Annotated in this window: 50 protein-coding genes (1 of these 50 running past the window's edge); 10 read left to right on the top strand and 40 right to left on the bottom strand. The window is 52.5% G+C overall.

Features of this window, described 5'->3' with window-relative positions; genetic code table 11:
* The 13 genes from KF749_05150 to KF749_05090 all read right to left on the bottom strand — a co-directional run.
* Positions 1 to 1,561: the start of an efflux RND transporter permease subunit gene (locus KF749_05150; GenBank protein ID MBX2990543.1), read on the bottom strand. 1,637 nt of this gene lie to the left of the window's left edge; only the first 1,561 of its 3,198 coding nucleotides appear in the window; its start codon is at positions 1,559 to 1,561; its stop codon lies off the left edge, out of view.
* Between the two features lie 176 nt (positions 1,562 to 1,737).
* Positions 1,738 to 4,887, bottom strand: a complete 3,150-nt coding sequence (locus KF749_05145; GenBank protein ID MBX2990542.1) for an efflux RND transporter permease subunit — start codon at positions 4,885 to 4,887, stop codon at positions 1,738 to 1,740.
* 164 nt (positions 4,888 to 5,051) lie between these two features.
* Positions 5,052 to 5,618 (bottom strand): hypothetical protein, encoded by a 567-nt coding sequence (locus KF749_05140; GenBank protein ID MBX2990541.1) that lies wholly within the window; start codon positions 5,616 to 5,618, stop codon positions 5,052 to 5,054.
* A 17-nt stretch (positions 5,619 to 5,635) separates the two neighbouring features.
* Complete coding sequence (locus KF749_05135) at positions 5,636 to 6,694, bottom strand: 6-bladed beta-propeller (GenBank protein ID MBX2990540.1); 1,059 nt, start codon at positions 6,692 to 6,694, stop codon at positions 5,636 to 5,638.
* A 2-nt stretch (positions 6,695 to 6,696) separates the two neighbouring features.
* Positions 6,697 to 6,912, bottom strand: a complete 216-nt coding sequence (locus tag KF749_05130; protein ID MBX2990539.1) for a hypothetical protein — start codon at positions 6,910 to 6,912, stop codon at positions 6,697 to 6,699.
* 78 nt (positions 6,913 to 6,990) lie between these two features.
* Positions 6,991 to 7,410 (bottom strand): helix-turn-helix transcriptional regulator, encoded by a 420-nt coding sequence (locus KF749_05125; GenBank protein MBX2990538.1) that lies wholly within the window; start codon positions 7,408 to 7,410, stop codon positions 6,991 to 6,993.
* Between the two features lie 135 nt (positions 7,411 to 7,545).
* Entirely contained in the window at positions 7,546 to 7,878 is a 333-nt protein-coding gene (locus KF749_05120) for an efflux RND transporter periplasmic adaptor subunit (protein ID MBX2990537.1), read from the bottom strand.
* A gap of 859 nt (positions 7,879 to 8,737) precedes the next feature.
* Complete coding sequence (locus KF749_05115; protein MBX2990536.1) at positions 8,738 to 9,832, bottom strand: hypothetical protein; 1,095 nt, start codon at positions 9,830 to 9,832, stop codon at positions 8,738 to 8,740.
* Positions 9,833 to 10,136: 304 nt separating this feature from the next.
* Positions 10,137 to 10,421: a hypothetical protein gene (locus KF749_05110; GenBank protein ID MBX2990535.1), complete on the bottom strand. Its 285-nt coding sequence runs from the start codon at positions 10,419 to 10,421 to the stop codon at positions 10,137 to 10,139.
* A gap of 294 nt (positions 10,422 to 10,715) precedes the next feature.
* The gene (locus tag KF749_05105) at positions 10,716 to 11,942 is read right to left on the bottom strand and encodes an efflux RND transporter periplasmic adaptor subunit (protein MBX2990534.1); all 1,227 of its coding nucleotides are present in this window, start codon (positions 11,940 to 11,942) and stop codon (positions 10,716 to 10,718) included.
* Between the two features lie 283 nt (positions 11,943 to 12,225).
* Positions 12,226 to 12,975, bottom strand: a complete 750-nt coding sequence (locus KF749_05100) for a hypothetical protein (protein ID MBX2990533.1) — start codon at positions 12,973 to 12,975, stop codon at positions 12,226 to 12,228.
* A gap of 14 nt (positions 12,976 to 12,989) precedes the next feature.
* On the bottom strand, positions 12,990 to 14,303 hold the full coding sequence (locus KF749_05095; protein MBX2990532.1) for an HlyC/CorC family transporter: 1,314 nt from the start codon (positions 14,301 to 14,303) through the stop codon (positions 12,990 to 12,992).
* 7 nt (positions 14,304 to 14,310) lie between these two features.
* Entirely contained in the window at positions 14,311 to 14,715 is a 405-nt protein-coding gene (locus KF749_05090; protein ID MBX2990531.1) for an EVE domain-containing protein, read from the bottom strand.
* A gap of 152 nt (positions 14,716 to 14,867) precedes the next feature.
* Here KF749_05090 and KF749_05085 point away from each other — a divergent pair, with 152 nt between their 5' ends.
* Entirely contained in the window at positions 14,868 to 16,097 is a 1,230-nt protein-coding gene (locus KF749_05085) for a serine/threonine-protein phosphatase (GenBank protein MBX2990530.1), read from the top strand.
* 79 nt (positions 16,098 to 16,176) lie between these two features.
* Here the strand turns inward: KF749_05085 and KF749_05080 are convergent, their stop codons facing one another.
* From KF749_05080 to KF749_05065, 4 genes are all read right to left on the bottom strand, one after another.
* Positions 16,177 to 16,608 (bottom strand): TraR/DksA family transcriptional regulator, encoded by a 432-nt coding sequence (locus KF749_05080; protein ID MBX2990529.1) that lies wholly within the window; start codon positions 16,606 to 16,608, stop codon positions 16,177 to 16,179.
* Positions 16,609 to 16,624: 16 nt separating this feature from the next.
* Positions 16,625 to 16,831, bottom strand: coding sequence for a hypothetical protein (locus tag KF749_05075; GenBank protein MBX2990528.1), 207 nt, complete (start codon positions 16,829 to 16,831; stop codon positions 16,625 to 16,627).
* Between the two features lie 25 nt (positions 16,832 to 16,856).
* On the bottom strand, positions 16,857 to 17,192 hold the full coding sequence (locus KF749_05070; protein ID MBX2990527.1) for a hypothetical protein: 336 nt from the start codon (positions 17,190 to 17,192) through the stop codon (positions 16,857 to 16,859).
* A 143-nt stretch (positions 17,193 to 17,335) separates the two neighbouring features.
* Entirely contained in the window at positions 17,336 to 17,689 is a 354-nt protein-coding gene (locus KF749_05065; protein ID MBX2990526.1) for a hypothetical protein, read from the bottom strand.
* 197 nt (positions 17,690 to 17,886) lie between these two features.
* Here KF749_05065 and KF749_05060 point away from each other — a divergent pair, with 197 nt between their 5' ends.
* Positions 17,887 to 18,996: an MBL fold metallo-hydrolase gene (locus KF749_05060; GenBank protein MBX2990525.1), complete on the top strand. Its 1,110-nt coding sequence runs from the start codon at positions 17,887 to 17,889 to the stop codon at positions 18,994 to 18,996.
* 73 nt (positions 18,997 to 19,069) lie between these two features.
* Here the strand turns inward: KF749_05060 and KF749_05055 are convergent, their stop codons facing one another.
* Both KF749_05055 and KF749_05050 read right to left on the bottom strand, forming a co-directional pair.
* Positions 19,070 to 22,339 (bottom strand): T9SS type A sorting domain-containing protein, encoded by a 3,270-nt coding sequence (locus KF749_05055; protein MBX2990524.1) that lies wholly within the window; start codon positions 22,337 to 22,339, stop codon positions 19,070 to 19,072.
* A 276-nt stretch (positions 22,340 to 22,615) separates the two neighbouring features.
* On the bottom strand, positions 22,616 to 23,941 hold the full coding sequence (locus tag KF749_05050) for a hypothetical protein (GenBank protein MBX2990523.1): 1,326 nt from the start codon (positions 23,939 to 23,941) through the stop codon (positions 22,616 to 22,618).
* Between the two features lie 448 nt (positions 23,942 to 24,389).
* Here KF749_05050 and KF749_05045 point away from each other — a divergent pair, with 448 nt between their 5' ends.
* Positions 24,390 to 25,526, top strand: coding sequence for an SDR family oxidoreductase (locus KF749_05045; protein ID MBX2990522.1), 1,137 nt, complete (start codon positions 24,390 to 24,392; stop codon positions 25,524 to 25,526).
* A 58-nt stretch (positions 25,527 to 25,584) separates the two neighbouring features.
* Here KF749_05045 and def read toward each other — a convergent pair whose 3' ends face one another.
* Positions 25,585 to 26,133, bottom strand: a complete 549-nt coding sequence (gene def / locus KF749_05040; GenBank protein ID MBX2990521.1) for a peptide deformylase — start codon at positions 26,131 to 26,133, stop codon at positions 25,585 to 25,587.
* A gap of 129 nt (positions 26,134 to 26,262) precedes the next feature.
* Between def and KF749_05035 the strand changes: the two genes are divergently transcribed.
* Positions 26,263 to 27,186, top strand: coding sequence for a sulfurtransferase (locus tag KF749_05035; GenBank protein ID MBX2990520.1), 924 nt, complete (start codon positions 26,263 to 26,265; stop codon positions 27,184 to 27,186).
* A 289-nt stretch (positions 27,187 to 27,475) separates the two neighbouring features.
* Positions 27,476 to 28,510 carry an acyl-ACP desaturase gene (locus KF749_05030; GenBank protein ID MBX2990519.1) on the top strand — a complete coding sequence of 345 codons (1,035 nt, stop codon included), beginning with the start codon at positions 27,476 to 27,478 and terminating at the stop codon, positions 28,508 to 28,510.
* On the opposite strand, the gene KF749_05025 is transcribed toward KF749_05030, so the two are convergent.
* On the bottom strand, positions 28,464 to 28,661 hold the full coding sequence (locus KF749_05025; protein MBX2990518.1) for a hypothetical protein: 198 nt from the start codon (positions 28,659 to 28,661) through the stop codon (positions 28,464 to 28,466). The genes KF749_05030 and KF749_05025 overlap by 47 nt on opposite strands.
* A 270-nt stretch (positions 28,662 to 28,931) precedes the next feature.
* Positions 28,932 to 29,153: a hypothetical protein gene (locus KF749_05020; GenBank protein ID MBX2990517.1), complete on the bottom strand. Its 222-nt coding sequence runs from the start codon at positions 29,151 to 29,153 to the stop codon at positions 28,932 to 28,934.
* A gap of 133 nt (positions 29,154 to 29,286) precedes the next feature.
* Between KF749_05020 and KF749_05015 the strand changes: the two genes are divergently transcribed.
* The gene (locus KF749_05015; protein MBX2990516.1) at positions 29,287 to 29,451 is read left to right on the top strand and encodes a hypothetical protein; all 165 of its coding nucleotides are present in this window, start codon (positions 29,287 to 29,289) and stop codon (positions 29,449 to 29,451) included.
* A 109-nt stretch (positions 29,452 to 29,560) separates the two neighbouring features.
* Here the strand turns inward: KF749_05015 and KF749_05010 are convergent, their stop codons facing one another.
* Entirely contained in the window at positions 29,561 to 31,897 is a 2,337-nt protein-coding gene (locus KF749_05010) for a hypothetical protein (protein MBX2990515.1), read from the bottom strand.
* 316 nt (positions 31,898 to 32,213) lie between these two features.
* Between KF749_05010 and KF749_05005 the strand changes: the two genes are divergently transcribed.
* Genes KF749_05005 through KF749_04990 form a run of 4 tightly spaced genes read left to right on the top strand, consistent with a single transcriptional unit; the run spans position 32,214 to position 36,043 of the window.
* Positions 32,214 to 33,380, top strand: a complete 1,167-nt coding sequence (locus KF749_05005; GenBank protein MBX2990514.1) for a glycosyltransferase family 1 protein — start codon at positions 32,214 to 32,216, stop codon at positions 33,378 to 33,380.
* A complete protein-coding gene (locus KF749_05000) occupies positions 33,334 to 34,281 on the top strand; it encodes a metallophosphoesterase (protein MBX2990513.1) in 948 nt (315 codons plus the stop codon). Before KF749_05005 ends, KF749_05000 begins: the two co-directional genes overlap by 47 nt.
* A 46-nt stretch (positions 34,282 to 34,327) precedes the next feature.
* The gene (locus KF749_04995) at positions 34,328 to 35,053 is read left to right on the top strand and encodes a hypothetical protein (protein MBX2990512.1); all 726 of its coding nucleotides are present in this window, start codon (positions 34,328 to 34,330) and stop codon (positions 35,051 to 35,053) included.
* A 9-nt stretch (positions 35,054 to 35,062) separates the two neighbouring features.
* Entirely contained in the window at positions 35,063 to 36,043 is a 981-nt protein-coding gene (locus tag KF749_04990) for a flippase-like domain-containing protein (GenBank protein ID MBX2990511.1), read from the top strand.
* Positions 36,044 to 36,097: 54 nt separating this feature from the next.
* Here KF749_04990 and phoU read toward each other — a convergent pair whose 3' ends face one another.
* The 17 genes from phoU to KF749_04905 form a co-directional block, all read right to left on the bottom strand.
* Positions 36,098 to 36,823 (bottom strand): phosphate signaling complex protein PhoU, encoded by a 726-nt coding sequence (gene phoU, locus KF749_04985; protein ID MBX2990510.1) that lies wholly within the window; start codon positions 36,821 to 36,823, stop codon positions 36,098 to 36,100.
* An 8-nt stretch (positions 36,824 to 36,831) separates the two neighbouring features.
* Entirely contained in the window at positions 36,832 to 37,602 is a 771-nt protein-coding gene (locus tag KF749_04980) for a phosphate ABC transporter ATP-binding protein (GenBank protein ID MBX2990509.1), read from the bottom strand.
* A gap of 2 nt (positions 37,603 to 37,604) precedes the next feature.
* Complete coding sequence (gene pstA / locus KF749_04975; protein ID MBX2990508.1) at positions 37,605 to 38,510, bottom strand: phosphate ABC transporter permease PstA; 906 nt, start codon at positions 38,508 to 38,510, stop codon at positions 37,605 to 37,607.
* Positions 38,511 to 38,512: 2 nt separating this feature from the next.
* Entirely contained in the window at positions 38,513 to 39,481 is a 969-nt protein-coding gene (gene pstC / locus KF749_04970) for a phosphate ABC transporter permease subunit PstC (protein ID MBX2990507.1), read from the bottom strand.
* 181 nt (positions 39,482 to 39,662) lie between these two features.
* Positions 39,663 to 40,487, bottom strand: a complete 825-nt coding sequence (locus tag KF749_04965; GenBank protein ID MBX2990506.1) for a phosphate ABC transporter substrate-binding protein — start codon at positions 40,485 to 40,487, stop codon at positions 39,663 to 39,665.
* An 88-nt stretch (positions 40,488 to 40,575) separates the two neighbouring features.
* Positions 40,576 to 41,187, bottom strand: coding sequence for a hypothetical protein (locus tag KF749_04960; protein MBX2990505.1), 612 nt, complete (start codon positions 41,185 to 41,187; stop codon positions 40,576 to 40,578).
* A 398-nt stretch (positions 41,188 to 41,585) separates the two neighbouring features.
* Positions 41,586 to 43,310 (bottom strand): T9SS type A sorting domain-containing protein, encoded by a 1,725-nt coding sequence (locus KF749_04955; GenBank protein ID MBX2990504.1) that lies wholly within the window; start codon positions 43,308 to 43,310, stop codon positions 41,586 to 41,588.
* Between the two features lie 66 nt (positions 43,311 to 43,376).
* Complete coding sequence (locus KF749_04950; protein MBX2990503.1) at positions 43,377 to 46,103, bottom strand: carboxypeptidase-like regulatory domain-containing protein; 2,727 nt, start codon at positions 46,101 to 46,103, stop codon at positions 43,377 to 43,379.
* A gap of 186 nt (positions 46,104 to 46,289) precedes the next feature.
* The gene (locus KF749_04945; protein MBX2990502.1) at positions 46,290 to 47,012 is read right to left on the bottom strand and encodes a hypothetical protein; all 723 of its coding nucleotides are present in this window, start codon (positions 47,010 to 47,012) and stop codon (positions 46,290 to 46,292) included.
* Positions 47,013 to 48,452, bottom strand: a complete 1,440-nt coding sequence (locus tag KF749_04940) for a HAMP domain-containing protein (protein MBX2990501.1) — start codon at positions 48,450 to 48,452, stop codon at positions 47,013 to 47,015. It abuts the gene before it with no gap.
* A gap of 3 nt (positions 48,453 to 48,455) precedes the next feature.
* Positions 48,456 to 49,148, bottom strand: a complete 693-nt coding sequence (locus KF749_04935; protein MBX2990500.1) for a response regulator transcription factor — start codon at positions 49,146 to 49,148, stop codon at positions 48,456 to 48,458.
* 116 nt (positions 49,149 to 49,264) lie between these two features.
* On the bottom strand, positions 49,265 to 50,557 hold the full coding sequence (locus tag KF749_04930; GenBank protein ID MBX2990499.1) for a T9SS type A sorting domain-containing protein: 1,293 nt from the start codon (positions 50,555 to 50,557) through the stop codon (positions 49,265 to 49,267).
* Between the two features lie 417 nt (positions 50,558 to 50,974).
* Positions 50,975 to 54,139, bottom strand: a complete 3,165-nt coding sequence (locus KF749_04925) for an efflux RND transporter permease subunit (protein ID MBX2990498.1) — start codon at positions 54,137 to 54,139, stop codon at positions 50,975 to 50,977.
* A 32-nt stretch (positions 54,140 to 54,171) separates the two neighbouring features.
* Positions 54,172 to 55,221 (bottom strand): efflux RND transporter periplasmic adaptor subunit, encoded by a 1,050-nt coding sequence (locus tag KF749_04920; GenBank protein MBX2990497.1) that lies wholly within the window; start codon positions 55,219 to 55,221, stop codon positions 54,172 to 54,174.
* Positions 55,222 to 55,267: 46 nt separating this feature from the next.
* The gene (locus KF749_04915) at positions 55,268 to 56,590 is read right to left on the bottom strand and encodes a TolC family protein (protein MBX2990496.1); all 1,323 of its coding nucleotides are present in this window, start codon (positions 56,588 to 56,590) and stop codon (positions 55,268 to 55,270) included.
* 1 nt (position 56,591) lies between these two features.
* Positions 56,592 to 57,284 (bottom strand): TetR/AcrR family transcriptional regulator, encoded by a 693-nt coding sequence (locus KF749_04910; protein ID MBX2990495.1) that lies wholly within the window; start codon positions 57,282 to 57,284, stop codon positions 56,592 to 56,594.
* A gap of 200 nt (positions 57,285 to 57,484) precedes the next feature.
* Positions 57,485 to 57,671 (bottom strand): hypothetical protein (locus tag KF749_04905; GenBank protein ID MBX2990494.1); only part of this gene is annotated, 187 nt, incomplete at its 5' end.

The raw sequence follows: 57,671 nt of genomic DNA, 5'->3' as shown, positions 1-57,671 counted from the left end.
GAATACGATTGCCTGTACTCTCAAACCTTCCGCTCGTTGCAAGCACAGCAGGTACGTTGCGAATCAACACCGGGATGACAGTGAACGAGACAAGCAGCGACATCACCAACGCAATCCCGACGGCAAGCCCGAACTCGCGGAAATACGGCCTCACATCCTGCGGCAGGAACGCAATCGGCAGCAGCGCGCCAATTGTGGTAATGGTTGAAGCAATGACCGGAAGACGCACCTGAGCGACGGCAGAGGCAATGCCGGCATCGGATGTATCGTTGCGACGTTGAATGTTATCCAACACAACGATCGAATCATCCACAACCCGCCCGAAGCCGAGGACGAGTCCCGCAAGCGTGAGAAGATGCAAGCCGAGTCCGAGTAGCCAGAAGATAAGCAGGGTGCCCGCGAGCGAAATGACCAACGACGACATCAGCACGAGCGGGGCGCGCAGACTTCCGAGCGCCACAACCAACACAAGCCAGATGAAGAAGATGGAGAAGAAGACCTCGCGCCGCAAGTTCTCCAACTCCTCGCGCATCTGTCGGCTCTTGTCCACGATTTTTGTAAGTGAGAGATTGCCGGGGAATGCGGCGGCAAGTTCGTCCAAGCGGGCACTGACGCGGTCGGCGACTTGGGTGGTGTTGATGTTCGGCTCTTTGTCAATGACTAAAGTGATGGAGGGTTTGCCATCAATGCGGTAGATGCTGCGCGTTTCGGCGATGGTGTCGTGCGCGGTGGCGATATCGCGCAAACGAAGCAGCGTATTGGCTTGAGCGCGCAGCGGCAAGTCCAGAATATCGTCAATGCGGGCGTTACTGTTGTGTACTGCAACGATCATCCTGCCCGCGCCGCGCTGCAATACGCCTACGGGCGCATTGAACTCGACCTCCCGCAATTCAGTGAGCACGCCATCAACGGTCAGCCCGGCGGAGGCTACACGCTTCGGATCGAGCAGGATATGCACTTCACGCTCCTCGCCACCAATAGTTTCGACACGCGCAACTCCTTTGATTGAAGTCAGTGCGGGCACAATGCGCTCCACGGCATACGTGCGCAATGCTGCGGCGCTCATCTTCGATGCGAGAGCAAACGTGAGAAACCCCTGCAACTCCCTGAAATCCTCCGGCACGTAGCGGGTGATAACGGGGACCCCGATGCCCGCAGGGAATGTCTCCGAAAGCGCAGCCAACTTCTCGTACAACTCAAGCCGCGCAAAATTCATGTCGGTTCCCTGCTCAAACTCCACATCCACCGACGAGCGCCCTTCGGACGAGCGGGAGCGGATATTCTTCGCTCCTGCAACGGTGTTCGCCACTTCTTCGATTGGCGCGGTGATAAACTGCTCAACTGTTTCGGGCGACGTGTTTCCCCACGAGGTGTTGATGGTGAGACTGGGAAAATCAATGGAAGGTGAAAGCTCGATGGGCAACCGCGTAAACGCAAACAATCCCGCAAGCACAACCGCGCCGCAGACCATGCTGACGGCGACAGGACGGTGAAGAAGATGTGAAAGTGAATTCCTCACAACGTGCAGGTCGAAGGGTGAAGTTGTATTAGAGATTGCCACCTCTACAAGGAAGCGAGAACAAGCTCCCGTTTCTACGCTTCGCTCCCATCATAGCAATTTGGATCGGGGAAGTCAACGCCCTTGCCATAGGAGCAACAAGTTTGTAGCCCATGAAATTCAAAACCGATTCTCGAACGGCGTAGGAGTTCAATACCATCAGCCAGAAGAATCTCTCCCTACGAGGCTTGGTTATCAATCAACGTGTACACAATCGGAATCGCGACAACGGTAAAAACTGTTGACGCGACCAATCCCCCCACAATCGGCACGGTCAGCGCCCGCACAAGCTCGGAACCGGTGCCGAACTCGAAGAACAACGGAATAATGCCCAACACGGTCGTCGCCGTTGTCATCAAAATCGGGCGGAGGCGTTGCTTCATTCCCTCACGGATTGCTTCGTGGAGTGGAACTCCTGCGCGCCGCAACGCCGTGATCACATCCACCACAATCACTGCATCATTATCCACCGCGCCAATCATGATGACGAGGCCGATCAGCGACATGACGTTGTACGCCTGTCCCGTCAGCGCCATTGCACCGATGGCGCCGATGAACGCCAACGGACTCGTCAGCAAAATGACAAACGGATAGAGCACCGACTCATACTGCGCCGCAAGAATCATGTACACCAGAAAGAGGGAAAGCAGAATGATGATCAGCAGACTGCGGAACGACTCGCGTATCTCTTCATTCTCTCCGCCGATACTGATGGCATAACCGGCAGACATTGTAAATGCCTTGGCGTTTCGTTCAAGCTCATCAACAACACTCCCCAATGAACGCTCATGCACATTAGCGAGAATCACCTGCGCACGCTGCTGGTTCTCGCGCCAGATTTCGCCTTCACTTGTTGCTTCTTGCCAACGCACGAAGTTGCGCAGCGGCGCGCCGCCAATCATCGCATCAAGCATTGCATCGAGGTTGTTTACATGCGTATTGCGGACACGGATCGTCACCTTCCTGTCGAACTCGTTGAGCGCCGTTGCCTCCGCGCCCTGCACCTGTTGCCTGATGAATGCCGCGATGCTTTGCACACTCAGTCCGTGCAGCTTCGCTTCGTCTCGGTCAATTTCAATTCTATACTCCGGCGTGCCGAGCTGCAGTGACGTCCGGATACCGGTAACTCCTTGTACGGAGTGGAGTTGCCGGGCGAAGCGTCCGGCAATCTGCGCCACAACTGCGGGGTCTTTGCCGGTGACACGGATTCTCAGGTCGTTCACTTCGGGGCGGAGGATTTGCTCGAAGGTCGTGCCGCGCGAGCGGATGGCAAACTCCACACCCGATGTGCCCTGTTGCAGCGCGGCCACCACATTGCGCCCGTCCTCCAACACACGCGCCGTCAACGCCGCCTGCTTCACCCGTACCTCCATCGTCGCCCGTTCAAGCGCCGCGTCCTCAACACGCCAGATGCTCGTCTCATCCGTAATGCCCATGGCAGAATACACTCCCGCTACGCCGTCAAGATGAAGCAGCCGCCGTTCCATCTCTGCCACGCTGTTCGAGACAGCTTCGAGCGTCGCGCCTTTCGGGAACGTCATCTGAATCGTGAACCGGCTCTGATCAATATCGGGTGCAGGTTCGCTGCGGATGAAGAACGCAACGGTAACTGCTGCCGCAAACAGCGCGACAGTCGCCGCAACCACTCTCCCGCGATGTGCAAGCGCCCACACGAGATACTTGTCCAACGCCGCTTCACTCGTCTCCTTCACCCACAGGACGAGACGTTCTAACATCCCGCCGCTGCTGCGTTTGGTAGTATCTGACTTTTCACGCGAAAGCAGCATCGGCACGAGGGTCACGGCAACGAACAGCGAGACAAGCAGCGACACGGACATCGTCACTCCCATATCAACGAAGAGTTGCGATGCCACGCCTTCGACAAATATGATCGGGAGGAAGATCGCGACGTTCGTGAGCGTTGAGGCGGTGACAGCAAGATTGATTTCTTTCGAGCCTTCCAACACGGCGTCCAGCAACAGCATTCCCTTCTCGCGCAAGCGTGTCACGTTCTCGATCATAATAATCGCATTATCCCCCAACATGCCGATGCCGAGCGCAAGTCCGGTGAGTGAGATGATGTTGAGATTGATGTTGAGAAAGTACATCACGATGCATGTAGCGAGTAGCGAGACGGGGATCGTGACCCCGATGATGAGCGGATAGCGCGCACGCCGCAGGAAGAGGAAGAGCACAACAAACGCTAACACCGCCCCGATGGCAATCGCCTGCTGTACATCGGCGATGGATTGCCCAATGAACTCCCCCTGATCGGCGATGACGCTGAGGTGCAGTGACGGATACTCGCCGCGGAGTTGATTCAGCACTTCGTGAATCCGTCCTGAGACTTCAATCGTGTTTGTACCTGATTCTTTGCGGATGTGCAGGGCAATCACCTCGCTGCCGTTGTAGCGCGTGATTCCTGTCCGTTCCTTAATCGTATCACGCACAACAGCAACGTCGGACACACGCACGAGCCGTCCCGACGGCGTCGTATGCACAACAACGGAACGAATGTCATCCGGCGACTTGAACTCGCCGAGGGTTCTGAGCGGATAGCGGAATAGCCCCTTCTTGATTGAGCCGCCGGGGAGACTCACATTGGATTGTGCGAGCGCTTGCGACATCTGGTCGAGCGAGAGGCCAAGCGCCTCCAACTTCTGTCCGTCTGTAACAACGTGAATCTCCCGCTCCACTCCGCCCAACACGCTCACTTGCGCAACGCCGTCAATCTGTTCTATTCTCTTCTTGACCAGCGCCCGCGCCGTCTCTTTCAGTTCCATCAAACCCGACTGTTGGTCGGGACTCCAGTCACGACCGCTGCGTCCAGTGTATCCGCCCTCGCCCCGTCCCCCTCCGGCGGACACGGTGGTGAGGTCGCCTGAGGAAGAAGCCGCAGACAACGCTATCGTCATCACCGGTTCTGTCGAGGGATTAATGCGGAGGATTGTCGGGCGGCCTGCTTCGCGCGGCAGCATGCCACGCATTTGATCCAACTTCTCACGGACTTCCAGCAGGGCAAAGTCCATATCCGTGCCCCAATAGAATTCCACCGTTACCACGGATTGCGCATCGCGTGAGATGGAGGAAATCCGTTTTGCGCCGACGACTGTTGCGAGCGCCGCCTCCACCGGTTGCGTCACCCGCCGCTCCACTTCTTCCGGCGACGTGTTGGGATACGACGTCTGGACGGTGAGCTTCGGAATTTTGATGGGGGGAAGAAAATCAACGCTGAGATTGAAGAACGCAATAACGCCAAGCATCACCACGCCGATGTAGAACATCAGCACGGTAACGGGGCGGGATATGGAGAGGGAGCTTAGGGACATGAGCCAGTCAAGAGCACTACGGGAAGAAACGAAAAAGGGGGGTGAATGTCACTCATGCGTCTTGCCCCTCGCTCACGGTGGGAGGAGAGGACGCTGTGGTGAAGCTCGGCAAGAAAGTCTGCCCCCTTTCCGATGGCTTGAATAGAATCTTGATAGGCCGGGACTTACATCAGATATGATTCCACAATTGCATAGAATGAGTCTATATCGGCAAGATCGTCCGGACGGGTCCAATGCTGCAGAAGGACTCTGCCCCGATCACTGACCAAGAATGTCCGCGGTGTAACAGTCACACCAAAGTGCTCAAAGGCAAACTCGATTTGCTGGTGAACAATCGGATAGTCAAGTTTGTATTCCTTCGCAAGTCGCAGTATCCTTACACGTTCGGGGTAGTCCGCCACGACAACAATACCGAACCTGTTACCGTACCTCACACGGAGTGAATCCCACCAAGCAATTTCATGTTCAACACATGGCTTGCATGCGTATTCACTGACAAAGGCAATGAGTGTCGCCCTCCTTTGAGAGAAAAATGTGCGATCGATAATGTCACCGCTGACGCTCTTGCCCAACGTGTCCGGAATGAGGAGCCCCAATTGACCATACCTGTACACGCGGGATTCCCGTTCCGAAGCATACTGTGCAATAGTTGCCCTGTGCGCAGAGCGATCCTGCAGAAGAATAACAAACAAGAGAAAGCCTCCCACCGTGGGAAGTGCTACGAGAAGCATACAGAACACTCTCCCACTCACAGCAGTTTGAATTTTCTTCTGACAATGGTTGGATTTTTCAGCTGGTCTTGCGGGGAGAGAGGGGGATATGTGATCGAGAGGAAATCGCCGCGCGTGTTCGCACGTCTGAGTAATTGATCAGAAACAAACCCGCCTTTGATGAGGTGACCGCTCAGGTCGTACACGTCGAGCATCGCCTTTGCTTGCTCGCCGGGCTTTCCAAAGATGGTGAACTGGGTAATAAGAAGTTGATTGCGTACAACAAACACACCCGTAATCGGCCACGAACTGAGCACGTCAACGGTCCCGTTAGGAAGATAGGCAACTTCTTTTCGCAGTGGATTGTCAATGGTGAAACTGTTGATTCGTTCTCCCGAATACGAATAGTCGTGGATGGTGTTACCCCACGCGAGCCCATAGAAAAAACCGGCATCATGAGCAGCCCATGCTCCGCCGACTGCCTCCCGTTTCTCTTCCTTCTTCAGACCCGTTTCCCCAAAGGCCGTAACTACTGTTCCGTTGGCGTCAACGAGGTATATCGTGTGATCAAGCCAAGTCGATGGACGAAAGAGGTTCAGCGAGCCACGTGCTACGTAGATGTGCGTGACGAGATCCAATTTCGTGCTGAATGACCGCAGAAAAGCACCCCCCTCATCGAATGTTGTCATTCTCAACAGAGAGTTGTCATAGTGGTAGAGTGTTTTGCTTTCGTCATCGAAGAGGAGAGCCCCCGTGCTTTCATACTCCCCTTCTCCTTTCCCGCGGCCTCCTACTTGCTTCACGAACCTACCGTTCTCATCAAACAGGTACACAAGCCGCGCAGTTCGATCTCGAAGGTACAGTCGCCCGTGAGAATCCTCAGCCATCACGTCAACAAACCCCACCACCATGCCGGCTGGCGTTGATAATTCCAAAGTTGATACAACTTCGAAAAGATCCTCAAACCCGTTCGCACTCTTAATACGCTCCTCTACGCCCCTCTCAAGTGGCGGATGCGGAGTTTTCGCCTCTTGCGAACATCCGTAGGCCAAGCAGAGGCAAAATAAATACTTAAGGGCAAGGAGTGTTTTGTGCATTCTTAGTCACCAACTTGACCGTCACAAGTAACCCCGGAGAGACATTCGTTGCCGGGTTTGGCGCACGCATAAAACAGAGAGTCGAGAATAACGCAGTTTCGCATATGGCCGTTCATTTCAGGTTGTGCCTCGACCTTATGCGCGGTGGTAATGAAAAACACTTCCGCAGCCATTGCAAGCAGAAAGGTGAGCAGTAGTATTCGATTGGTCTTTTTCATCTTTGCCTCCTGTGAAGAGTCTATGTGGTTGTTGACTGATGGCTTGCGCGCTAAAGATAGTCTCCTCGAAGAGCGAAGTCAAGCAAATTCTCTTTGCAATTTCGGTTTGCAATAATGGTTTGCAATTTCGGACATGACGTTATCGTCGCTTGGGTTTACCCCCCCCCGTTGGGTTTGGGTTGTCCCATTCTTGCGCCGAAATCCCTCCATCGTTATCCCGGTCCGTTGCTTGTACCACCGGGCGAGAACATCTTCACGCAATTGAAGTTCACTCGCAATCTCGAAACAGGTCTTCTCTGTCGTAAGCAGCACTTTCTGCACAAACTCCAATCGAGTGTCAGCGATGAATCGCCCGAGCGTCATTCCTTCCTTTCGATGAAATTCCTTGCGGACGGAATCAATCGGGAATCCGTGATGAACTGCCACAATCTTCGCGCTCGGCGCCTTCTCCGGGTTTTCGCGTATCCAGGTTTTGAGTAGTGAGGTGTCTATTGACATGGGATATACCTCCAGCTAGAGACGTGGACGAAAACTCGCATTCATTGATGAACAGTTTCGTATCGGAAACAATCTCGGCGCTCTCGCCTGAAAAGATGGGACTTCTCGTCCACGTCTCGTGGGAATTATTTCAGACTATGGTGTTACGCGTATCCTCGCATCATGTGCTAATGTGTAGTGCCCGTCAACAATCACCGTGTCGCCCGGTGTGATGCCCGAGCGGATGGCAATGAAGCGTTCGTTCTCATCTTCGACATCAACATAGTGCCACTTGGCAAGGCCCTGCTGCGCTGTGAATACGAGTGTCCGTTGGTCGCGCACAAGCAGCGCTGCCTTCGGCACAAGCAGGCGGTTGGCAAAGATTTCGGTTTGGATTCTCACTGTTGCATACATCCCGGGCATCAGCGAGTTGGAGGTGGGAAGGTTGGTACCGGAGGCAAGAAGAATGAGTGTGCGTCGTTGTACCATGGATTGCCGACGCGTTTGGGAGGCGAACGTTTCACGCCGTCAAGTTGCGGAAAAGACAACGGATTGTCAATACCGTATTCGCGGTAGACGCAAACCTAGGACAGGAAGAACGCAATCGCACCAAGCATCACCACGCCGATGTAGAACATCAGTACGGTAACGGGGCGGGATGTGGAGAGCGAACTTAGGGACATGAACAAGCCAAGGATGATACGGGAAGAAACGAAAAAGGGGGGTGAATATCACTTGATGGATTGCGGATGCAAAGTAAAAAGTGGCTGCTCGACAGCGCGGGGGTCAACTGCTATTGTTGAGGACTCCGAATGCTTATTGCATGAAGCAGCGTTTTGTAGAACGTCTCTGTTCGAGCACGATCTGATGAGGTGCTGACATGTATCAAATAGCGAGTCCCGTTCTGCGTATCTCTCACTACCGCCGTAGGTCCGTTCCCGGACCACAGCAGTGAATCTGTTGGGGAAATTGTCAGATGGCGAACAACCAAACTCTCAGGAATACCAAACTGTTGCGCAAATCTCTCACCCTCTCGCTGTGATGGCGACGGTGAATAATACGCTACGACAATGGGAACCCGACCCGCGAGCATCAGGCAATACATCAAGGCTTGCTCAACGCAACTGCCACAGTGATCCTTCCGAACTAGGATCTCAATTGTCAATGGACGTTTGGCTAAGGATAACACTGTTGCAGTAAGTTCCTTTTCATATGTAGGAATGTCGCTCGTACCGGATGGCTGCACAGATGGGGTCCGTTGACTCCTCCACGTCATGTACAAGAAAATGCCATTCCCCAGCAAGAGAAGAAGCAGGCTGATTTCAAAAAGCGTTTCATGCCTTGAACTTTATTTGGGTTCGCTCCACAGTAACTTGTACTTCACCAGACGTGAGTTGTTGTAGCAAAAGGCGTAGAGGTATCCGCGCGAATGGGCTACTGCCCATGGCGCGTACAGCGTATGTGTCCCAACATCGTTTTCTCCCTTGCTTGGGCGCTCCACCACGTTTTGACTCGGATAGGACACTTTCATAAGCCTTCCTGTCTTACTGTTAAAAAAGAAATATAGGATACTAGGTTTGCCGATACGTTCCTTTGTCCAATCTAATGGTAGCGTAAGCACCGTGTAAGTGCTGTCCAACCAAAATGCCGACCACGGATAGGGCAAGTTCTTCTTTATGATCTTTTCATATTGATCCATTATCTGGTTTGCCACTCCGGAAGAGAGATCCTTAAGGAACTCGCGAACCCATTCGACGTTTCCGTGCGTATCGAACTTTATCAGGAGTGGCTTGTGACCGAATGAAACCACACAGGACCCATCAGGATGTGTTCCAAACGAGATACCGCCCTTGTCCGGTATTTGAAACAGGCGTGCAGCGGTTCGCGAAAAGACGACTCGGTCATGCCCATCAATTGCTCTGCAACGGATTTCCCAATTGGCCGCATTTTGACCGGCAAGATAGTAAAGACTTCCACTGCTATCGACCCCTACAGATTGATGCGTGGAAAGTGAGTACCAACCGGCACGTCCCAGCAAGGGAACATCCTTGTCCAAGAATCTTCCGTCTACAGAAAAATAGGAAACCTTGAAGTCTTGGCAGAACACAACTTTCCCTTTCTTCATGGTCACCCAAGCAGAATAGTTTGCAAGCTCTCCCGGCCCTCTCCCCTGTTTGCCCCACGTCGCTAAAAGCTCAAAGTTACGTAGGTCGAGGACACTGATGCGCGTCATGCGACTGTCAAATAACACCAATCTTGTTTCGCTCTCGTCTAGACCCATTGATTGTACCCATGCCCATAGGTGGTTGGGTGCATTCGGCGGAGCTTCTATTTCTTGGACAAGTTGCAGTTCCTGCGTTACATCCAGTGGTGCTTCCTGTGCGTAGTGCGGAAGCACCACCACCGAATGACACAATGCAACGATGAACAGATTACGAGTCACACTTGTTGCGGTCATGATCCGGCGCAAGCACCAGACGATTGAGGTTCTCCGTTTGGCCCTACACATTGACACGAACTGGGACCTGACGTGCAAGTGTAGCCACAACATTGCACCGATGCTCCACCACCGCAATCTGCACTGGCACATGCCGCTTTCGCTTGCTGAGTGAAGAAAACAATCTCGAGAGCAAGCACAACCACCACCGAGAGTGAATACAATGCTCTTTTCATGATGCCTCCAACGTTTTTTGAAGAAGTGGATAATGTGAATTCGGAGATGAATACAGTGTCTCCCTATCTGATCGTCAAGCAAATTCTCTTTGCAATTTCGGTTTGCAATAATGGTTTGCAATTTCGGACATGACGTTATCGTCGCTTAGGTTTACCCCCCCCCGTTGGCTTTGGGTTTTCCCATTCTTGCGTCGGAATTCTTCCATCGTCATACCGGTCCGTTGCTTAAACCAGCGAGCAAGAACATCATCTCGCAATCGAAGTTCACTCGCAATCTCAAAACAGGCCTTCTCTGTTGTCTGAAGCTGCTGCTGTACAAACTCCAGTCGCACATCGGAAACAAATTGCCCGAGTGTCATCCTCTCCTTTCGATGAAATTCCTTTCGCGCGGAATCAATGAGCAACCCATGATGTGCCGCCACAACCTTTGCGCTGCACGCCTTCTCCGGGTTTTCGCGTATCCAGGTTTTGAGTAGTGAGGTGTCTATTGACATGGGATATACCTCCAAGTTAGGGACAAGAAAAGTGTTTGAAATATGTCGACCGTGGTTATCGGAGTCGTTGTCTTTTTCACACCCCGTCCTCACTGCGTTCGGACACCCCTCTCCCTCGCGCACATACCCTCCCGCAGAGGGGACTTAATGTTTCAAGGTCTATTTTGTTACGCGTATCCTTGCATCATGCGCCAGTGTGTAGTGTCCGTCCACAATCACCGTGTCGCCCGTCTCGATACCTGAGCGGATGGCAATGTAGCGTTCATTCTCATCTTCAACATCAACGTAGTGCCACTTGGCAAGTCCTTGCTGTGCCACAAACACGAGCGTGCGCTGGTCGCGCACAAGCAGCGCAGCCTTCGGTACAAGCAGTCGGCTGGCAAAGATTTCGGTTTGGATTCTCACTGTTGCGTACATCCCCGGCATCAGCGAGTTGGAGGTGGGAAGGTTGGTCAGTTCAATCGTTACTTTAAGAGTTTTGGTTTTGGGATCAATCATCGGGTTGCGGGTTATGACTTTGCCCGTGAAGGTTTTGCCCGGCAGCGCGGCAACGGTCAGCTCGGCGCGTTGTCCCGGCTGCACACGCGGCGCTTCGCTCTCAATCACATCAACATCCACAAGCAGAGTCGAGAGGTCAACGACATTGCAGATTGCTGTCCCCGCCTGTACGCGCTTGCCAACGGTGAGGTCGAGATTGCCGACGTAACCTGCAAACGGGGCACGGAGTTCGGTTGCCTCCAAATCCAACTTTGCGCGGGTGTAGGCTTCCTGCGTCGCCGCGAGTCCGCTTTTGTTGGCAATAATGTCGCCGCGGTCAACGAGCAGATAGGCGTTCGCGGCTTCGTATTCGCGCCGTGCTCGCGCCAGTGCAGCCTCGTCTATCTTCTTTGTCCGGTAGGCGCTCTCCGCATCCGCAAGCCGCTGACGCACGCGGGTAAGCTCCTCCTGCACACGCGCCGAATCGGGTCCGGCAAGAAACTCGGACGTGCTGAGTGCCCGGTACTCAATCTGCGCGGCAAGCAGCGCTGTCGAGGCCTTCTCATACGCAAGACGGGACTCGCGATCATCCAACTTCACTAACAGATCACCTTTGCCGACGTGCTTGCCGTTCTGTGCATACACGCCAACAACATCACCGCCAACACGCGCAAGCAATTCCACCTCGCGCCGTGCGCGCAGTATGCCATTGGCGCCAATGCTCTTTGCAAGCACTCCCCGCTCCGCTACAGCAACCGTGACGGGAAACCGGACATCGCCATCAACTTCACTCACCGCGTTGGCGCGTTCGGGAGGAGATGTATCTGCTGATCGTGTGGCGAGATACGCAATGAGTCCAATCAGGGGAATGCTGAAAGTCCACAGAAGGAGTGTTCGTCGTCGCGGCATAGGCCCTCAACCAAATGAAGAGAAGGGAATCAGGATGCCGACAAGAAACGCATCCGGGCGGAGAATGTCAATACTTCGGCGGGGACGTGGAGAAAACGAACGGCACGGTAACGGGGCGGGATGTGGAGAGGGGGCTGAGGGACATGAGCAAGCCAAAAGAGCTATGGGAAGAAACGAAAAAGTGATTCTTCAACTCTGAGTTGTTTCTGAGCTGATAGTAATTGGTAACAAGAAGCAAGAGGATGGGTTCCCCCACAGCCGCGGAATCAGCAGGAGATAGTACTCAAAACATCACGCCCAGAAATGCACCGTGGGATAGCGCCTTGTAGTCGAATGCCGCGTTGTTCATGTTCCACGTTTGATAGCGAAAACGATAGCCGAGTGTGATGCCCTCGAACAGAACGGCATTGCGGAACACAAACAATACTTCACCGGTTGTCGCGGCTGAGAATCCCGTTCCGGTGTTGAAGCCTTCAAAGCTCCAGTGTACCGCTTCGGTTGCGTGAATGGAGAACTCAAACCGCGGCTGACGGAACCTGTACTTCAATCCCGCCCCGATACCTAAACTGCCGATGTTGAAATTCTCCTTGTCGGTGCCGGTGTTGTCGCTGCGTGTGTAATCTGTTGAGATCATGAGGGGGAGAAACACTCCGTGCGTCGGCGAGAAGGTCAGGGGGAATTCATTGCCGACTGTTATGGCGGCGTGCACTGCCGTTTTATCAACCCCGCGAAGTGTGAAGCGCGTATAGCCGAACGTCACGTCAACCATCCCCTCCCGGAATCCGATTGTCGGCATGACTCGGCGGTAGTTGATGATGAGGGAATCGGGCGATGTATTCGAGTAACGTGGCTCGAACGTTCGCTGCAGGTAGCCTAAATGCACAAAGCGATTTGAACTTCCCGCCGGTGAGCGCTCGTAGTATTGCGCGGCAAGTGGGGGAACGACGAGAAAGGTGAGAAGGAAGAAGAGTGTGACCCGAAAGAGTTCCGAGTTCGTAGAGTTCGTAGAGTTTGTAGAGTTTGTAGAGTTCATAGAGTTTGCGGGGTCTACGCTTTGCGAATGCGGAGTTGCTTAACTTTCTTCTTGTCAACGCTCTCGATAGTTCCGTTCCACTGATCGATCCGCAGTGTTGCCCCCTTTTCGGGAACACGGCCGAGCAGATGAACGACATATCCGCTCACCGTCACGACATCCTTGGTATCGGGCACGACTTCGAACATGCGTGCAAAATCATGAAGCGGCATCGTGCCGTCGATTGTATATTCTCCTTCGTTCACTTTTTGCACCATCAGCGGCTCAACGTCGAACTCGTCACGGATTTCTCCGACAAGTTCTTCTAACACATTCTCCAGCGTAATCAATCCCGCTGTGCCGCCGTACTCATCCACGACGATTGCCATCAACACTCTTTTTGTCAGGAAGGTATTCAGCATTTTTTCGAGCGGAGTGGTTTCGGGAACGAACAACAGCTCACGCTTGATACTCAACAGTTGCGCCCCGCGCCCGCCGGGTACGGAAGGCCCGACCTGCTGTGCCTTCATCCTGAACAGATCTTTCAGGTGGATCATCCCCAGAACATTATCAAGGTCGTTCTCACACAGCGGGTAGCGTGTGAATTGACTTTCGAGGGCGATCTTCAAGCTCTCGTCGGGCGATTTGTCTGTTGAGAGATAGACGATTTGCGTTCGGGGTACCATCACCTCACGGACCGTCCGGTCACGCAGTTCCATTGCGCGAAGAAGAATGCTCCGGCTTGTCGTTGAAATCGTCTTCCCTTGACTGAGCAGAATGCGCAACTCTTCTTCCGAATGCGCCAAATCGCTTTCGCCGACGGGCTCGATGCCGACTGCCCGCAGAAAGTAGTTTGCGGTTCCGTTAAGAAGCCAGATTGCCGGTTTGAAAACGACAAAGAACAGGTGAAGCGGCGCGGCAACTCCCAATGTTACCTTCTGCGCCCGCTGAATAGCGAGCGATTTCGGCGCCAACTCGCCGAGAACGATATGGAGGAACGTGATGATGCTAAACGCAACGCCGAAGGACACCGCCGCGACCGCTGTCGGGTTCGTGATGCCGGCGAGCACAAACAACGGCTGAAGCATGTGGGCAACGAACGGTTCGCCGAGCCACCCGAGTCCGAGGCTTGTCAGTGTAATGCCGAGTTGCGTCGCGGAGAGATATGCGTCAAGATGCGTAATAACTTGCTGGGCAAGCCTGGCCCGCTTCAAACCACTCTTGATGAGAGGTTCAATTTGGGTCATGCGAACTTTGACAATGGCAAACTCGGCGGCAACGAAAAAGCCGTTGAGGAACACCAGCGCGAACACAGAGGCAATCTTCAGAATGCCGTAAACAATTTCCATCGAAATGTTATTTCGACATTGTGAGAAGGCTTTTCCACAACGCGGCAGGAACGGGCATGACGGAGAGCCGTGACATGCGCACAAGCTCGAATTGTGCGAACTCCTTCCGCGCTTTCACTGCGGCAAGCGTGACAGGAGTGTTCAACTTCCCTTTCGGTTTGAGGTCAACAACTGCAAGCTTCCCGTCCTGTTGCTTCGGATCGGGGTACGGATTCGAAACGATCTCGGCAATTCCAACAACAGCCTTTTCGCCACCCGAATGATAGATGAAGGCAAGATCGCCTTTTTTCATCGAACGAATATGCTTCAATGCAAGATTGTTGCTCACACCGTCCCACGTCGTCTTCACATCCCTCTCCAAATCAGCGTAGGAGTATGTTGACGGTTCGGTCTTGAGAAGCCAGAATGCCATATCCGATGTCCTTTGTTGTTGGAACAAAGTTACGGGAAAGGGAAAGGGAAAGCAAGAAATCACAGTGGCCGGCATGCTTTGCCCGGCTTCCGTATTTTTCCTACCTTGATACGGAGACTTTCCTTTTTACATCACGTCCTGAACGGTAAAGAATGGACCATCGCCAGCTTCAAAAGACGATCGAGAGTTTTGACACGGAGAAGTTCGAACATCCCGAACAGTTTCTCACGCACGTTCTTCATCAGATCATCAAACACAAAGGCATCGATATTCTCGGAGGGCGGCTCTGGAGATTGGAATCTTCGTCCGCTGCATACCGCCTCGTTTCGCAGCTCGGTTCGTTGAAGCGGATTCGAAAAGGCTTCGTATTGACAGTTGCCGAGTATCCCCCATTCCTGAAGCTCGCCGAGGAAAGAACAATCGTCTCCGACGAAACGAACGACTACCTGCGCCGTCGCGGCATACTCACATACTCGGCGACAGGTGTCGGCGAGAAAGTGCATGCAGAAGGAATGCGATTGTACGAGTACATCCTCACCTTCAACACCAATCTCACACACGAGGAGGAGGCACCCGCACTCGACATCATCAGCATGACGGTGAGCAGAATGTTGCGCAGCCGCCGGCACGAGCTGAAATCCACCACGCTCGAAAAAGAGCTGGAGAAAGCGCGGATGATTCAGCAGAGCATTCTTCCCGAACCGGAATTGCATTTCCACCATTATGACATCTACGGCGTATCGCTGCCCGACAGAAGCGTCGGCGGTGATTTCTTCGACTACGTGATCAGTCCCGAAAAGGATCGGGTTGATATTGTTATCGGCGATGCCGCCACGAAGGGAATCCCCGCGGCTGTTCAGGCACTGTATGCGTCCGGCGCCTTGCGGATGGGGGCGATGCATAACATCAAAGTCAGCACACTCGTCCGGAATCTGAATACGCTTGTTCATCAGGCATTCCCCGACGAGAGCTTCCTCACGCTCGTTCTTGCCGAACTAACTGACGACTCACAGGGACTTTGTGTGTACGTCAATGCGGGTCACACGCGTCCCCTGTTGTGCCGCGGCAAATCGGGCAACGTTGAGGTTCTCAATCCCACAGGAACGATCGTCGGGCCGTTCGCCGATCAGAAATTCCGGCGTGAAAGCGTGCTGATTGGAAAAGACGATACTCTCCTCCTTTCAACTGACGGCGTCACCGAAGCGATGAGTCCGTTACGAAAGGAGTATTCCGAGAAGAGGCTCATGAGGCGCCTCGCCTCGTTGAGAAGGAAAACAGCAAAGGAAATCGCCCTTGGCCTCCTCGACGATGTAGCACGCTTCAGCGCAAAAGGCAAGTACAATGATGACAGGACTCTTGTTGTGATCAAGAGGGTGGAATAATGGTGCAGCCGGCGGGGACACCAAGCGCCGCGCGATCTCACCTTCGGGCGTTTCACCCGCCGGCCGGCTTGGACTTCAATTACTGGGCAGTACTCATTGCGGTAATTCTTCGTGCTGACCTGCCGCGATTCTTGCAATCGACACACAGTTGAGTGTGGGGAACCGCAAGCAATCGTTCCTTTTCGATCTTCTCGCCGCATCCGACACACGTGCCGAACACACCCATCCGGATGCGCGTCATCGCCGATTCAATATGACGCAGCAGTTCAGTCTGGCGATTGAGGAAATACGCCGCCTGACTCTGTTCCTCTCTGCTCTGCGTATTGGTGTCAAGAATGCGATTGTACGCCCTGATATCCTGCCGGATCTGCGAAGCCATTTCTTCCATCGCAAGCTTGAATTCTTCCAGCTCGGCCTTTGTATAACCTGAGGCGGGCGTCGCAGCTCTGCGCTTGCGGACGGGAAAATTCTGCAGGGCCGATTTCATCTGCTGTCTTGTTGTTGCTCTCATGGTATTGTGCCTCCTTTCAGGCAGTATGATCTCTGCCATAGTGTGTTCTGTTATAGGTAGCATGATATTCCGTCAACGGCTCCTCCCTGCCGCGTGATTGCGGGCAGCGTTGATGTCCCGCGCATTGCGGACATATGTATTGCTCGCCGCTGCTTCCCCTTCGCTTCATCACGATCATGGCGGAGCCGCATCGTTTGCATTGAATGGAAGTTGTGTAGCGCATCGTTCGTCCCTCCTCGATTTGTTATTCATACATCAAAAGCTTCGAGCCCGTATTTCCCTGCACACGCATCACAAATCCGGGCCGTCGGCGAGCGGCGCAGTTTCTCCGTACAAATGGACATTCTGCACACAGTACACATGCCGTAACATCCCCTCTCAATTCTGTCGAGCGCGGCCCGCAGTTCACCGTACCACGGGTCTGCGCGGAACGCCATGATCCTGTCGAGCGCCTCCACGCGCGGCGATTCCCGGAGTTTCTCTTGTACATGCGAGTCAATCCTGTAGGTGTTCTCGAAATACCGGAACAACCTGTCGATATGGCTTGCAGCAGGCACGCGCATATCAAGCAATGCTTCTGTCATTTCTTCCTCCCTCTCTTCTTGAAAAGAATGATCAACAGTCGAGCCGGCAAGTATTGCCAACTGACTGCTTGTAAACAACTACAAGGAACGATTGGTAGAATCAATTTGTCTGCATGCCGCGGACCGCGGCCACAGACATCTGATCAGATCAGATGAGCGGGAGGTGCCCGGCTTGATTTTGGCGAGAGATCAACCGGCGAGAAGAGTATTGACGATTCGCGGGCGTACTGCTGCAACACCACAGGAACTCCGGCAGCCGAGCCTGCAGCAACCAGAATTCCCGGAGGAAGCGAAACTTGCTTTGAAACCGGGATTTTCGCCACTTGGACAAGCAGCGCCCCCGACACATTCCCGCACTGATTCTGGCTCTTGCCAACAACCTGATGTACCGGTGCATCATTGACCAAACCGGTCAAGAACGCCGCCGTAGCGGTAGCTGCCACAAAGTACAGCGCGGCTACACACAGAACAACGGTATGTCGGAATACTCTTGCCATTTCACTTGAATGTGGATTTGAAACCCTGATACTATAATATGTCTTTCACGAAGAGATGCAAGCAAAATCGGATTGTGCCCGTACGATTTTTTCAGTTCTCGCGGAACTCTTCCCTTGAACGACATGCGTTCTTTTTTTATACTCTATGCAATGAAACAGTTCTTTCACAGCTATCACATCTCTTCGAGGCACCGACTATGAAGGTTGAACAGATCCGCTCAATGGACGGAACGGGAACACTCTCGTATCTGCTGATTGATGAGACGGGGAAGAATGCCGTTCTCATAGATCCCAACATTGAAGATGTTGAGACGATTTCTGCAATGATCCGGAACGCGCACGTGACGCTGACGCATATCTTCGACACGCACACACATGCCGATCACGTCACGGGAGCCGGCGAATTGCAGAAACTGTTCGGCGCAAAAATCGTGATGCACGAGAATACGAAAAACAAGTGGAAGGTGATTGATCAGGGAGACAAATTCGGCATCGGCGATATTCTCAGGGCGAACGCCAAGATTCCGATTGATATGTATGTGAATGATGGCGATGTGATCACGTCGGGAACAATGAGTATCAAAGTCCTGTTTACGCCGGGACATACGGATAATCACATTACGATGCACGTCGGCGACAGTATTTTCACGGGCGATTTGTTGCTTATCGGCCAGGCGGGGCGAAGCGATTTGCCCGGCGGCAATATGGAGGAACAATACGACAGCCTGATGAACAAAATTCTTCCCCTCCCCGACTCGACAAAAATGTATCCCGGGCACGACTATGAGGAGAATGTGTACGCATTGCTCGGAGATGAAAAGCGTACAAATCCTTTCCTCGAACGCCGCACAAAAGCGGAGTACATGCAATTCGTTGAAGATTTCTTCCCCCCTCTTGCGGAAGCTTCTGCAACAGGCGGCAAGATGACGCTGCAATGCGGCGTGCAGCGTGTTCCGCAGCCAACGGATTCATTCAAAAACATAACGCCCCAGGAGCTGATGAAGTTGATGAATGAGAAGAACAACCTCCATCTGCTCGATGTCCGTGAACCATTTGAATTGATGTCGATGGGAGCAATCGAGGGCGTGCAGAATATCTCCGTGCGGGAGTTGAAACATCGTACTGCCGAGCTACCGCAGGATAAGTCAACAGAGATTGTGAGCATTTGCGCAACCGGCAGTCGCTCAATGGAAGCCGCGCATTTGCTGCAGCAACTCGGCTACACGAACGTGAAGAACCTCACGGGCGGGACTGTTGCCTGGCTGAAAAGCGGATTCCCCGTTGAGAGGCCTGCGATGAAGGTGTAAAGTAACTACATCCGTTCGCCTATTGACAGATTAGAAAGCCCTGCTGTGCAGGGCTTTTGTGTTCAGCAAATGTTCACTTCGTCAGTAGCAATTTGTTGACTTTGTTCAGCCGAATACTTCCGTTCGCATCGGTCGCCGTGAACCGAGCGAAGTAGACGCCACTGGACATGTTCGAGGCATCCCACGTTGCTGAGTGATAACCGGCTTCACGAGAACCACTGACCAACTGTGCCACTTCTCTTCCAAGAACATCGTACACCACCAAACTCACGCTGCTGTTTTCCGGCAACTCAAATTTGATTGTCGTCGATGGATTGAAGGGATTGGGATAGTTCGCATGAACTGCAAAAGTGGTTGGGATCTCTGACTTTCGGCTGTGATCTTGCTTGGTCAAAAGGTTCTGGTTTCGCGAGAGCTCGTCAAGAACAGTATGCACATGCACAACAGTTGTAACGAGATTGCGGCTGTTTCCTGCAAAACCTCGCACCGTTGGTTTCAGGAACACCCGTCGGCCGTGCAGACCTTCAAGCCGGTCACGCAAAGAGAGATTCCCTTTCCCGTTTGACTGATAGATCCTTTCCCTGTTGACACGCTTGATCAGCGTACCGTTGTCGGCATCGATCACATCAAATGAGAGGCCGATTTCACGATTCACAAGATTGGAAAAGCCGTGCATGACTGCGACCCCCTCAACGAATACACTATCAACATTAGCTGGCAGGGTAAGAGGCGATGTTGAAAGTCTGCTCCACACTGAGTTCTCGTTTGGTGCCGGACTCGTTTCGTTTGTGAACTCGAGTGGCACAATTGTTCCGTTTGAGAGTTTCAGATCTATCGCGGATACCTCTACAAAGAAGTATGCCGATGTGTCGGCTTCTGCAGGATCCAGCCGTTCTGCCACTGTCCGTTCGCGCAACGATTTTTTCTCATGGTAAGGCCGCCGGGCAACAACAGCCCGCCTGCCGTACTGTGTGGGAACGACGGAACTTAATGTGCTCTTGTCGGTATTGTCTGTCTCTGTGCCAAATACCAGTTCGTGTGGCGGCCCAGAAGGTGCTGTTCCGGCAATCCGCGTCGAGGCAAGCGGATCGTTAGACCCGGCAATAACAAGGTTCGGATGGATCAACGACTCGTATACTTCGGTTACCATCCATTCCTCGCCCTCGTTCTCAGCCTTGTATGTGCTCGACCCGTTATCCCATGCGCAAACCACCTTTCCGGAGGACAAACTGCTGACCGTGGGACGTGAGAAATCGACAGCAGGGGAATAGCTGGCGAATTCATGAGCTTCGTCCCAATTATCATCATACCAGCGTTGGTACATAACTCGTTGTTGCTCCTCTTGCTGCGGGTTCGATGCTTCCCACACAACATGAGCTTCCCCGGGACTGTTCGACGTGTTGGCGCTTACCTGCGAGGAGCGTGAGAGCGGAGCAACACTCGCCGGTACGACTTCATCAACCGCGCCAACGTAGTCGATGATCTTCACATCATCCCTATTGTCATACGTCAGGAAGAAATTCACATCGCTGACCCCGGAAACGCTCGGGCTCAAATAACCGGAGTATCGCAAGTCTTCACCAGCCCATTCCCAGTCGCCATTCTCCGGATACGCGAAATTCATCCATAAACCTCCCGTACCTTCCCAAAACGCGTACAGCCACGGACCGCCGAAATAATCGACGCGTGTGATGACGGGTCTCGTGTCAATATTGGTGCTGATTGACGTCGAGTTGAGTTGAACTGAGGACGAGATTCCGGCCTCCGGAAACGGCGGTATGGTAAACATGATTTGGTAATTGCCGCCGGACTGCTTCCGGTACACGGCATACAAGTCTGTATCGCACGGATCATTTAAAGGACTGCTTGTGACGCACTCGGTCCAAAGGGCAATTGATGGCGCACTTGCCGTACCCCCACTATTAGTGAACCGTTTTTCATTCCACCAGGTCGATCCGTTGTCGAACGAAACATTCCACCAAAGTTCGCCCGCGCTGGGATAGGCAAGGGCATACAACTCCTCTCCGTGGGTTCCATACGGAATCCCTGCGACAACCCGCTGGCTGTTGCTGCCGGTAGGGTTGCTAACGGAGGAGAGAAGCTTGCCTTTGTACTGTGCCACAGAAGTTGCGCCGGATGCGATGAAAACAACGGGGGTTTGTTGTTGAGATGGGTCATGATGCGTCACACTACTGCCCGACCAATTCTGGAAGTATGCCAAATGGCTGTTAATTGTGTTCTCAAACGGCGCGCCGACGGAGTAGTAGGGTGAAGTACCGCCAAAGGATTGGTTCAAGAACACGCCTTTGTACCAAGTGTTGGAAGTAGTATTGCTGAAAGGAGATGATTGCGTTCGCCATCTTGGGTTCATGCTGCGGTTTTTGGGACCTTTCGCGTCGGCAGTATCAATCAGCCAAGGGTCCTTAAAGTCTATAGTGCCACCAGGATTACCACCATCAAGAAGCTGGGCTTGGATTGTCGCGTTGTTCACTCTCCTGAATTGTGATTTCACTATCGAGAGTCCCGGTTGAATCAGAAAATCTCGATGGTTAACGACATCGTCGGAAGCATTCCAGGTATGGTACTTTTCATCGTAATTCGTCGTTTCGTTGGGCCAGACAGTAGTATCGGCTCTGAAGGTTTGCGTTGTGTTCAATTCGAACTCAAAGTATTCAGGTACGACATATTCCGCAAAAGCGTTTTCTTCCCAGTGACCAATTTTACTAGCTTGGATACGCTCGTCGTCCTCGAATACTTGGTCTGCCGTTACTTCTTGCGGCGCGATCCAAATCGTGAGCTTCACAGGCACAAAGGGGGAGCCAAGGCCGGGAACTCTATACGAATATCCTACACCACTCCCTTCAGTCGAACTTACAATGCCGATTACGAAGCGTTCCGCCGATAGAGATGCCTGCAACGCAGACACGAAATCGGACGATTGTCCGAAATCAGCTGTATACGTGAAATTCGAAGTCTGCTGGTTGGATGCAACGATACTGCTGTTCGCCGACAGGTAGAGTGTTTGCGCTGACGGTGGAGTCGAGAGGTCGTAATCGTTTGTAGATATCCAAAAGTTGAACTCCGGTGGACTTTGGCCTGACTCCCCTGAGGCCGTGACTTGAAGGCGTGCCGAGGCAACTGTGGCGTCTTCCGGGATTTGTGCTCCTGAAAAGTTCCATTGAAAGAAGACCCTGTCGGTGTGAATGGTTTGGCCACTTAGGAACCGACCGACCGGATACGAGGTTTGTCCGCTACCACCCCAATAGAAGTAACCACTGGGCCAGTACTCAGCGCTCTTGCCGATGTCAAAATCCAAAGGCCCGACTTGGGTCTGAGCCGGCATTGGGGACTGCAGGAGAGCAATCCCGCTGAGTAAGACAAATAAGCCTATCATGCGTTTCATGATTCATCTCCTTTTGTGTTGATTGCAAAATCAGTTGACTCTACTTATCTTGTGAATGCAGACAGAGACGCCAGAGAAGGCAAACTACCCCTTCTCTAAATCAACCTGCGGCTTTGTTCTGCGTGGTACCTGCCCCGATGTTCACAGCATTGGGGCAGTTTGTTCTGATTCTTCTATGCCCTTGATGTTTACCCTCCTTTCACGTCTTGTTCTTGTTCATCTTCGACCAATAAGAGCTATTCCGCGACTCCCTAACCACCCTACAGCAACGATCATGGTCCCTTTTGCCGCAACTGAATGGTAAAGCCCCGAGCCTAACCAGATTTCGGGATACACGTGCCAACGTACTCCATTGAAGTGCCCGGCAAACCTGAAGTCTCCGACCACAAAGATATCATTGGCTGCTGTCCCACGTATGCTGTTCGTGTAAATCAGCGGCAATTGTTGCTCCGCCCAAGAGTTCCCCCGTTGAATGGCGAAAACGCCTCCGCCCGAAGTGTAAACTCGTGAATTCATGTCGAACCAAACTGAGTGGATTCTTCTAGTTTGCATAGGCCATGCGAGAGAATCGAGAACCCAATGCTGATTGATTCGCAGAAGTTTCTTTTCACCTCCTTCGTACTTGTTCGATGCAGCTACCAGTATCTGGTTTTCTCCTGTCCATCGATTGTTTTTACCCCACACATCATTGAGCGATACCCTCGTCCCGCTCTCCAATTGGCGCCATGTCGTACCTGATTTGTGTACAATGAACCCGTTGTTGCCAACAAACCAGAGGTCATCCGAATTGCTTCCCCAAATCTTGTTTGCACTCCCCACACCCTGTACGCCGGCATGCTCTGTCCAGTTGGCTCCGTCAAAATGCTGTGCTGTGCCTGCTGCAACCCATATATCGTCAGGGCCAAATGCGAAGATCGCCCGTATCGGAGTGAAGAGGAAGAACTCCGGGCCGCAATTGGGATAATACAAACGGCAATCAAAAAACCGCCGCATTAACTCCCATCGCTGACCGTTCCACCGCGCGATGTTAAACGGAGGATTAACCCAGTTACCCGAAGAATCCCGTTTCCAGATTTCCCCTACTGCATACACCAACGTATCGTTGATGATCGCTACGTCGTACAGCACGCTGCTGCCACCATCTCCCAACGTATCTACCTGCCATGTGAAGTTGTGACTCGTTGTGTCCATTGTCGTCAGTTGCACGGCTGCGCTTGTCTCAAGCACGCTTGAGTCACTGCCGAGCTTTTGCAGTTGGTAGGTGTAGGTGCGGTTGGGGAGAAGGCCTTCGTCAATGAGCAGAGAGTCGGGAGAAATCAGTCGGAGGGTCTGTTTAGTTTGTGGAGTCGGGCCAAGCAATACGAGGCGGACTGTGGCGGGTACTTCAGTTGTGCTTGCCGCCAACCAGGTTTCCGTGCAACTGGCGTCTTCAGATTTGAGTGTTATTGTTGCCTGTTGCGGTGGCGGTGGCACCACGGGCGGGTCTTTTTTGCAACTGAACGCAAGTACGAGGCAAGTCGGAATCAGAAGATAGGTCTTCATAGTCTCCTCCACTTAAGAGATAAAAGTCTCTATTATGAGATGAGATGAGATGAGATGAGATGAGATGAGATGAGATGAGATGCCTGCCCGCCAATCCGTCTGGCGGGAGATGCTTCCGCCAATCTATTTGGCAAAAAGAGATGAGACATCTTTCCAAGGTGAAGCTACAACCCTATCGCCACACCACCCCACATTCTCATCCAAGTCAAAGAACAACTAAACCAAAGTGAGCAAGCTTGGAACATCTTCGACTGGCCGCAATATAACATCATCGCAGCAAGAAGTCAAGAATAATCGCAAAGAAAAGCGATAACGATCAAATCCTCTCGGTCAACTGACACTGTTGCAGGTTTCAACAGAAACGCGAACCAACAGACGACTTGATTGCTTTTTTCACAGAGCAGTGTTTTTTGTATCTTGTATTACCAGTTCAATATCTGAAACGGACATGTCCAAACATTTCTTCATCACCGGCGGCACGGGATTGGTCGGCAAGAATTTGATTCCGCGGCTGCTGAGCAAATTCCCGGACTCAACTATCACACTGCTTGTGCGGGGAGAAGACGAAGGCGAAGCGAACGAGCGTACGCAGAACATTGCCCGGCAGATTGCCGATGAGTTCACTATCCCCGATGCGCCGGAACGCATTGAAGGGATATTGGGTGATGTGGGGCTTGATCATTGCGGCCTGAACCCGGCGCAGATTGAGCGCATCGTCAAGGAAGCGACGCACATTGTGCACGGCGCCGCCACGATTCGCTTCGATCATCCGATTGACGAAGCGCGGGCACTGAATTGCGGCGGGACGAAGCGGCTTCTTTCCATCGCCCACATGGCCGCTGAACGCGGAAGGCTTGAACGCTTCGTGTACATCGGCAGCTCGTCGGTGTCCGGGCAGCGGGGCGGTCACATTTACGAAGACGAATTGGAGATGGGGCAGAAGTTCTTCAACACGTACGAGCAGTCGAAGAACGAATCCGAGCGGATCGTGCGGAACAACTTCGACAAAATCCCTTGTACAGTCTTCCGTCCCAGCATTATCATCGGCGATTCGCGTACGGGCAAAACCAGCTCGTTCAACGTTATCTACATCCCTCTCCGCCTCGTGCAGAAGGGCTTGCTCACGTACGTCCCCGGCACGCCCGACACACTGATGGATTTGGTGCCAATTGATTGGGTGGACGATGCGATGGTTCACATTCTCACAAAAGAAGAATCCGTTGGCAAGGTGTTCCACATAACCGCCGGACCCAACCGTGCCGCCCGACTCGACGAAGTGGTTGTTGCCGCCGTGAAGTACTTCGACAAGCATACACCGCTGAAACATCCACGCACAATGGAATTCATCTCAAAAGAAGAATACGAAAAGCGCCGCTCGGCAATGCGGGGACGCGAAGATGCACTCATGTCGCAGCTCGACACGCTGCTTCCCTACGTCACCGTCAACCGTCTGTTCGATTCGTCAAATGCAGACAAGCTGCTGGAGGGAAGCGGAATCGAGTTCCCTCTTTTCAAGAACTACTCGGATAAGATTTTCGGGTATTGTGTGAAGACGAATTGGGGAAGAGCAGAGGCTGATGATTAGCGTTACATGGTTTTTCAACACGAAGTCACGAAGTGACACAAAGTTCCACAAAGGTTGGTCACTTATTCTTTGTGAGACTTCGTGTTCCTTTGTGCCTTTGTGGTGAGAAATCTCTGTGGAGTTCGAACTCGGACCGAAGAATGATGTGCGTCGAGTTGATCGCCCGATCAATTGCCAGAACGCCGTTCAGATGATCAATCTCGTGTTGCAATAGTTCCGAAAGTGCCCCGCTGGCTTGTAGCGTCTTCTTCTCCCCCATTTCATCTTGATAGCGAACCTCTATAGAATAATGTCGTTTCACCTTCACGGTGAGGTTGGGGAAGCTGAAGCAATCATCCCACAACGAACAGAGCCTTTTGCTGCGTTTGATGATTCTCGGATTGATGATTGCGATGGGTTCGTTAATGTGAATGAAGATGATTTGCCGTGTGATTCCGATTTGCGGGGCAGCAATGCCACGGCCGAATCCGTTGCGTTTCCTGAAATCGTACAGCGTGTCACGCAAATCGGTGATAACGCTGCGCAATTGCCGGGAGTTGAAGTTCTTCACGGGCCTGCATTTCGTCCTGAGGACGGGATTCCCCAGCAACAGAATTTCCTGTTTCATACATTCCTCCTGAACCGAAAGTACGCGAGTTCCGCCAGAAAAGAAATCGGTGCAACTTTCCGGCCCGGTGGGCGTTAGCAGGGAAGAGTCCGCCACAATCCATTCCGACAAATATTCAACGGAGAAGCTATGTCACGATTCACCGCATCTCTCGCCGTTCTCGTTCTCACAACGCTCTTCCCATTGCACGCGTTGCACGCAACCGACGGGAAGCCCTCCGGCCACATCCTCGTTACAACCGAATGGCTTCACAAGCATTTGCAGGATCCCTCGCTCGTTATTCTGCATGTGGCGTTTGCCAAAGGTGAGTACTACGCCGGGCACATTCCCGGTGCCCGTTTGGTTCCGTGGCAATCCATCGTAACGCCGCCGCCGCAACCACCGGGGTCGGGACTCACGTCCGAACTCCCTCCCGTTTCTCAACTCGACTCTCTATTTAAATCCGCCGGTGTTTCCGACAACTCACATGTTGTGATTTATGGCGCCGTTGTTTCGGCTGCACGCCTATTCTGGACGCTGGAGCAGATTGGTTTTGCCGGAAAACTGTCGGTTTTGGATGGAGGATTGGACGCATGGCGCGAAGAAAAGCGGCCGCTCTCAACCGAAATTCCTGAAGTTCAACGCGGCACTCTCACAACACACCCCCGCTCCGATGTTGTCGTTAATGCGGATTGGATTATGAAGTCAATGAACTCCCCTTCAACACGGATTGTGGATGCCCGACTTCCCCACTTCTACGTCGGCGCTGATTCCGGCGGAATGGCAAGAGCCGGACATGTTCCCGGCGCCGTAAATATTCCCTACACTTCTCTCTTGCGAGAGCTCTCAAAATACAGGGACTATGAGACGTTGAAGATGCTCTTTCGTGATGCTGAAGTAAAGGAAGGCGAACAAGTCGTGGCGTACTGCCACGTTGGACAGACTGCCAGCGTCGTGTACTTCGCCGCCCGTTTATTGGGCCATGATGTAAGAATCTACGACGGCTCGTTTCAGGATTGGGCAAGAAGAACAGAATTGCCACTCGACATACCCATGCGTGTTCCTCCAAAGTAGAGAAAGCTGTCAGACCTATTGAGGATGATCGGAAGTGAAAACGAAACATCTCCGATATTTCAAACATCATAATCCTTCGGACAACCGGCGACGTATCTTGTGTCCCGACTTTGCCTCCCGCGTTTGCAGATTTCAACAGCATTTGCCACACTTAACACGGACAGGGCAGACGTAAATCTGCCCCTCAATGGTTTGCATGACTAGGACATGTGACTCTGACTCCCCCCTCCTTGTTATTCACCCCGAATTGCGTCATATTGTGTCACAGTTCTTTGAATATTCCACTCGAATGGAGCGATTTGTGGCGTCTGACAATGATATCCCCGTAACCTCTTCCCGGTTTGAAGTGATCAAAAGCATGGAGGGATTTGTCAAGCAGCATCTCTCCGAACTACTCGTACCCGTGGAGGAGAGCTGGCAGCCCAGCGATTTTCTACCCGACATTACGCAGGAGGACTGGCACACGCAACTCGCCGAGTTCCGGTCGCGAGCGTCTGTGCTGCCGGATGAACTGTTGGTGGTATTAGTGGGCGATATGGTAACGGAGGAGGCGCTCCCCACCTACCAGTCGTGGATCAACCGGCTGCAGGGCGTGAAAGACCCGACCGGCGCAAGCGACACGCCGTGGGCACAGTGGGGCCGCGGCTGGACGGCGGAGGAAAACCGCCACGGCGACTTGCTCAACAAGTACCTCTACCTCTCCGGCCGCGTGGATATGCGGGCCGTCGAAACAACAGTCCATCACCTCATCAACAACGGCTTCGACCCGCAAACGGGCGACGATCCGTATCTCGGATTCATCTATACGTCATTTCAGGAACGAGCGACGAAAATCTCGCACCGCAACGTGGGCGTGCTTGCAAAAAAAGCGGGCGAGGATATGCTCCACAAAATCTGCGGCCTGATTGCGGGCGACGAGGCACGGCACGAAAAGGCGTACAAGCTGTTCATGAGCAAGGTGTTCGACCTGGACCCTGCGCAGGCGGTACTCTCGTTTGCGAAGATGATGAAAACAAAAATCACCATGCCCGCCGTGCTCATGTACGACGGCAGGGACAAGAATCTGTTCGAGAAGTATTCGATTGTCGCGCAGAAAACCGGCGTGTACACCGTGAAGGATTACTCGGACATCATCGAGGATCTGGTGGAACATTGGAGACTGGAGACGATTCAGGGACTCTCGGATGTTGCGGCGAAGGCGCAGGATTATCTCTGCAACCTTTCGGAACGCTACGCGAATTTAGCTAACCGTGTGAGTTTTTCCGGGAAGGAAAAATTCAGCTGGATTTTCGACAGGGATGTTGTGTTAGGATTGACCTCGTAGATTCTTCCCCGGGCGTTTGTTCGTGAACGCCCTGATGTTTCACCACCCTTGCCTCCGCCATAAAAATCACCTGCTCGGCTATGTTGGTCGTGAGGTCGGCCATGCGTTCAAGATTGCGGCTGACCCGGATGAGATCCGGCGCCTGATCGATTGTGGATTACGGCGGGCCTCCTGTGCATCCCGGTGATCTCCATCTGTCGGGGTAAGACAAAGGAATGGCCTGATAGAAACTTCTTGGATGTGCAGAGAATAACGGCCGCAAAGCAAGCACCATGAGATGTCCCTCGATCGTCGGCTATTTCACAACCTTCCTAAGGCCGAAACGAAGTGATTTCCCACGATTCAGAATATTCCCCCCAGGCCGGAGTGACGTCTTAAAAGACTCTTAAACTTCAGGCAACAATTACGTTACAACGTCAGCCTATATTGTGTATGAGGAGTTGTGCAACACTCGCCCGATTAGCGTACGCATCTCGACTCGAATCCCAAACTCATGGCTTGGATTGACTACATGAAAGCATGCAAAGTGTGCAACAAGGGACGGATTCGAATTCTCTCCCAGCCCATCAGAAATCTCTTCTTCGTGAAATGTCTCAATCGCAAATGCAGCGCCGAGTATGACATACGCCTTTCGTTGGGACATATTCCTCCTGTGCAACAGCCCAAAAGATCGTCACGATCATCCTTTTACAACAATGCTGATGGTTTGGATGTGATGTATGAATGAAGCCGTTCTGTGAACAAGAATAATCATGCACAACGGGAAGGATCAACGTATGCGCGAAGCAGTTTATGAGGATGCAATTCTGATTGCGCAGGAATTGGATGCCGATGAAAAGATCGTATGGGCTCGCATCAAGGGTCTGCGATTTGCGTCTGTTGCGGAACTGATTTCGCTCTTGAAGGAAATGCAGCAGCGGAAACCGGAATCCGGCGCTTGATCCGATTCCTGCCTCTCAATCGCGGAAGAATTTCTCGTGTAGCGCATTCCGCCAACTCAAGTGCAAATTCCAGTCCGGTTTTCATCCTCACATTATTCCATTTCTGCCATCACTGAAACACTCGCACAACAACTGATCGTGCGTCCAATTCAATGTGTGTTTCATCCCCCTTGCATTGATACCGTACGAATGACTCACCATCGACAGAAACACTTCTCACCGCAACGGGCAGACGCATAGACATCCGTTGGGGGGCAAATGTATTGATTCGTTCGAACACTACCTGTATCTCTATCATTGATGCCGAACAGCGCACGCGTATACCAACAACGCCGCCATGAACACACGCCTTCTCTGCGAAAAACTCCTTGCCGGATGAAAACCAGGAGCCAGGCACCCCGGCAAGAAGGATCAGATGTGAACCGTTGGGTGTTTCTTGTTCGTAGAGAAAAGCATCCCGCAATGCCAGGGCAATTTCGGCCGCAGCCCAACCATGATGCCCATCTCCCATACAGCCGCCAAGCGTGACAGGATGTATAGCTTCCGGAAAATTCATCGTGGGTGAGGCGAATGAGCACACAGTGGAAAATATCTCCCAAAATCTCTTCCGGTTGCCACCGTACAGCCATGCATGCGCCACTTGAAGGGTGAGGTAGGCATTCATGCCGCTGTGAATGAAATCCTGGAAGAACATGCCGTTTCTGAAAAACCTCTTATGCAATGCTTCAAGAGTCTCACCCAGTCCGGCATCATCCGGCTTGAACAACTGAAGAGGATACCACGCACACACAGATCCGATCATACCGCAATCAATGTTGCGAAAAGGGCCGGCTGTTATTGCTTGTGTTGAGGATTTCTCCCGGGAAATTCGGATCGCCCTTTCAACATCTCTGCGATACTGATGCAGCACATCGCATGTGCGTGCCGACTCCCCGGACAGACCAAGGTGATCGCATATCCCGGCATACGACTCAAGGCCAGCAAGCGACCAGAAGTTGTCCCAGAAATAATAGTCGGCCAGGCCGAGATGTTCGGCGCTCATGCCTCTTGGCAACAAGCCATAGTAGGGCTCAGTCATGCTTCCCATCAAACGCTTCTTCTCGATCCACCTTGCCCCGCGTCGCAAGGATTCCAACTGCTCCTGCACCAACGCGGTGTCGCCCGTGTAGCGCAGGTGTTGCCATGCAAGCCACAACACTTGGCCGTTTGAGTCCCACTCGCCTTGTTGAGATCGGAAGTATCCTGACCGCTGTTGTTTGTCCCGAAAACCCTGCATGACGTCTGCGATGTGCTGCTTGAACCCGAATTTCTCCAGCGCCCAGAGCATGTATGCGGTATCGCGAAACCAGAACTGATGATACGTGAATGGCCCCGGCGTAATGGAGTGCCTGTCAACAAACAAGAGAAGTGTTGATAGAGACGATGTGAGGAGCGCATTGATACGCTGATCGGGAGTTGAAAACAGACAGCCCTTCTCCAACGCGCTCGCCCACACGTTTCCCGGATCATCAGAAAGACTCTTGTCCCATCGAACCGAAGGCGATTGCAGAGAACAGATCGCGTCAACGGATTTTGATGCGCGCGGAATGAGGTCCCCCTCGAATCCAGCGGCCGCGTTCCCCAGACCAACCGTGCAATGCGCCTCTTGCCGGTCGCTCACCCCAGCATTGGCGACAAAACCTGCACAATCCCCTCCCTCGTAACCAGAGCATGCAATACGAACAGGTTCTTCGGCAAAATGAACTTTGGCGCTGTTGTTTACCAGGAAGCAGTTGTCACGTGTAACGAACTGAACATCATGAACAAGACCTATGCCCTCAGGGTTAAATGGTCGAACGGCAAAGAAGAGCCTGAAATGTTTCGGCGTCGTGGAGTTGTTCCTTACCTCTGCCCGGTGAACCATCTCCGTTTTGACAACAAACGTTGTCAGAACCAGAACAAGGTCGCCGGATTCAATTGTCGTTTCAACGATAGGGACATCATTTACGAGTCGTTGACGAACGTTACGCTGCTGCGAGGGGCAGTAGAGTTTGCCATCATACAACAGCCATACGTCCAGCGACCAACCATCACGGAATGGTGTTACCATTCCACGCGGGTCAACAATCGGCTCAACATCACAGTCCGGGCTTCCCACTGCCGTCCAGTTTCGATGCGTCAGATTCATGGAGAGACCGAGATGGGAACGGGGAATGAACGCCGGAGAGGAGGGATCATACTGTTGATGCGCCCAGTAAGGGAAGACCCAGTTTCGGATACTCTGCAGTAGGGTGAAATTCAGAAGGCCGCGTGACAACTGAATCGTATTCAGGGGAATGAGCTCGGTAGGCAGCGTGTCCTTATCGATGCCGCTTACTTCATTTGCTTTCTTAAACATCGTAATGGCCAACGTGGGGACATTCAGCATACGCGCAACCCACGCTGCGCCGGTTTCGATTAATCTCAAGCGTGCCTTCCGGATTGAGTAATATGTAGTTGTTGTTCGGCACGAATATCCTGAGAAGTCGAACGATAAACAACTTGCGAGAAGAGATTTAACCGACAGTTTACAAGATGCTAACATACACATCACATTGCGTTGGTATCTTATCACCGTCTGAAGCCAGAGAAATGACAATGCACTCTGAAAGGAAAAAACAAGTGAAATCGGTAGCATTCTTCTTTATCAGCGCGGTGGTTCTTACGCTGCAATTCTTTGTCGGACGTCAGCGAGTTGCGCATTGATTCGGCGCCCGATCCGCGTCGCATACTTCGCAGGCACCATGCGCCCCGAACACGACGGGGTGACCCGTGTGCTGTATCGACTCGTCAGCTACTTGAATACCAACGATATTCGCCACATCTTTTTCTCTCCCATTGTCCCGTCATCGGACTACGGCACTCTGTTCCACCGCGTGCCTTCCGTGACATTTCCATTGTACAAAGATTACCGTTTTGCAATACCGGGCACGCGACATTTTGAGCAGGAATTGCGGGCCTTCCGGCCTGACATTCTCCACATCAATAGTCCATGCTCCCTCGGTTATGCAGCCGTGAAGTTTGGTGAACAGCACAACATTCCAGTGGTTGCAACGTATCACACTCACTTCGCAAGCTACGCGAAATACTACAACATCACGGCACTTGAGGGATTGAGCTGGGCATATATCAGACGGCTGTACAACAGGTGCCAGAGAGTGTTTGTACCGTCGCAGCCGATTCTTGATGAGCTCTACACACACGGGCTACGCACACTTGAGTTCCTGCCCCATGGTGTCGATACAGAGACATTCAATCCCAGACTGAAGGATCCGGCATGGAAACCGACAATTGGAGCAGAAGGAAAGCATGTTCTTCTGTTCGCTGGACGTCTTGTCTGGGAGAAAGATTTGAAAACGCTTGCCGAAGCGTACAAAATTCTTACCGCGAAGAGAAATGATGCCGTCTTTGTGGTAGCCGGAGACGGGCCCGTGCGTGAAGAATTGAAACGACTAATGCCGGAAACAATATTCCTCGGCCACGAGTCAAAACGGGATTTGGCTGTTGCCTATGCGTCGAGTGATCTGTTCGTGTTTCCATCCACAACGGAGACTTTCGGAAACGTTACGCTCGAAGCGATGGCATCAGGTCTGCCGCCTATCTGTGCCCGGGAGGGGGGCGCGTTCGGGATTATCCGTGAAGGCGCGACAGGACTTCTGGCCAAGCCCCGATGCCCGACCGACCTTGTACGCAACATCGAATTGCTGCTCGATAACCGCGGACTGCGGGAGAGCGTCAGCAAACAAGCGTTCGCTTTCGCTCAACAGCAACAGTGGGAACACATTTTCAACAGAATGTTTACAAGCTATCACAACGTACTGCATGAATTCTCATCATTTCAAGAACGCAAGGGGAGACGCGGACATGGAGCGTCCGTTTACTATCGCCCATCTTTCGGATCTGCACATTAGTCTCGACCACTCGAGACATAATATCAGGAAAACCCGCTCGCTTATCGAGTATTGCCTGCGACAAGGGGCTGATCATGTTGTCATCACAGGCGATATCACGGCAAACGGCGAGAAGAAGGAATTTGAGGCAACCCGCAAGATCTTCAGAAACTACGGGCTGCTTGACGCCCGGAAACTTTCCCTTCTTTGCGGAAACCACGATGTGTACGGTGGTGTTCATCGTGCCGAGGAAATCCTCTCATTCCCCAAACGCTGCAAGACGACGAACTACGATCGGAAGATGAGAGAATTCCGTGAGCACTTTCATGAAGTCTTTGATTCATCGGAACAAAGCAGTCCCGACATCTCGTCTCCTTTCGTGAAGGTTTTTGACGGCGTCGCAATCATTGGAGTGCATTCCATAGCACGGTACTCGCGCGTGAAGAACCCGATCGGCTCCAACGGCGAGGTTGATGACAAACAGTTTGAGCGCTTGAGAAAGACTCTCATGGCCGAACACCTGAAGGAAAAACGGAAACTTGTGCTCATACATCACCACTTCAACAAAATACTCTCGAATGGTGCAGGGAGAGCACACTCTGTTTGGAACGCTGTGGAGCGCCAGACAATGAAACTCAGGGGTAAGAAGCGCTTGCTGCAACTGTTTGCCGCATCGAGCGTTGACCTGGTGCTGCACGGGCACGTGCACTGCAACCACGAGTATATGAGAAAGGGAATTCGCTTCCTGAACGCCGGCGGCTCCATACTCGGTGACAACAGCACCTTTCATGTTGCGTTCATTCGTGTGAGTCCCGCCGGAGTTCAAACGACGTTGAGAAAACTGCCCCAATTTGCCGCAACCCAACCAACCGAGCCATTGCTACGCCCCGCAAATCAACTGGTCATTCCGGAAGCTGCGTAGATGCATTCATCTTTCTCCTTTCTCAATTCCTGAGTCGACCAATCGTATGCTTTCCTTGCTGGCTATACTCATGCTGGTTCCGGTTGAGGCGTATCTTGCAGCCGGAGATACGGAATACAAGAGGATGCGGTACGCTGAAGCCGAGTCCTTGTACGTTCTTGCCCTGACAGCGGCACCTGCGCGACCTGAGATCTTGTGGAGGCTTGCCCGTCTTACCATCAGCATTGCCGACGTATCGCCGGATTCCGGGCGCGAACGCTTATACCGAAAGGCTGAACAGCATGCAAGAGCATGTATCGAGCAGAACGAACAGATTGCCGATGGGCATACGTGGCTTGCAGCCGCTTTGGGAAATATTGCCATGTATGAAGGCGGTACGACGAAAGTGAAGCTTGCGCGGGAAATTTATAGAGAAGCACAACGTGCAATCGAGCTCAATCCGAATGATGACATTGCATACTCGATACTCGGCTCATTCTATCGTGCGTTGGGCGGAGTAAGTTGGATCGAGCGCCAGCTTGCCAACATTTTTCTCGGAGGATTGCCTGATGGCGGATATCGAGAGGCCGTAGAAGCATTGAACAAGGCAATCGCCCTTGCGCCGGATGTCATGCGCCACCGGTACGAGCTTGGCATGGTGTACCACGACTGGGGCCACACAGCGGAAGCAAAGGCCGAATTGTTGAGCGCTTTGCAGGTAGCAGTAGCACTACGCAGTGACAGTACACGCATCGTTGAGATGCGAAACATCGTGAGCCGACTTTCTGATTGACGCGGTGTCATGATCGACTTCACCGAATTGTGGCGCCTTATAACTGTTCTGGGATGTACCCTGCCGTTCGTTTTCGCTCCGGGTGTTTTGCTTCATGTGCTGGACGTTCTCGGATGGCGCACAATGCTGGCAACCGACAGGCGCACTGTTTCGTTTACCTCCCTCCTGAACATCCACATTTCATCAGAGGCAATCGCCAGGTCCATTCCTTTCGGCGTTCCGTTTGCTGATTCGCTGAGGCTATTTCTCTTGAAGAAAGAAAAGGGAATACCTGCACGTGAGAGTCTTGTGGGCACTATTGTCCGCCGCTGGTCTCTGGGATTCAGCCAATGCATATACGTGCTGCTTGGGGTAGGTGCCGCCTTCGGATCTGTTTCCGTGGTCTCAAGTCATTTTCTCCACAATACTGCGCTTGGGTGGCTTCTCATCGCTGCGGTTTCAACTGCGGGAGTTATTCTGTGGGGCATCTTGGTCCTGGCCGGGGGCACCGGAATCGCAAGCCGTTTTCACAACCTCCTTAAACGTATTCCAATCAAGAACGTAAGCGAGTTCGTAAATCTGCAGAAAGAAGACTTTGTCACTATCGACAGGAGTCTCTTGACCATCCGGACTGCAGGACACAGACACCTTCTCGGCTCTTCTTCTTATTACTTCGCGTCTTGGTGGATGGAGTTTCTGGAGACATATATTCTCCTGCACGCAATCAGCCTGAACGTCAGCTTTCAGGACGCACTTGCACTTGAAGCTCTTGTCTCTGCTCTTCGACTCGGAGCGTTCTTTCTTCCTGCAGGAATTGGAGTTCAAGAGGCAGGGTATGCCGGCATTCTCATGGCATTGGGGGTTGCTGCCTCACCGGCAAGCATGGCGCTGTTCATCCTGACAAAACGATTGAGGGATGCCTGTTGGATTGTTCTCGGATATTCCCTCTTGCTGATGAAGGGAGTCATCCCGTCTCGCAAAGTGGTTGATTTGTATCTTACTGAAGTGTAGTAGCTCTTAGTTTTTTTTCAGCAAAGACACAAACCTTGGATGTCGTGTTGGGATTTACTGCGTAGGTTCTTCCCCGGGCGTTTGTTCGTGACCGCCCTGATGTTTCACCACCCTCGCCTCCGCCATAAAAATCACCTGCTCGGCTATGTTGGTCGTGAGATCGGCCACGCGTTCCAGATTGCGGCTGACCCGGATGAGATCCAGCGCCTGATCGATTGTGGATTGATCCTTGCGCATCAGCACAACCAGATCGTTGACAATCTTCTTGTTCAGATTGTCGATCATATCATCGTTCTCAAGAACACGGCGGGCCTTCTGTGCATCCCGGTGGATAAACGCGTCGATCGCATCCCGCAGCATTTGCTTTGTTGTGTCCGCCATGACGGGAATATCCACGAGGGGTTTGATATACGGGGCATCGGCAAGAACAATGGCTGACTGCGCGATGTTGACGGCGTGGTCGCCGATCCGTTCCAGGTCGTTGTTGATCTTTGACGCCGCCAGAATAAACCGCAAGTCAACGGCAACAGGCTGCTGCAACGCAAGAATATCCACGACGTGATTGTCGATGACGATCTCGTAGGCATCGATCTGTTTGTCGAATTCGATAACCTGCCGTGCAATCTCCTTCTTCTGTTCGAGCAACGACTTGATGGACTGGGCAATCGACTGCTCGGCGAGACTGGCAATTTTGATGATGTTGGATTTCAGTCCGTCAAGTTCGTATTCGAAATGTCTGTGCATCAATTCCCTTTCCGGAATGCCTCGTGTTGTGTTCATGTTGCCCCTTAGCCGAATCGTCCGGTGATATACTCCTCTGTCTGCTTCTTGACGGGAGTTGTGAACATCTTCTTTGTCTCATCGTACTCAATCAACTCTCCCAGATAGAAGAACGCGGTAAAATCACTGACCCTGGCCGCCTGCTGCATATTATGAGTTACAATAACGATTGTGTACTTCTCTTTCAACTCATAAATCAGTTCCTCAATCTTGGCCGTGGCAATCGGGTCGAGGGCGCTGGCCGGCTCGTCCATTAGTAACACTTCCGGATCGACGGCAAGGGCACGGGCTATGCAGAGGCGCTGTTGCTGTCCGCCTGAAAGGGCAAGGGCGCTTTTGCGTAAATCGTCTTTCACTTCAGCCCAGAGAGCGGAACGGATGAGGGTTTGCTCGACAATCTCATCCAGATTCTTCTTGTCCTTCACGCCGTTGATGCGGGGGCCGTACGCAACGTTATCGTAAATGGATTTTGGAAAGGGATTGGATTTCTGAAAGATCATCCCTACCCGCTTGCGTAACTCCACGACGTCAACATCCTTGTCATAGATGTCAACATCATCGATATACACCTTCCCGTCAATCGTGACGTCATCAATCAGATCATTCATCCGGTTAAGACTGCGCAGATATGTTGACTTCCCGCAGCCGGAAGGGCCGATGAATGCCGTCACACGTCTGACAGGAATATCGATACTGATATCTTTCAATGCCTGCTTGGGACCGTAATGCAGATTGAGATTCTGCGTTCGTATTTTTGTTGTTGGAAGCATTGTTGTCATCGCTATTGAATCTGCCGGCCTCTCATCCGCGAGCGGAGGATGATTGCCGAGAGATTGAGTGTTACAGTCAGCCCCAACAGCACCAGTGTTGTGGCGTATTGAATTCCTTTCGTCGCATCGACGTTGGTCGATTGCGTCGACATGATGTACACGTGGTAGCCGAGGTGCATAAACTGGTCGGAGATGGTGTTCGGCAGATGCGGCAAAAAATACGCCGCACCGGTGAAGAGAATGGGCGCCACTTCACCCGCGCCGCGGCTGACCGCAAGGATCGCCCCTGTGAAAATCCCGTTCATCGAATTCGGAAGCACAACCTTCCAGATTGTTTGCCACTTTGTGGCGCCGAGCGCGAGACTTCCTGCCCGTAAATCCTGCGGCACCGTTTTGATCGCCTCCTCAACGGAAACAATCACGACCGGTAATGTCAGCAATGCCATCGTGAGGCTTGCCCAGAGGATGTTCGGTTGCGCCCAACGGAGTTCTCCGCCTCCCGAAAAGATATCGTCCATTCCCCCTCCAACGAACTGAACGAAGAACCCGAGTCCGAACAACCCGAACACTATCGAAGGAACGCCCGCCAACGTATTCACAGCAAACCGGATTGAGCGCGCAATGACGGATTTCTGGCTGGCATACTCGCTGAGGTAGATGGCGGTGATTGCGCCCGCAGGCACTCCCGCGATCGACATCAACAACACCAGCAACACTGTTCCGACGATTGCAGGAAAGATTCCGCCTTCCGTCATTCCCTCACGCGGGGCAGCGGTAAGAAACTCCCACGAAATCGTGTCCCTTGCTCCCCACACAATGCTTGCCGTCATCACCAGCATAACGACGATGATCGTCAGCGTGGCAACTGCACTGGTGCCCACAACCCACGATCCCATGAGACGGCGTTTCAGTTTCATCGCTACGCTCCCTTGAACCGTTTCAGCAAACGCTGGCGAATGAATACTTCCGCCACGGCGTTGAGTGTGAAGGTGAAGATGAAGAGAATCGCCCCGATGAAGAAGAGAACATGATAATGCGTATCGCCGAACACGACTTCCGCCATCTCCGCGCCAATGGTTGCCGACATCGTTCGGACAGGTTCAAGAATACTCCAGGAGATCAGCGCCGCGTTGCCGGTTGCCATCAGCACAATCATGGTTTCGCCGAATGCCCTGCCGAAGCCGAGCAGAATGGCGGCAAACACTCCCGGTGTCGCGGCAGGCAGAGTAACAAACAATGCCGTTTGCCATTTCGTTGCGCCGAGCGCGAGCGATGCCTCCGTTATGAATCGGGGAACGGCCGTGATCGCATCTTCCGAAACGGTGTAAACGATGGGAATGACAGCAAGCGACATCGCAATGCCGCCCAGCAGCACGTTCAATCTGTACTGGTAGCCGAACACATTTTGCATTGCCGTTGCAAGCGTAACGAGGGCAAAGAACCCGATAACAACGGACGGGAATCCGGCAAGCAATTCAATCGCGGGCTTGATGTATTCACGCGACCAACGCGGCGCAAAGGAAGAGGTAAAGAGTGCGGCGAGAATCGCAAGGGGAGCGGCGATAACTATGGCAATTACCGTCACCTTCAACGTACCGACAATGAGCGGCCACAGACCGTACTTGGGTTCGGTTGCCACAGGTTGCCACGTTGTGGAGAGAAGATTTGATAACGACGCCTCTCCCTCGCTGCCGCTGGATTCCACCGAGGGTTTGCCGGCACTTTCCTCACTGAGCCGTTGAGCGCCTTCGCCCAAAAACTCCTCGCCATACGTCTCCTCTTCTTCAACCACATCGGGGCGGACAGGCTTTTCCTTATGCACAAAAATCGGAGCCGCCTCACGAAACACAAACAGAAAAATCAGCACAATGGCGGCAAGCGAAACCATTGCCACGGAGGTGACCAACTTCTCCGCGAGAAATTCTCCAGGCCGGAATTTCTTCTTCAGCTCGGCTTTGTTCAGCCTCCCCACATGATTGCCGCCATTGTTCGGGGGAGGCCGTGTGGCCGAGATTGAAGTTGTTGCTTCCTGGTCTTCAAATTGTGTCGGTGACACGTTTCTCGTTCCGTTATCTGATGGGGAAATATCCGACTTCACCAACGATCTTCTGACCTTCTGCGCTCAGCGTCCAATCGATATATTTCTTTAATGCTCCGCTCGGGCGGGATTTTGTGTACATAAACAGAAACCGACTGATCGGGTACTTTCCTGTGCGGATGTTTTCCATTGTCGGAGCGTAGGCGGGAGAGGTGGCATCCTGCTTCACACTCAACTCACGAATCCCCTTGCCGTACGCTGCACCGCCGTAGCCAATGCTTGCTTTGTCTTTCGCAACAGCATTCACGACAGCCGCGGTTCCGGCCATATTTTGTGCATTCTTCGCGAAGTCCATCCCACCGAGGACTTCATCTTTGAAATACACATATGTGCCGGAGTTGTTCTCGCGGCTATAGAGAATGATACGTTGATCTAGCCCGCCGACTTCTTTCCAATTCTTGATTTTGCCCACATAGATATCTTTGATTTGTCCGAGCGTGAGCTCTTTTACAGGGTTCGATTCATGTACGTAGATGGCAAGGCCGTCGAGCGCGCATTTGATTTCGACACCGCGTGAACCTTGCTTCTCGCTCAACTTCGCCCGCTCGGATTCTTTTATCGGACGGGAAGAATTACAGATATCCGTGGTGCCGTTAATCAGCGCTGAGATGCCCGTACCCGACCCCCCGCCGGTTACTTGAATAATAACATCTTTGTGTGCCCGCATATACATTTCCGCCCATCGTTGCCCGAGAATCACCATCGTGTCGGAACCTTTGACCGTGATTTTCTCGGCTCCCGATACAAAGGATAAACCCGGGAACGAAACCACAATGAGCATCAGAATAGTTTTCATCTTGCCTCCTTCTTATGATGTCCTTTAATACAATAACTATTGCGCCCCCGATATCTTCAAAATGCGAATCGTGCGCCGACCCTTCCGCTCACATCTTTGAAACTGTCGAACTCATTGGCATGTGCCCCGGTACCGTTGAAGATGCCGACGTCTGTCCGCAGCCCGGGAGACAGTGTTTGAAACATGCGTGAACGTTCCCGTGCCTTCGCGCATGTTCAAGGAAAAGGAAATCTCGTACCCGAACGCACGGTCGAACACCCATCTGAAACCCGAATGATTGCATCCACGGATCGGTGACGGAGAGAAATGCATCCTTGATGGAAAACCCGGTCGGAACGGCGTCGAACTGCGGGACGAATTGGGTAAGAACGTTATCGTAGTTGATTTTGATACGGCCGCGACGAACCTGAATCAGTGTGTTGCTGTTCCCCGGATAGTTGCCGCCGGAGAACGGAGAGGAAGTTCCATGTACATCAGTCCATCGGAATTGCGTCTGCAGATAGCCGGAGATTTCGATCTTCGGCAGCTGCTCGACGATGCCCTGATACCCTATTGACGATTCCTGAAGACCTTCAACTACTGCCTTGAGATATCCAACTTCATCACGTAACGAGGAATCCTGCTCTGCCTGTTGTGCGGGTGCCGTCGTGGATATACACATCACCATTGCGCCCGCCCGGAGGATGGCGGTGAAGTACAAAGTCTGACCCTTTGTAGTTGTAAATGACCGTAGTGATAGTCCCTTGCAACTATCGGGCACAAATCTACACAGATCGGGTTAATCCGATGTAAACCCAGTGTTAAGAAATTGTAAAGAGTTGAACGATTGTTTTGCATCTTTTTGGCTTGAATTCGATGAAAATGGTGAGGCTTCACACAACGAGGGTCAGAGTCGTTGGTGAAGCCTCTGTTCCATCCCATCAAGGAGTGGGTGGAAAACCTGCATATCCTTGCAGACCCTTCTTTGGACTGTTCAATCCATCTCGCGTTCCAGGTTATCCACAGATGTTGACGGATTTGTGTACAAGTCAATGTCCAAAGAACTCCGAATCAGCGGCCGGTGAGCACCATGCACTCCGGCGTGATGCATCACACATGTTAACGCATGAGAATCATCTTGCGCGACTGTACTGCGCCATCCGCACTCAAGCGGTAGATATACGAACCGGATGCGAGATTTGCCGCATCGAAATCGGCAACGAATGAACCTGCACTCAACAGTTGATTCACCAGCGTTGCAACTTCCTGTCCAAGCATGTTATACACCTTCAACGTTACGAAGCTGCTCTTCGGAATCTGGAACTCAATATTCGTTGTCGGGTTGAAGGGATTGGGATAGTTCTGACCCAACTCGAATTTCTGCGGAACGGTCTGCGATACTTCTTTCACGCTCGTCAAGTAGTTCGTGTTCTGCGGATCGAAGTTCGTCCAGCCGGCAGTCCATTGTTGGTTCATCGGCAATGCAGGATCGAATGCGCCGCGGTATGTAGTTGTGACTAACCCGTTTAGTCGCGCATTAGCGAAGTTTGTACCAGCCGTTACAGGCTCGGAACCAAGTGCGGGGCGCGGGTCTGTGCCCGGTCCGAACGTGAATGCCGCGGGGCTTAGACCTACGGCAGAAGGTTGGCGCGGCGTGGTTCCGATATTACCCCATCCCGATGTCAGGAACCATGATTCGCCGCTGAAGCCGTTGAACCCGCCTGATCCGGAGAACGATGACGGAGGTGTATCGACACCAACCATCCGACGACCCGCTTGAATGCTGGTGTTGCGGATCTGCAGACTGTCAACACTTGCATTCCACTGCGTGCTGTCATTGCGCAACACCAGCCCGTGCCGGAACCCGGCAAACAACGAGTTGTAAATACTGATCGAAGAACGCCTTCGGATGAACAACGCATAATCATGTTTCGGTGAAATGCTTCCGTATTGGCTTGTATCGGAAGCAGGGCCAATGAGTGTCATGTTGGAAAAGATTCCGCTCGTTGTCGGGCGTGCCGGCCAGGGACCGGAACTACCTCCCATATTGTCCGTCTCAAATCCGTTGGAGTTGCTTCCTGTACTTGCGTCAAAAATTGCCGGGTCACGCAAGGCGTACCCGAACTGCACACGACCGCTCCAGCCGAAATCCGAATCGAAATCATCATCAAGATTGCGCCACGAGACGAGGTAACGTGCATTCACTGTTCCACCAAACCATTCAAAGCCGTCGTCATTGTTGAAGCTTGTTTGCACGTACTCGATCACTGTACGGCGACCGACACTCCCCATCGTCAATCCATTGATCTCGTTGTCGGTAAGGAATGGAATTCCACCATACTCGATGCGCACGTAACGGACGACGCCGCTCGAATCATCATCGTTTGTGCCGCCGTACACCGCTGATGGATGAAGTCCGCCTTCGATTGTCTGGTTCAGGCTTTGATTGTTACGAGCCGAACCGAGCAGGATAAGTCCACCCCACTGCCCGACTCTCCGGTCGCCGGGATTGTTCCGCGTCGTAAACACGATCGGGCGATCTACTGTACCGTTCGCGTAGATTTTTCCACCCCGCTTGATGCACAACGTGGCCCCTGTAGCCGAGTCGCCGAGAATCACTGTTCCCGACGCAATATTGAGGACGGCCAACGAATCAACGTAGTAGATTCCTGTCAGAATATAGGCAGTGTCGGCGGAGAGATTTCTCACCGAACCGCCCGGTTGAAAATACGGGGCCTTGAACGCGGCTCCCAATCCTGCGCCAATAACCACTTGCGGTTTCTGCGCAAGGGCAAACGAACTACAGAGTACAAGGATCAACACAGTTGCTATCCTCTTGACCATTACGTTACCTCCCGGGGATAAATTGAAAAAGATGATTGATTAATCCTGACCCTGTGAAACACTTTGCTACAATGTTGCGGACAACGAGAATGAGTAGGTTGTTCCCGTGTCGTTACTGCGATAGATTTGATCACGTTTCGAAAGGAACTGTTCCCGCCCATTCAGATTCTTTACTGCAAACTTCACCTCAAACATGTTGAACAGCGGCTGGGAAACCGTGATATCGACAAGATCCCGCGGCTCTTCATAGATATCAGGCTCGCTGATCGCAGACCCGACCGCATCGATTCTTCGTCCGGCTTTGTTGTAGAAGATGCTGACGGATGTGCGTGTTGTCGGCTCAGTGAAGAAGAATCCCAGATTGACCATGTACGGCGACTGTCCCTGCAGCGGCCGTTTCGAAATCTGAAACACACCCGGCGTCACCTCATCCAGCACCTCAACCTCGGATGTGATTCTTGTGTAGTTGCCGTACAGCATGAAGTTGCTGAAGTAGCCTCCGAGGAAGTCCAACGACTTACGGAACTCGATTTCCCATCCCCTGTTCTTTGCCCTGTTGGAGTTGATGTAGGTTCGGATGGGCGTCGAAGAAACGTCGATCATCTCTTCAATCGGTGATGAGAGATCCTTGTGAAAGTAGCTGACGGCAACGACTTCACCCGGAGCCGGGAACAGTTCAAATCGTGCATCATAATTCTTGATGAGAGCACGCTGCAGTGTGGGGTTTCCGAACACCGTTTCGAGCCTGTCGAAATCGTAGTATGCAACCGGAGCAAGCTCCCGGAATTCGGGGCGGTTCAATGATTGACTGTACGCGATCCTGAAGTTCGTGATCGGATTGATGATGTACGTCAGGTTCATCGACGGGAGAGCATCAATCTTTTTGAGTTGAGTGGTTTCGGGAGTCGGGTCGGTCAGCGAGCGTGTGCTGCGCAACGTTTGCAGGGAATTCTCCAAACGTGCGCCGCCGACAAAACGGAAGTCCTGTCCGGCAATTGTAAACGGCGCATCCATCATCGCATATCCCGCTATCAGTTCTTGATCGCCATCGTAGAAGCTGGCAGCGTTGCTGGGGTTTTCAAAGAATGCGAACCCGCCCGCGCCGAGATTCTCGGGCCGAAACACGCTGTCAATAGGTAATGAGTACAACTGAAACGGAGTTCCGGCCACCCCGGTAATTCTGTATGCGCGAATCTTGTAATCGGTGGTTCGTCCTTCGTAGTACAAACCACCCTTTGTTTTCAAACTCCCGACAGGGAGAGAAAAATCCAATCCGAGGCCTTTGCTTCTGTCGTTCGCCTTCTCCCAACTCCGGTCACTCGTTGCAACGTAGAACGGATCCTCAGGCGCCGAACCAATCTGCCTGACGTACGGTACAAGTTTTCTATCAGGATCTTCTCTCAGCGACGAGGAGGCTGTTCCGCGCCACTGTAACATTAATCCACCCAATTCGGGAAAATTATGGTCGCCGACAATCTGTCCGGTATATGCCGAACGCTGCGTCCATCGAATTGCCGTGCTGCGCACTTCGCTTCCAGTGTTGCCGTCCTCACCCTGATACTGGCTTACCTGATCTTCCCCCGATCGATTGTAGCTGTTTTTCAGGCTGATCTTGTGCAGATTGGAAATCTTATACGTCGCGTTAACGATTGCGCCCCACAGCACGGAATACTCATCCTTTGCTCCGTCGAACCGCCGGAGAGGAAATCCTCCGCTGGTCAGTTCATTCACCTTGAAATTCGTGCGTTGGAAACTGTTGCTGTACGAAAGCGACGTGATGAGTCCGAGACGACTTTCGCTCGTCTCCTCATTGCCGAGGACCAACTGATCGCCGAATGTGAGAGAAAACGAACCGTTGTACGGCGCCTTCCTCTGACTCGGTGCCCAATTGTTGGGCAGCGATTTGGCAAACTCAGTCAATGAGCCATCCTGTGCAGGCATCGACCTGCTGCCGTCATCATATCCCAGCCAGTCGCGCCTGCCACCTTGCGAGACTAAGAATTCTTTCGAGGTCGAAACGGTGTTGTATGAACTTGACACGCCCGCTTTGATGAGACGATCGGTCGGAATATCGAGCGTATTCACCTGCACTAATCCTCCCGTAAAATCTCCCGGCAGATCAGGCGTTGCGCTCTTGACTACTGTCGTATTCTCGATGAGATTGGAGGGAATGAGATCGAAGGAGAATCCTTTCTTCCCGACTTCGGTACTTGTCACAGAAGCCCCGTCGACCGTTGTTCCGTTATAGCGGTCGGTAATTCCGCGGACGTACACAAACTTGTTATCCACAACCGAAATACCCGTCACACGCTTCAGAGCATCGCCCGACGTCGCATCCGGCGCCCGCTTGATTTGCTCGGCGCTGATGCCATCGCCAATCGCCGCAGCTTTCTTGCGTTCCGACAACAATGCGCTTTCTGTTGCCCGCACTCGCTCCGCCGTTATCACAATTTCATCGGCTTCAACAGTTGAAGATGTAAGACTCACGTTCAGTGTTGCCGTCTGCCCCGCTTTGATCGCAACGTCAGTGACCGTCTTTGACCCGTAGCCGACGAAGGAAATACGGACGCTGTACGTTCCAACCGGAATGTTGCGGACGCTGTACTTGCCGTCAATGTCCGTTGTTGCGCCGGTTGTCGTCCCGACGATCAGAACGTTCGCCCCGACGAGTTCTTCACCTGTCTGTTGGTCGAAGATTTTCCCGGCAAGCACGCCCGTCTGTGCATGCAATATTCCGGTGGTTGCCAGCAAAAGGACTAACAGAAAAATGGTAGCACTGATGTTCTTCATCATGTGGTCCTGACCCTTATGATGTTTGTGAAAGTGATACGACTGTTGGTATTTCAAGCAGAAATCTGATTTGCACGCTGCAAAATTACAAAAGCAGTGTTACCGCAGTGTTAAGAGGGGTTTACGAAATATTGAAGAATGGGAGAACGGGAAAAAGCGGTTTTGGCAGAAAAGCCGGAGGATCAGACGTTACGGAAGTAATGTAGTCGGAAGCGTACTGGCAACAACGAGGTTTCTCAGTCTCTCTACAAGCTGGTGGTGTTCAGTGCTGACGTACCGGAGACGGACGTTCAACTCATCCTGTTTGTTGTTGAAGAGATTGAACGCGGAGGCAAACAACTCAGCCGGACTTTCATCGGGGTGGCCGCCGAATTTTGCATTCTCCGAATACTCCCCGTCCCTGAAAATGTAGAACAGCGCCCGCTCCTGCAGCTCACGCCAGATGTGATCCAGGATTTCACGCTCGGCCTTCGTGAGTTTCTCGAAATAGATATGGCCAAATTCGTGCGTCACAACCGAGCGGACAACCGCCGGATCGTTGAAGAGAAAAAAGTAGCTGCTGGAGATGAAGATCGTCTTCCCGATACGTGCGGCATTCCCGAAGTTTTCAATTGCATGATCGATGGCAAGCGTGTCGATTCTCGATGCTTCATCGAGATGCGTGTTTAGCGAATCGATGAACTGCTGCACCAGCTCAAGGTCGTTTTTGTAGATTGCGTGGAATGTTGCCGGATCGTACCGTTCGTACAACCCGATGATGCTATCCGCAGGAACGGGGATCAGCGACTCAAACAATCCCAAGCCTTCGATGATTTCCACTCTTGTCGGCGAGGAAGCGGGAGCGCAACCGGTTAGCAACGCGAGAAGAAGCGGCAATGCAACCGCCTTAGGAGACTGACCCGATTTATTCATCTATGCTGTCTTCAACGTAAAACTGAACACACTCCCCTTTCCCACTGTGCTTTGAATCTGAACACTGCTCCCATGTGCTTCAATGATGTGCTTCACAATCGCAAGCCCGAGCCCGGTGCCGCCGACTTCCCGCGAGCGGTTTCTGTCAACACGATAGAACCGCTCGAAAATTCTCGGCTGATGTTCAGCCGCAATGCCGACTCCTGTATCCGCAACGCTGAGGCGGACTTTGCCATCGTGACGCTCGAAGGACACAACCACGTCGCCACCCGGTTTGTTGTACTTTATCGCATTCTCCAGCAAATTATCGAACACAACATGCAGGCGTTCCTTATCTCCCAGCACCTCGACATCGGCAGGAAGGTTGGGAGCAAGCCGCAGACTCACCTTGTTGTTTTCCGCCGTCGGCGTGAACTCTTCGATGACGGAGGAGAGAAGTTCGTTGAGATTGAAATAGCGAAAACTCATTTTCATCTCACCCGATTCTATGTGGGAGATCGTAATGAGATCGCCAAGCAGTGTGTTCAACCGGACGGAATGGTTGTACGCCTTCTGGACAAAATCCCTGTTTACCGTCGTATCGTCAATTGCCCCTTCAAGCAACGTCTCCAGAAATCCCTGCAACGAGAAAATCGGCGTCCGCAATTCGTGCGAGACATTCCCAAGGAACTCGCTGCGCACACGCTCAAGTTTTCTCAGTTGAACAATATCCGATTTGAGTTTCTCGACCATCTCGTTGACAGCCCGGGCCACTCTGCCGACCTCGTCATTGCCCGTTACTTCAATCCTCGTATCAAGATTGCCTGAACGGATTTGCTCCACCGCCCCGGCAATCCGTTCCATCGGCGTGGCAAGTCTTCGCGAAAGGAAAAGACTGATGCCGATGACAAGCACGAGCACCACAACTCCCGCAATCATGATATTGAAGCGTTCTTCCCGTATCATCGTCGTAATGTCTTCGAGATGGGCGCTGAGCCGGAACACTTTCACATTGGCCAATTCGCCTTCGGCTCCCGTGAAATCAACGGATTTGGCAACGTAGAGGAAATCCTGATTCACGGTCGAGCTGCGGCGTGCATCACTCCCCACTTCGCCGCGCATTGACTGTTGAATCTCTGGACGCGAGAGATGGTTCTTGATGCGGCCGGTACTGTCGGGCGGAACATCCGAATCTGCCAGAACAACGCCCGCTCCGTCAACCAGTGTGATGCGGAAGTTCGTAGCCAACGTAAGCGTTTTGATACGATGATGGAGTGTGCCGGCGTGCGTATCAGACTTGAGAAGAGAGGAAAGGACATCAATCCGTTCCGACAGTTCCGCGGTTTTCCGGTTGGTGAGATAGGATTCCGTTGTGAGACTTGCGATCACGGCAAGTGCTGCAAAAGCGCACAGCGTCAGCAGAACGTAGGTGAGCGTGATTTTGGTTTGAATGCGGCGCACGGATTACGCTTTCATTCTGTAGCCGACACCCTTCACCGTTTCGATGTAGTCGCCGTAAGCGCCGAGTTTCTCGCGGATCTTGCTGATATGCACATCCACCGTGCGGTCAACGACCCGCACGTCCTGCCCCCACACAACATTCAGCAACACTTCCCGCGTCATCACGCGGCCGCGGTTGCGGGCAAGATAGACGAGCGTCTCGAACTCCTTCCGCGTCAGTGTGATTTCCTTGTTACCGACCGAGGCAGTATAGTTGGGGACATTGATCTCCAGCTTGTCCACTCGGAGAATCTCATTGGCGTGAGATGCAAGATCTGTCGCTGCATTCTCCTTGCGGCGCAGAGCCGTTTTCACACGAGCAAGAAGCGTCCGGACGGCAACCGGCTTCACGATGTAGTCATCGGCACCCAACTCGAGACCGAGCACCTCATCGAACTCCGTCCCCTTCGCCGTCAGAAACAGAACCGGAATTGCCGCCGTCTTCGCATCCCGTTTGAGCTGCTTGCACACCTCCCAACCATCCATCTCCGGCATCATAACATCAAGTACAATCAGGTCGGGCAGTTGCTTCGCCTGCTCCACTGCTTTCCTGCCGTCGCGGGCACTGACTACTTTGTACCCTTCCTTCTCAAGATTGTACTTGAGCATGTCAATGATGTCTTTTTCGTCGTCAACGATGAGAACTGATTTTTGCATGAGGTTGAAGCTTTTTAGTCTAAAAGAAGTCACGCGAATATACGCGATAATGGGAGTGAAAACAAAAACCCCGAACCATTAAGTCCGGGGTTGAGTTTCTCAAGAAACGCGATGCCTCACCGAAGCAGGACAAGCTTTCTCGTTTCCGTAGTCGCCCCATGTCGCAATTGGTACAGGTACACACCGCTTGCAAGGTTCTCCGGCTTCCATTCAACAGAGTGTTCTCCGACGGACATATCCCGCTCAAGCAATGTGGCGACTTCTCTTCCCGATAGGTCAAACACCTTCAGTGAAACAAATCCCTGCCGCACAATTGTGAACTTGATATGCGTACCCGGGTTGAAAGGATTGGGATAGTTTTGAAAAAGCTGAATTGCTGACGGAAGTACTTCGTTGTTTTCCACAGATGTTGCGCCACCGTTCGTGGTTTTGTACACTCGTCCTTGTGGATTGAAGATAAGCCACCCGTTGTTCTCATCCAGCATACTGATCGAATAGATTCCTGATCCGCCCGCGGGGAGGTTTGGCGAAGTGCTTTGCACATGCCATGTGACTCCTCCGTCCGTTGTTCGTTGTGGCGGAGCATTCCACACCCTCCCCACAATCCATCCAACCCGGGAGTTTATCATCGCGATCTCCTGAATCGTGTTGGAAATCCCGCTTGAATGGATCCATGATTGTCCCCCGTTGGTAGTTTTGGAGATCACGGACGTCCCCGCAATACCACCTACAGCCCATCCGCTGTCCAACGTTGTAAATGCAAGATCTCTCATTGGATAGGTTGTGCCGTTGTACAAGCCCACGGTATCCTGAAATGTCCAAACTGCTCCTGCATTTGTGGTGCGATAGATCAGCGCAGGAGAATACGTCATGGCCCAACCATTGTCTGGGTCGAGAAACGAAACTGCTTGAAAATCAACCCCGCCGTTCAGGCTGAAGATTGTCGCCCAGGTTTCACCCCCATCAGTTGTTTTGCGAATGGCAGGAACGTACTGCTGGGTCGAAGCTTCGCGGCCCGCGGCATACCCGATTTGTGGTGTGGGGAATTTTGCGTCATTATATACATAACGTGCAGTATCAACGGAGCGCCAACTCGAACCCCCATCCGTGGTTTTCCGGATACCGCGATTGGGGCCGGTTCCCAGCCACCCTTCGCAGTAGATCGCAACATCTCCGCTGAGTGCACGCAGGGAACCCAGATTCATAACGGTGTCTTTCGGACTCCAACTCTGTCCACCATCGGTTGTCCGGTAAAGTCTTGTTTGACCGACGATCCAGCCATTCGCAGCATCCGTGAATCTGATCTTCCATAAGAGTTCGGTGGAAGGTGAAACTTGTTGCAACCATTGTGCAAGTGAGGCGAGCGGAAAGGAAAGCAAAACGGCGAGAGACAGTACCAAACGTGCCATAGCATCCTCCATCAGGTATTGTAGAGATGAACTGTCAGGCGTTTGAATGGTAACATCCACACGACACAATGTCAAGTTAAAATCTTGGCCACTCTCACCCGATCGTCAAGAAAAGGCCAAATATCAAGCATTTGGGGTTTCGGGAGCAAAACAAATCTGCTGCAGCGGCTGAAACAGTTGATTCAAATTCGGGAATGGGCTTCCTCAGAGACAGCTTTCCTCGGTCGGTACGACTGACTTGCCCCCGAGTGTGCTGTGGCGACAATCAGGCAGTTGTTATTGCCAAAGCAAACCGGTTGATGTTCTGTCACGGCACTCGGGGGATTTGCAAAAACCGTGACAGACTCGGAATGGCGGAAGCAAAAAAGCCCCAAGCGCTTTCGCGCTCAGGGCTTATCACCAACCGGAACTTCCCACCTACTCCGGCTGAAACTGCGGATGCAAATCGGGGATGCGTTTCTTCAGCGAGAGCTTGCTCGTCCACGCGACGCGCCTGAAGAGAGCGGGGATTTTTTCTTTCAAGCTGTCAACGTACATGTACACGACGGGCACGAGCACGAGCGTCAGCAGCAGCGAGCTGGTGAGTCCGCCGATGATTGCCCACGCAAGTCCGGACTTCCACTCGGCGCCCGCTTCGGTACTCATCGCAATCGGCAGCATGCCGAACACCATCGCCACCGTCGTCATCATGATGGGACGCAGACGTGTCTGCCCCGCTTCAATCAGCGCATCAAACGTGCTCAGGTTCGCCTCTGCGCGCATTTGGTTTGTGCGGTCAACGAGAAGAATAGCATTCTTGCCGACCAATCCTACAAGCATGATAACTCCGAGTATCGAGAAGATGCTCAGCGACTTCATCGTCAGCGCGAGCGCAAGCAACGCGCCAATCATCGCCACCGGAACCGAGAACATGACGACGAACGGATAGACGTACGAATCATACAACGCCACCATAATCATGTACATGAACAACACAGCGGCAATCAGCGCGAGGCCGAGGCTTGCGAATCCTTCCGCCTGGTTTTGCAGGTCTCCTTTGTACGCAATGGTGACGCCCTGCGGCAGCGTGACCTTTGCAAGTCCCGCCCTGATATCCTCCCCGATGCTTCCGCTCGGGCGTCCGACTGCCTGTGACAACACGGTGACCGAAGGATTCCGGTCCTGGCGTTGCAACTTCGTCGGGCCGGTTGCCTGGTAGATGTCGGCGAACTGCTTCAGCTCAATCAATTGTCCCTTGCGGTTCACGAACGTGACGCTGCCGATGTCCGAAGTTTTCGACCTGTCGAACTGATCGAACAGGATGCGGATGGCGTACTCATTGTCGCCGTCACGGAATTTCGAATCGTCATCGCCGTTGAAGGCTACCCGCAGCGTTTGCCCGACTTCGGCCAAATTCAGGCCAAAAGCGGCCATTTTCTGCCTATCTATCTCGACGCGTGTCTCCGGCTTTCCTTCTTCCGATGAGAGACGAACGTCGGCGGTGCCGGGGATTCTCCGCACAACATCGGCCACCTGTTCTGCCGCATGCCTCGCGTCTTCGTACGACGTGCCGCTGACCACAAGCTGAATGGGCGTTTGATTTGCCGTCCCGAAAATGCCGATGGGATTTGCACGGACTTTCGCGCCGGGGATTTCGGCTAACTTCTGCTTGATCTCGTCGGCAACAGCGTCGGTGGATTTCTTGCGCTCGCGCTTCGGCACAAGCGTCACCGTCAACTCGGCGATATTGTTGGAGGATTGTGCAAGGAATCCGTCGCTCGAAGCGCCGACGTTGACGAACATCTTCCGCACTTCAGGCATTTCCGAAATCATCCGCTCGGCCTGCTGCGTAATGAAGTTGGTATTCTCGACGGTTGAACCGGGAGGCAATTCGAGCGTAACGGCAAACTCGCCGCGATCTGCCACGGCAATGAACTCCGATCCGATAAACCCGAGGGGCACGAGAGCAAACGAAGCAATCAGCAGCGCAACTGTTATCCCGACAACTTTGCCGCGGTTTGCCAATCCCCATTTAAGAATCTGGAGATACGAACGGGTCATCGCATCGAATTTCGCTTCGAACCAGACGCCGAACTTGCCGAGCAGAGAGTTTTTGGTGAGATGTTCGAGCTTCGCAAAGCGTGACGCGAGAAGCGGCGTAATCGTGAACGAGACGAACAAGCTCATCAACGTCGAGAAGACGACCGTCAGCGCAAACTCACGCATGATGTTACCGACGAGGCCGGAGACGAGCGCAAGAGGCACGAACACGACAACGTCAACAAGCGTAATCGAAAGCGCAGCAAAGCCGATTTCGTTTCGTCCCTTCAACGCGGCAACACGTTTCTCATCCCCCTTTTCGAGATGGCGGTAGATATTCTCCAACACCACAATCGAGTCGTCAACGAGAATGCCGACCACAAGCGAAAGCCCGAGCAGCGTCATCAGGTTCAGCGTCAACCCGAACGCATACATTGCAATGAATGTCGAGATCAGCGAAGCCGGAATCGCAATCATGACGATGACGGAGTTGCGAATGCTGTGCAGGAATGCAAGCATCACAATAGCGACAAGAATCACGGCAATCGCCAAATCTTTCTTCACAGCATTGGCTGCATCGAGCGTGAACGTCGAGCCGTCCTGCGCAATATCGAACTTCAGACCGTGTTCTTTGTAGAGTTCCTCAATGTTCGGAATTTCTTTCCGCACAAGGGCGCTTACGTCAACAGTGTTGGCATCGGATTGCTTCGACACGAGTACGCCAATCGACGTCTTGCCGTCGATGCGGCTGATTTGTGAGTACTCTTTCTGCCCATCTTCAATCTCGGCAATATCCGACAGCTTGATGTCCCCGCCCTGCTTTGACTGCGCAACGACAAGATCACGCAATGCATCAACCGAAGAAAATTTTCCGGCAATGCGGACAATATACTGCTGACCACCTTCTTTTACTTTCCCTGTAGGAAAATCGAGATTCGAGGTTTTGATTGCTTGCGTTACTTGCAACAACGAAAGTCCGTACGAACGTAGTTTCTGCGCATCAATGTTCACCTTGATTTCCCGCTCGTCTCCGCCGACAAGCGTTATCTGACCGACACCGGCAATCTTTGCCAGCTTCGCCTGAATCTTGTCTTTGACGAGTTGATAGAACTCGCGTGACGGCATGTTGGCGGTCAGTCCCATGCGAAGAACGGGAAGCTCGTCGAGCGCAAACTTCGAGACAATCGGCGTCTTGGCTCCGTCAGGCAATCGGGATGCAACCTCGTTGACTTTGCGCTGAACATCCTGCAAAGCGATGTTGACATTAGCGGACATCGTGAATTCGATGGAGACGAACGAAGCGCCTTCGGTAGATGTCCCGTACACCGTCGAAATCTTGTCGATGCCGGAGACGGCGTCCTCGATCAGCTTGGTGACGGAGGTTTCCACTTCGTTCGGCGAAGCACCCGGATACACAGTCGTGATGGCAACGAACGGAGGTGTAATCTTCGGCAGCAACTCGTACTTGAGCTGGGTGAGACTGAAGAGTCCGACGACAGTTAGCGCCGCAAAGATGACGACGATAAGCGTCGGACGTTTGATGGATAATTCAGTGAGTGTCATTCTATTCTTTTCCTTTCGATTCCGGCAAGCGCTCAGTTCACGATGTCAACAGTAACGCTGTCCTTCAGATTGTTCTGGCCGCTTACCACGACAGTCTCGCCTTCACGCAACCCTTGCAGCACGGCAATGTTCGAGCCGATCAAGTCGCCCACCACAAGATCGCGTCGCTTCGCCATTCCGTTTTCAATAACGAAGACCTGCGGATTCTTCACACTGCCGATGAGGGCTTCGCGGGGAATTGCAAGCGTTTCCGTCCGCGTCATCGAGACGAAATTCACCCGGCCAAACATACCCGCCTTCAGCGGATGTTCTTTGCTGTTCGGAAGCGTAATCTCGACGGGATAGGTATGGGATTCATCCGCCTTGGCACTGATGCTGGCAATCTTTCCGGCGAACTTCACCCCCGGATAGACATCAGTCGTAATTTCGACGGGGTCGCCGGCCTTCAATTTGAATGCGTCCTGCTCGGCGACATTCAGCTTTACTTTCAGCTTTGAAATATCAACGACGTTCGCCACCACCATGCCCGGCTGCACCATCGTGCCGACATCAACAGGGCGAGAGGTAACAATTCCGGCAATCGGCGTGCTGATCTTCGTATCGCGATACTCTTTGCGGGAGCGGACGTATTGCGCTTCGGCAACCTTGAACGCCTGCCAGGCATTTTCCTTCTGCCATTCCGTGGCAGCGCGTTCCTCCCGCAGACTCTTGAACCGCTCGGCGTCTTTCTTCGCCCGCTCGTAGTTGACTTCCGCCTTCATGAAGTCCGCCTTCTTCAGTTCATCATCAATCTGCACAAGCACGGCGCCGGAGGATTTGAAATCGCCCACGCCTGCATTGATGGCAACAACCCGTCCCTGCGTTTCAGAGACAACGGCAACATCATTGTTCGCCGCTATCGTCCCGACCAGAGAGAGGGTTTCGGATAGTTGGGATTTCATCACGCTCGTTACCGATACCGGGTACGAGGTAATAATTGTTGTCTTTGATTTCGCCTGCATCTGCGTTTTGTTGTAGAGGAGAATTGTGACAATCGCTCCGAGAATGAGAACGCCGATTCCGATGATTTTTACCCTTCTCATACAAACTCCTTCAATAAAGTGTTAGGTTGGTTGTGTACATTCTTGATTATCCGCCGATAGCGCGCAGCAGCCACGCTTCGGCAAGCTCATGATCAACAAGTGCCTGCGTGTACTTTGTCTTCGCCGTGAGGAGGGCGACTTCCGCATCGAGCATGTCACTGTTTTGCGCGAGACCCTCTTTGAAGCGGTTGTTGGTGACACGGTAGCTCTCCTGCGCCTGCTGAACACCTTTCTCCGCAACAACCGTCCGCTCCTTTGCCTGGTTTAGATTCAGAAAGGCCTGAGTGATTTCGAGCGTCACCTGGTCACGAACCTGCGCAAAACCATCTTTCGCCTCCTCGTACTGCGCGCTCGCCTGATCGGTCTGATGGAGTGTCTTGCCCCAATTCCAGATATCGAGCGAAACGCCCAGCGTTACATCCCACGTGTCCTTGAAAATATCCTGCGCAGGCTGAATGCGTTGGTTCGGCCGGTTGTAGTTGTAGTTGGCGCTCAGGAAAATCTGCGGCCACCAACCGGCCTTTGCGGCCGTGACTCCAGCTTCCGTTGCTTTCACCCGATACTCCATTGCCTTCAACTCCGGACGAGCGTCCATCGCCTTCCCGATAATGGAGTTTAGATTTGTGTACGTTGCCTGCGTCGTGTGGTTGATATCCGAGTCAATGACAATGTTTGTCTGCAACGGAATGCCAATTGTGTTGTTCAGCGAAATCATTGCCAGTTGCACATTGTTGTTCGCCTCAATCTGACGGAGCTGAGCATCCGAAAGCTGAACCTGAACATTCAACACATCACTTGTTGTCGCCATCCCCTGCTGGAGCATGAATTCGACATCCTTAAGATGAGCCTTGACTTGCTCGACGTTCTCGTCGGTGACCTTCTTCAACTCCCTCGCCTTGAACAGATTCCAGTATGCCGCTCTGGTATTGTAGATCAAATCCGATTTGCTGCGGGCGAACTCCTGCTCGGAAGCCTTTGCTGAATAATCAGCCGCTGCCGAGACCGCCGAGAGCTTGAAGCCGGCAAAGAGAGGTTGTTCCAAGCTGACTTTCATTGCATAGTTGTTCAGAACAGATGGAGCCAGCGTAAACGAGTTTCCGCCGAGTTGTTGCGGCAACGTCACGGCAAATGGCGGCACGTCGCTGAGACGTGTATACCCGCCGACGAATTTTAGATTGGGCAGTCGTGACGTATTGACCTCCGAGGATTTTGCATCCGCGTAGTTCAACCGCATGAGCGACGCGTGCAGCGCTTTGCTGTTGTCGAGCGCAAGTGTGATCGCTCTCTCGACGGTCAATTCAATCGTTTGTTGTGCTTGCGCTGTCGTAATGCCGACGAACACGAGAAGTATAAAGAACAGCTTCTTCATTTCAGTCTTCCACCTCAACCTTTCTGATTGCATGATATTTTGTCTTTCCTTTCTTGGTCATCATTCCTTCGAGAATCAACTGGTATGCTTTCTGCAATGTCGCTTCCAGATCCAGCTTCATATGTTCCGTAAAGTAGGTATCCTCCCGGTCCATCAATCGCATGATGGCATTGCCGTTTGCCCAGAGAATAATTGCCGCCTGTTTTGCGTCGAGGCCTGCATCAAACAATCCTTCATCAATTCCCTGTTGAATCAACCCGATAACGAGATCCCAAACTCGCTGATCCTTTGCCGCACAGCTGCCGAGCATGTCTTCCGATACTTGTCTGTGGAACTGTGCATTGTCGAAGTACTGGTACATTCTGAAGTAGTCGGGATTCTCTTTGAAGAACCGGTAGTATGCATCTCCAAGGCCGACAACTCTTTCAATCGTGGATTTTTCGGGGGATGTCGCTTCGAGAAACATGTTGTACATGATTTCCGAGCCTCGCATTGCCACTGCAAGGTAGAGGTCTTCTTTGCTCTTGTAGTAGAGATACAGAGTCCCTTTGCTCAGTTCTGCGGCCTCTGCAATTTCGTCCATTGTGGCTGTCGCAAGACCTTTTTCAAAGAAGATTTTTTCAGCCGCCGTTACTATTTCTTCGCGGCGATGTTCTTTTTCCCGCTCTTTTCGCTCAATTATGCCCATTGCCATTTACTCCAATCTATTTACTGACTGATAGTCATTTAATGGGTTCAAATATAGCTTAAGACGAGCCATTTGTCAATACGAAGATAGATTAAATTTACTTTAGTAAAGGTACTGACTGACGGTCAGTTAGTACGGCAGGATATATCAGATGTTGCAGCCAAACGTAGACATGTTTGTGTAGGTGTGAGAAAAAAAGTCTGAAACTACCGCTTTCGAAGAACAACATTCTCGGACGCGCCTGTAAGGGGTATGAAGAGGGTCCCACGCATTTCCCTTCCATTGTCGGAGAGAATCATTTGCGCACGGCCGAGGGTGTATCCGCTTGCTCCGAAATCAAAGGTGACAATTTGTTGATCGATGACGCCGTTGCCGTGCATTTCAACTCCATTG

Source organism: Bacteroidota bacterium (assembly GCA_019637975.1).
Taxonomy (GTDB): Bacteria; Bacteroidota; Ignavibacteria; order UBA10030; family UBA6906; genus CAADGV01.
The sequence above is the reverse complement of the archived record's forward strand: the minus strand, read 5'-3'. Positions and strand labels throughout refer to the sequence as shown.

What these genes read in the sequence shown, in the direction of transcription:
- KF749_05145 (MBX2990542.1), bottom strand. Translation starts at nt 4,887, where the DNA reads ATGTCCCTAAGCTCCCTCTCCATATCCCGCCCCGTTACCGTGCTGATG.
- KF749_05140 (MBX2990541.1), bottom strand. Translation starts at nt 5,618, where the DNA reads ATGCTTCTCGTAGCACTTCCCACGGTGGGAGGCTTTCTCTTGTTTGTT.
- KF749_05135 (MBX2990540.1), bottom strand. Translation starts at nt 6,694, where the DNA reads ATGCACAAAACACTCCTTGCCCTTAAGTATTTATTTTGCCTCTGCTTG.
- KF749_05130 (MBX2990539.1), bottom strand. Translation starts at nt 6,912, where the DNA reads ATGAAAAAGACCAATCGAATACTACTGCTCACCTTTCTGCTTGCAATG.
- KF749_05125 (MBX2990538.1), bottom strand. Translation starts at nt 7,410, where the DNA reads ATGTCAATAGACACCTCACTACTCAAAACCTGGATACGCGAAAACCCG.
- KF749_05120 (MBX2990537.1), bottom strand. Translation starts at nt 7,878, where the DNA reads ATGGTACAACGACGCACACTCATTCTTCTTGCCTCCGGTACCAACCTT.
- KF749_05110 (MBX2990535.1), bottom strand. Translation starts at nt 10,421, where the DNA reads ATGACACTCGGGCAATTTGTTTCCGATGTGCGACTGGAGTTTGTACAG.
- KF749_05105 (MBX2990534.1), bottom strand. Translation starts at nt 11,942, where the DNA reads ATGCCGCGACGACGAACACTCCTTCTGTGGACTTTCAGCATTCCCCTG.
- KF749_05100 (MBX2990533.1), bottom strand. Translation starts at nt 12,975, where the DNA reads ATGAACTCTACAAACTCTACAAACTCTACGAACTCTACGAACTCGGAA.
- KF749_05095 (MBX2990532.1), bottom strand. Translation starts at nt 14,303, where the DNA reads ATGGAAATTGTTTACGGCATTCTGAAGATTGCCTCTGTGTTCGCGCTG.
- KF749_05090 (MBX2990531.1), bottom strand. Translation starts at nt 14,715, where the DNA reads ATGGCATTCTGGCTTCTCAAGACCGAACCGTCAACATACTCCTACGCT.
- KF749_05085 (MBX2990530.1), top strand. Translation starts at nt 14,868, where the DNA reads ATGGACCATCGCCAGCTTCAAAAGACGATCGAGAGTTTTGACACGGAG.
- KF749_05080 (MBX2990529.1), bottom strand. Translation starts at nt 16,608, where the DNA reads ATGAGAGCAACAACAAGACAGCAGATGAAATCGGCCCTGCAGAATTTT.
- KF749_05075 (MBX2990528.1), bottom strand. Translation starts at nt 16,831, where the DNA reads ATGCGCTACACAACTTCCATTCAATGCAAACGATGCGGCTCCGCCATG.
- KF749_05070 (MBX2990527.1), bottom strand. Translation starts at nt 17,192, where the DNA reads ATGACAGAAGCATTGCTTGATATGCGCGTGCCTGCTGCAAGCCATATC.
- KF749_05065 (MBX2990526.1), bottom strand. Translation starts at nt 17,689, where the DNA reads ATGGCAAGAGTATTCCGACATACCGTTGTTCTGTGTGTAGCCGCGCTG.
- KF749_05060 (MBX2990525.1), top strand. Translation starts at nt 17,887, where the DNA reads ATGAAGGTTGAACAGATCCGCTCAATGGACGGAACGGGAACACTCTCG.
- KF749_05055 (MBX2990524.1), bottom strand. Translation starts at nt 22,339, where the DNA reads ATGCCGGCTCAGACCCAAGTCGGGCCTTTGGATTTTGACATCGGCAAG.
- KF749_05050 (MBX2990523.1), bottom strand. Translation starts at nt 23,941, where the DNA reads ATGAAGACCTATCTTCTGATTCCGACTTGCCTCGTACTTGCGTTCAGT.
- KF749_05045 (MBX2990522.1), top strand. Translation starts at nt 24,390, where the DNA reads ATGTCCAAACATTTCTTCATCACCGGCGGCACGGGATTGGTCGGCAAG.
- def (MBX2990521.1), bottom strand. Translation starts at nt 26,133, where the DNA reads ATGAAACAGGAAATTCTGTTGCTGGGGAATCCCGTCCTCAGGACGAAA.
- KF749_05035 (MBX2990520.1), top strand. Translation starts at nt 26,263, where the DNA reads ATGTCACGATTCACCGCATCTCTCGCCGTTCTCGTTCTCACAACGCTC.
- KF749_05030 (MBX2990519.1), top strand. Translation starts at nt 27,476, where the DNA reads ATGGAGCGATTTGTGGCGTCTGACAATGATATCCCCGTAACCTCTTCC.
- KF749_05020 (MBX2990517.1), bottom strand. Translation starts at nt 29,153, where the DNA reads ATGTCCCAACGAAAGGCGTATGTCATACTCGGCGCTGCATTTGCGATT.
- KF749_05015 (MBX2990516.1), top strand. Translation starts at nt 29,287, where the DNA reads ATGCGCGAAGCAGTTTATGAGGATGCAATTCTGATTGCGCAGGAATTG.
- KF749_05005 (MBX2990514.1), top strand. Translation starts at nt 32,214, where the DNA reads ATGCGCCCCGAACACGACGGGGTGACCCGTGTGCTGTATCGACTCGTC.
- KF749_05000 (MBX2990513.1), top strand. Translation starts at nt 33,334, where the DNA reads ATGGAGCGTCCGTTTACTATCGCCCATCTTTCGGATCTGCACATTAGT.
- KF749_04995 (MBX2990512.1), top strand. Translation starts at nt 34,328, where the DNA reads ATGCTTTCCTTGCTGGCTATACTCATGCTGGTTCCGGTTGAGGCGTAT.
- KF749_04990 (MBX2990511.1), top strand. Translation starts at nt 35,063, where the DNA reads ATGATCGACTTCACCGAATTGTGGCGCCTTATAACTGTTCTGGGATGT.
- phoU (MBX2990510.1), bottom strand. Translation starts at nt 36,823, where the DNA reads ATGAACACAACACGAGGCATTCCGGAAAGGGAATTGATGCACAGACAT.
- KF749_04980 (MBX2990509.1), bottom strand. Translation starts at nt 37,602, where the DNA reads ATGACAACAATGCTTCCAACAACAAAAATACGAACGCAGAATCTCAAT.
- pstA (MBX2990508.1), bottom strand. Translation starts at nt 38,510, where the DNA reads ATGAAACTGAAACGCCGTCTCATGGGATCGTGGGTTGTGGGCACCAGT.
- pstC (MBX2990507.1), bottom strand. Translation starts at nt 39,481, where the DNA reads ATGGTTTCGCTTGCCGCCATTGTGCTGATTTTTCTGTTTGTGTTTCGT.
- KF749_04965 (MBX2990506.1), bottom strand. Translation starts at nt 40,487, where the DNA reads ATGAAAACTATTCTGATGCTCATTGTGGTTTCGTTCCCGGGTTTATCC.
- KF749_04955 (MBX2990504.1), bottom strand. Translation starts at nt 43,310, where the DNA reads ATGGTCAAGAGGATAGCAACTGTGTTGATCCTTGTACTCTGTAGTTCG.
- KF749_04950 (MBX2990503.1), bottom strand. Translation starts at nt 46,103, where the DNA reads ATGATGAAGAACATCAGTGCTACCATTTTTCTGTTAGTCCTTTTGCTG.
- KF749_04945 (MBX2990502.1), bottom strand. Translation starts at nt 47,012, where the DNA reads ATGAATAAATCGGGTCAGTCTCCTAAGGCGGTTGCATTGCCGCTTCTT.
- KF749_04935 (MBX2990500.1), bottom strand. Translation starts at nt 49,148, where the DNA reads ATGCAAAAATCAGTTCTCATCGTTGACGACGAAAAAGACATCATTGAC.
- KF749_04930 (MBX2990499.1), bottom strand. Translation starts at nt 50,557, where the DNA reads ATGGCACGTTTGGTACTGTCTCTCGCCGTTTTGCTTTCCTTTCCGCTC.
- KF749_04925 (MBX2990498.1), bottom strand. Translation starts at nt 54,139, where the DNA reads ATGACACTCACTGAATTATCCATCAAACGTCCGACGCTTATCGTCGTC.
- KF749_04920 (MBX2990497.1), bottom strand. Translation starts at nt 55,221, where the DNA reads ATGAGAAGGGTAAAAATCATCGGAATCGGCGTTCTCATTCTCGGAGCG.
- KF749_04915 (MBX2990496.1), bottom strand. Translation starts at nt 56,590, where the DNA reads ATGAAGAAGCTGTTCTTTATACTTCTCGTGTTCGTCGGCATTACGACA.
- KF749_04910 (MBX2990495.1), bottom strand. Translation starts at nt 57,284, where the DNA reads ATGGCAATGGGCATAATTGAGCGAAAAGAGCGGGAAAAAGAACATCGC.